Annotated in this window: 48 protein-coding genes and 2 pseudogenes (1 of these 50 running past the window's edge); 25 read left to right on the forward strand and 25 right to left on the reverse strand. The window is 70.1% G+C overall.

Annotated features, from left to right (window positions below; translation table 11 throughout):
• The 5 genes and pseudogenes from BMZ82_RS30580 to BMZ82_RS30595 form a co-directional block, all read left to right on the forward strand.
• A partial coding sequence (locus BMZ82_RS30580; RefSeq protein ID WP_107487701.1) for a thymidylate synthase occupies positions 1 to 899 on the forward strand: 899 nt, incomplete at its 5' end.
• Positions 857 to 1,498, forward strand: coding sequence for a DnaB-like helicase N-terminal domain-containing protein (locus BMZ82_RS30585; protein ID WP_256252196.1), 642 nt, complete (start codon positions 857 to 859; stop codon positions 1,496 to 1,498). The genes BMZ82_RS30580 and BMZ82_RS30585, both read left to right, overlap by 43 nt.
• A 640-nt stretch (positions 1,499 to 2,138) precedes the next feature.
• Positions 2,139 to 2,462, forward strand: a pseudogene (locus BMZ82_RS42145) (hypothetical protein); the annotation flags it as partial.
• 65 nt (positions 2,463 to 2,527) lie between these two features.
• On the forward strand, positions 2,528 to 2,938 hold the full coding sequence (locus BMZ82_RS42150; RefSeq protein WP_256252200.1) for an SPDY domain-containing protein: 411 nt from the start codon (positions 2,528 to 2,530) through the stop codon (positions 2,936 to 2,938).
• Positions 2,939 to 3,459: 521 nt separating this feature from the next.
• A protein-coding gene (locus BMZ82_RS30595) for an IS3 family transposase (RefSeq protein WP_093780651.1) occupies positions 3,460 to 4,712 on the forward strand; the annotation gives its coding sequence in 2 pieces (ribosomal slippage) (positions 3,460 to 3,802 and positions 3,802 to 4,712; 1,254 coding nt in all).
• Here the strand turns inward: BMZ82_RS30595 and BMZ82_RS30600 are convergent.
• Entirely contained in the window at positions 4,661 to 5,776 is a 1,116-nt protein-coding gene (locus BMZ82_RS30600; RefSeq protein ID WP_218159065.1) for an IS30 family transposase, read from the reverse strand. The two genes, BMZ82_RS30595 and BMZ82_RS30600, sit on opposite strands and share 52 nt — an antisense overlap.
• Positions 5,777 to 5,886: 110 nt before the next feature.
• On the opposite strand from BMZ82_RS30600, the gene BMZ82_RS30605 reads away from it, so the two are divergent.
• A complete protein-coding gene (locus BMZ82_RS30605; RefSeq protein ID WP_093780652.1) occupies positions 5,887 to 6,759 on the forward strand; it encodes an IS3 family transposase in 873 nt (290 codons plus the stop codon).
• A 132-nt stretch (positions 6,760 to 6,891) separates the two neighbouring features.
• Here BMZ82_RS30605 and BMZ82_RS30610 read toward each other — a convergent pair whose 3' ends face one another.
• From BMZ82_RS30610 to BMZ82_RS30640, 7 genes are all read right to left on the reverse strand, one after another.
• Complete coding sequence (locus tag BMZ82_RS30610; RefSeq protein ID WP_037750814.1) at positions 6,892 to 8,067, reverse strand: pyridoxal phosphate-dependent aminotransferase; 1,176 nt, start codon at positions 8,065 to 8,067, stop codon at positions 6,892 to 6,894.
• Positions 8,064 to 8,978, reverse strand: coding sequence for a 2-dehydropantoate 2-reductase (locus tag BMZ82_RS30615; RefSeq protein WP_093780653.1), 915 nt, complete (start codon positions 8,976 to 8,978; stop codon positions 8,064 to 8,066). The genes BMZ82_RS30610 and BMZ82_RS30615 overlap by 4 nt, the downstream gene beginning before the upstream one ends.
• A 313-nt stretch (positions 8,979 to 9,291) precedes the next feature.
• A complete protein-coding gene (locus tag BMZ82_RS30620) occupies positions 9,292 to 10,068 on the reverse strand; it encodes an enoyl-CoA hydratase (RefSeq protein ID WP_093780654.1) in 777 nt (258 codons plus the stop codon).
• Positions 10,065 to 10,919: a 3-hydroxyisobutyrate dehydrogenase gene (gene mmsB / locus BMZ82_RS30625; protein WP_371271328.1), complete on the reverse strand. Its 855-nt coding sequence runs from the start codon at positions 10,917 to 10,919 to the stop codon at positions 10,065 to 10,067. The genes BMZ82_RS30620 and mmsB overlap by 4 nt, the downstream gene beginning before the upstream one ends.
• Positions 10,920 to 10,951: 32 nt before the next feature.
• Positions 10,952 to 12,028, reverse strand: a complete 1,077-nt coding sequence (locus BMZ82_RS30630; protein WP_037750823.1) for an enoyl-CoA hydratase/isomerase family protein — start codon at positions 12,026 to 12,028, stop codon at positions 10,952 to 10,954.
• Positions 12,028 to 13,182, reverse strand: a complete 1,155-nt coding sequence (locus tag BMZ82_RS30635; protein WP_093780702.1) for an acyl-CoA dehydrogenase family protein — start codon at positions 13,180 to 13,182, stop codon at positions 12,028 to 12,030. Before BMZ82_RS30635 ends, BMZ82_RS30630 begins: the two co-directional genes overlap by 1 nt.
• 506 nt (positions 13,183 to 13,688) lie before the next feature.
• Positions 13,689 to 14,600 carry a LysR family transcriptional regulator gene (locus BMZ82_RS30640; protein WP_093780656.1) on the reverse strand — a complete coding sequence of 304 codons (912 nt, stop codon included), beginning with the start codon at positions 14,598 to 14,600 and terminating at the stop codon, positions 13,689 to 13,691.
• Positions 14,601 to 14,825: 225 nt separating this feature from the next.
• Between BMZ82_RS30640 and BMZ82_RS30645 the strand changes: the two genes are divergently transcribed.
• The 3 genes from BMZ82_RS30645 (at position 14,826) to BMZ82_RS30655 (ending at position 18,360) form a co-directional block, all read left to right on the forward strand.
• Positions 14,826 to 16,319: an aldehyde dehydrogenase family protein gene (locus BMZ82_RS30645; protein ID WP_218159066.1), complete on the forward strand. Its 1,494-nt coding sequence runs from the start codon at positions 14,826 to 14,828 to the stop codon at positions 16,317 to 16,319.
• A gap of 3 nt (positions 16,320 to 16,322) precedes the next feature.
• Positions 16,323 to 17,495, forward strand: coding sequence for a CaiB/BaiF CoA transferase family protein (locus tag BMZ82_RS30650; RefSeq protein WP_093780658.1), 1,173 nt, complete (start codon positions 16,323 to 16,325; stop codon positions 17,493 to 17,495).
• A gap of 64 nt (positions 17,496 to 17,559) precedes the next feature.
• Entirely contained in the window at positions 17,560 to 18,360 is an 801-nt protein-coding gene (locus BMZ82_RS30655; protein ID WP_093780659.1) for an ABC transporter ATP-binding protein, read from the forward strand.
• A gap of 62 nt (positions 18,361 to 18,422) precedes the next feature.
• Here the strand turns inward: BMZ82_RS30655 and BMZ82_RS30660 are convergent, their stop codons facing one another.
• Positions 18,423 to 19,247: a class II aldolase/adducin family protein gene (locus BMZ82_RS30660; protein ID WP_093780660.1), complete on the reverse strand. Its 825-nt coding sequence runs from the start codon at positions 19,245 to 19,247 to the stop codon at positions 18,423 to 18,425.
• A 131-nt stretch (positions 19,248 to 19,378) separates the two neighbouring features.
• Here BMZ82_RS30660 and BMZ82_RS30665 point away from each other — a divergent pair, with 131 nt between their 5' ends.
• A complete protein-coding gene (locus tag BMZ82_RS30665; RefSeq protein ID WP_143098940.1) occupies positions 19,379 to 21,220 on the forward strand; it encodes a helix-turn-helix domain-containing protein in 1,842 nt (613 codons plus the stop codon).
• Positions 21,221 to 21,245: 25 nt separating this feature from the next.
• On the opposite strand, the gene BMZ82_RS30670 is transcribed toward BMZ82_RS30665, so the two are convergent.
• Positions 21,246 to 22,880 carry an AMP-binding protein gene (locus BMZ82_RS30670; RefSeq protein WP_093780662.1) on the reverse strand — a complete coding sequence of 545 codons (1,635 nt, stop codon included), beginning with the start codon at positions 22,878 to 22,880 and terminating at the stop codon, positions 21,246 to 21,248.
• Positions 22,881 to 23,004: 124 nt separating this feature from the next.
• Positions 23,005 to 23,784: an enoyl-CoA hydratase/isomerase family protein gene (locus tag BMZ82_RS30675; RefSeq protein ID WP_093780663.1), complete on the reverse strand. Its 780-nt coding sequence runs from the start codon at positions 23,782 to 23,784 to the stop codon at positions 23,005 to 23,007.
• Between the two features lie 294 nt (positions 23,785 to 24,078).
• Between BMZ82_RS30675 and BMZ82_RS30680 the strand changes: the two genes are divergently transcribed.
• Together BMZ82_RS30680 and BMZ82_RS30685 are read left to right on the forward strand one after the other, a co-directional pair.
• Entirely contained in the window at positions 24,079 to 24,942 is an 864-nt protein-coding gene (locus tag BMZ82_RS30680) for a LuxR C-terminal-related transcriptional regulator (protein WP_093780664.1), read from the forward strand.
• Between the two features lie 42 nt (positions 24,943 to 24,984).
• On the forward strand, positions 24,985 to 25,818 hold the full coding sequence (locus BMZ82_RS30685; protein WP_093780665.1) for an amidohydrolase family protein: 834 nt from the start codon (positions 24,985 to 24,987) through the stop codon (positions 25,816 to 25,818).
• A gap of 31 nt (positions 25,819 to 25,849) precedes the next feature.
• On the opposite strand, the gene BMZ82_RS30690 is transcribed toward BMZ82_RS30685, so the two are convergent.
• From BMZ82_RS30690 to BMZ82_RS30720, 7 genes are all read right to left on the reverse strand, one after another.
• Positions 25,850 to 26,665 (reverse strand): enoyl-CoA hydratase/isomerase family protein, encoded by an 816-nt coding sequence (locus BMZ82_RS30690; RefSeq protein WP_177244736.1) that lies wholly within the window; start codon positions 26,663 to 26,665, stop codon positions 25,850 to 25,852.
• Positions 26,666 to 26,681: 16 nt separating this feature from the next.
• Positions 26,682 to 27,134, reverse strand: a complete 453-nt coding sequence (locus tag BMZ82_RS42155; RefSeq protein WP_052067551.1) for a MaoC/PaaZ C-terminal domain-containing protein — start codon at positions 27,132 to 27,134, stop codon at positions 26,682 to 26,684.
• Positions 27,135 to 27,177: 43 nt separating this feature from the next.
• The gene (locus tag BMZ82_RS30700; RefSeq protein WP_093780667.1) at positions 27,178 to 27,669 is read right to left on the reverse strand and encodes a MaoC family dehydratase N-terminal domain-containing protein; all 492 of its coding nucleotides are present in this window, start codon (positions 27,667 to 27,669) and stop codon (positions 27,178 to 27,180) included.
• A complete protein-coding gene (locus tag BMZ82_RS30705; protein WP_093780668.1) occupies positions 27,666 to 28,850 on the reverse strand; it encodes an acetyl-CoA C-acetyltransferase in 1,185 nt (394 codons plus the stop codon). The genes BMZ82_RS30700 and BMZ82_RS30705 overlap by 4 nt, the downstream gene beginning before the upstream one ends.
• Positions 28,851 to 28,903: 53 nt before the next feature.
• Positions 28,904 to 29,731: an SDR family NAD(P)-dependent oxidoreductase gene (locus BMZ82_RS30710; RefSeq protein ID WP_093780669.1), complete on the reverse strand. Its 828-nt coding sequence runs from the start codon at positions 29,729 to 29,731 to the stop codon at positions 28,904 to 28,906.
• Positions 29,732 to 30,208: 477 nt separating this feature from the next.
• Positions 30,209 to 31,186 carry an NAD(P)H-dependent flavin oxidoreductase gene (locus BMZ82_RS30715; RefSeq protein ID WP_093780670.1) on the reverse strand — a complete coding sequence of 326 codons (978 nt, stop codon included), beginning with the start codon at positions 31,184 to 31,186 and terminating at the stop codon, positions 30,209 to 30,211.
• 237 nt (positions 31,187 to 31,423) lie between these two features.
• Entirely contained in the window at positions 31,424 to 32,776 is a 1,353-nt protein-coding gene (locus BMZ82_RS30720) for an MFS transporter (RefSeq protein WP_093780671.1), read from the reverse strand.
• A 321-nt stretch (positions 32,777 to 33,097) separates the two neighbouring features.
• On the opposite strand from BMZ82_RS30720, the gene BMZ82_RS30725 reads away from it, so the two are divergent.
• Positions 33,098 to 33,553, forward strand: a complete 456-nt coding sequence (locus BMZ82_RS30725; protein WP_037750851.1) for an Lrp/AsnC family transcriptional regulator — start codon at positions 33,098 to 33,100, stop codon at positions 33,551 to 33,553.
• Positions 33,554 to 33,944: 391 nt separating this feature from the next.
• Here BMZ82_RS30725 and rraA read toward each other — a convergent pair whose 3' ends face one another.
• The 7 genes and pseudogenes from rraA to BMZ82_RS30760 all read right to left on the reverse strand — a co-directional run bounded on the left by rraA (position 33,945) and on the right by BMZ82_RS30760 (position 40,098).
• Entirely contained in the window at positions 33,945 to 34,508 is a 564-nt protein-coding gene (gene rraA / locus BMZ82_RS30730) for a ribonuclease E activity regulator RraA (RefSeq protein WP_256252201.1), read from the reverse strand.
• Positions 34,497 to 35,129 (reverse strand): annotated as a pseudogene (gene otnC, locus BMZ82_RS30735) (3-oxo-tetronate 4-phosphate decarboxylase); the annotation flags it as partial. The gene rraA and the pseudogene otnC, both read right to left, overlap by 12 nt.
• The gene (gene otnK / locus BMZ82_RS30740) at positions 35,126 to 36,400 is read right to left on the reverse strand and encodes a 3-oxo-tetronate kinase (protein ID WP_093780672.1); all 1,275 of its coding nucleotides are present in this window, start codon (positions 36,398 to 36,400) and stop codon (positions 35,126 to 35,128) included. The pseudogene otnC and the gene otnK, both read right to left, overlap by 4 nt.
• 85 nt (positions 36,401 to 36,485) lie before the next feature.
• Positions 36,486 to 37,568 (reverse strand): isocitrate/isopropylmalate dehydrogenase family protein, encoded by a 1,083-nt coding sequence (locus tag BMZ82_RS30745; protein WP_177244737.1) that lies wholly within the window; start codon positions 37,566 to 37,568, stop codon positions 36,486 to 36,488.
• 14 nt (positions 37,569 to 37,582) lie between these two features.
• On the reverse strand, positions 37,583 to 38,464 hold the full coding sequence (locus BMZ82_RS30750; protein WP_256252197.1) for a sugar phosphate isomerase/epimerase family protein: 882 nt from the start codon (positions 38,462 to 38,464) through the stop codon (positions 37,583 to 37,585).
• Positions 38,461 to 39,144, reverse strand: coding sequence for an aspartate/glutamate racemase family protein (locus BMZ82_RS30755; protein WP_064751333.1), 684 nt, complete (start codon positions 39,142 to 39,144; stop codon positions 38,461 to 38,463). Before BMZ82_RS30755 ends, BMZ82_RS30750 begins: the two co-directional genes overlap by 4 nt.
• A gap of 240 nt (positions 39,145 to 39,384) precedes the next feature.
• On the reverse strand, positions 39,385 to 40,098 hold the full coding sequence (locus BMZ82_RS30760; protein ID WP_177244738.1) for a FadR/GntR family transcriptional regulator: 714 nt from the start codon (positions 40,096 to 40,098) through the stop codon (positions 39,385 to 39,387).
• 357 nt (positions 40,099 to 40,455) lie between these two features.
• On the opposite strand from BMZ82_RS30760, the gene BMZ82_RS30765 reads away from it, so the two are divergent.
• From BMZ82_RS30765 to BMZ82_RS30825, 12 genes are all read left to right on the forward strand, one after another.
• Positions 40,456 to 41,751: a CitMHS family transporter gene (locus BMZ82_RS30765; protein ID WP_093780675.1), complete on the forward strand. Its 1,296-nt coding sequence runs from the start codon at positions 40,456 to 40,458 to the stop codon at positions 41,749 to 41,751.
• 335 nt (positions 41,752 to 42,086) lie between these two features.
• Positions 42,087 to 44,966, forward strand: a complete 2,880-nt coding sequence (locus tag BMZ82_RS30770) for a SpoIIE family protein phosphatase (RefSeq protein WP_093780676.1) — start codon at positions 42,087 to 42,089, stop codon at positions 44,964 to 44,966.
• Between the two features lie 165 nt (positions 44,967 to 45,131).
• Positions 45,132 to 45,938 (forward strand): SDR family NAD(P)-dependent oxidoreductase, encoded by an 807-nt coding sequence (locus tag BMZ82_RS30775; protein ID WP_093780677.1) that lies wholly within the window; start codon positions 45,132 to 45,134, stop codon positions 45,936 to 45,938.
• Between the two features lie 892 nt (positions 45,939 to 46,830).
• A complete protein-coding gene (locus tag BMZ82_RS30785) occupies positions 46,831 to 47,904 on the forward strand; it encodes a LacI family DNA-binding transcriptional regulator (protein ID WP_093780679.1) in 1,074 nt (357 codons plus the stop codon).
• Positions 47,905 to 48,300: 396 nt separating this feature from the next.
• Positions 48,301 to 49,692, forward strand: a complete 1,392-nt coding sequence (locus tag BMZ82_RS30790) for an ABC transporter substrate-binding protein (RefSeq protein ID WP_093780680.1) — start codon at positions 48,301 to 48,303, stop codon at positions 49,690 to 49,692.
• Between the two features lie 197 nt (positions 49,693 to 49,889).
• On the forward strand, positions 49,890 to 50,714 hold the full coding sequence (locus BMZ82_RS30795; RefSeq protein ID WP_256252198.1) for a carbohydrate ABC transporter permease: 825 nt from the start codon (positions 49,890 to 49,892) through the stop codon (positions 50,712 to 50,714).
• Complete coding sequence (locus tag BMZ82_RS30800; protein ID WP_093780682.1) at positions 50,711 to 51,643, forward strand: carbohydrate ABC transporter permease; 933 nt, start codon at positions 50,711 to 50,713, stop codon at positions 51,641 to 51,643. The genes BMZ82_RS30795 and BMZ82_RS30800 overlap by 4 nt, the downstream gene beginning before the upstream one ends.
• 45 nt (positions 51,644 to 51,688) lie before the next feature.
• A complete protein-coding gene (locus tag BMZ82_RS30805) occupies positions 51,689 to 53,878 on the forward strand; it encodes a beta-galactosidase (RefSeq protein ID WP_093780683.1) in 2,190 nt (729 codons plus the stop codon).
• A 33-nt stretch (positions 53,879 to 53,911) separates the two neighbouring features.
• Positions 53,912 to 55,717 (forward strand): RICIN domain-containing protein, encoded by a 1,806-nt coding sequence (locus BMZ82_RS30810; RefSeq protein ID WP_093780684.1) that lies wholly within the window; start codon positions 53,912 to 53,914, stop codon positions 55,715 to 55,717.
• Positions 55,718 to 55,923: 206 nt separating this feature from the next.
• Complete coding sequence (locus tag BMZ82_RS30815; protein WP_093780685.1) at positions 55,924 to 56,526, forward strand: CGNR zinc finger domain-containing protein; 603 nt, start codon at positions 55,924 to 55,926, stop codon at positions 56,524 to 56,526.
• Between the two features lie 5 nt (positions 56,527 to 56,531).
• Positions 56,532 to 56,927 (forward strand): SRPBCC family protein, encoded by a 396-nt coding sequence (locus tag BMZ82_RS30820; protein ID WP_093780705.1) that lies wholly within the window; start codon positions 56,532 to 56,534, stop codon positions 56,925 to 56,927.
• A gap of 176 nt (positions 56,928 to 57,103) precedes the next feature.
• A protein-coding gene (locus tag BMZ82_RS30825; RefSeq protein WP_093780686.1) for a TetR/AcrR family transcriptional regulator crosses the window boundary here: on the forward strand, positions 57,104 to 57,671 show its 5' portion. The gene runs 143 nt beyond the window's last position; the window shows 568 of its 711 coding nt (coding positions 1-568); its start codon is at positions 57,104 to 57,106; its stop codon lies off the right edge, out of view.

The raw sequence follows: 57,671 nt of genomic DNA on the forward strand, positions 1-57,671 counted from the left end.
AGAACTCCATGATCACGGGCATCCGTGCCTGTTCTGCATCGGACCCCGCCCAACCTGATCAACCGTCGGGAAGCGGACGTCAGCCGACTACGCCGAAGCCCTGCCACCGGGACCTGGAGATGATCGGCTACTACTCGACGTCCATGCACGCCAGCAGCGCCGACGGCATCCGTCTCGGCGGGTCCGCCTACGGACATTCGCTGTTCAGCCCGATCCGTGGCGGCAAGTCTCAGTTCGACCAGGTGGTGAAGCTGCTGCTGAACGAGGCCGACAGCAAACGCGGCTACCTGCCGGTGTTCGAGGCGAAGGAACTCGCCGACCTCGACAACCCCGACGTCGCATGCCTGGCCGGCTTGCACCTGCTGCTGCGCGACGGGCGACTGCACATGGTGTGCAACATGCGGGCGAACGACCTCGACTGCGGCCTGCTGTCCGACGTCTTCTCCTTCACGATGATCCACGAGTACGCGGCAATCCAACTCGGCCTGGAGCTGGGGACGTACACGCACACGATCGGCTCCGCCCACGTCAACGACAGCGACGCCGAGCGTGTCGAGCGAGTCCTGGCGGAGGCGGACTCCCGGTCGGCGCCGCCGTCCTTCCCGTTTCCGGAGATGCCGCGGGACACCGATGGTTCAACCATCGCGGACGTACTGCACCACGAACACGTGCTCCGCACGAACTATCGCCGCTACACCGCCGAGCGCATTGCGGGCCTGGACCTGGATCCGTACTGGCAGCAGGCAGTGCTGCTGTTCGAGCTGTACCGGCAGATCCAGCACGACCAGACGACGGCGTTCGACCCGGATGTCCTGGCCGCGCTCGATCCTGGCCTGCGCTGGCTCATGGAACGCAAGTGGCCGGTCTGCGCTGCGACTTCGGGCGGCGGTTCCGAGTGAGTGGCGGCCGGCCGACGAGCGGTGCGGTGGTGGAGGGCGAGGGCATCGACTTCGACCGCTGGGCGGTCATCCTGTGCAAGCCCGACGCGGTGGCGCGCGGCAAGGTCCAGCACTTGCGGTGGTTGACCGAGGCGGACTTCCTGCTGCCGCTGCACGCCGCGCTCTGGCAGTCCATCACCGCCCTGGTCCACCGCGGCGACATGGTCGACCCCGTCACCGTCCTCGGCGAAGCCCAGCACCGTGGCGTGCTCACCGGCTCCCTCACCCCCAAGGACCTGATGTCCCTGGTCTCCACGCCCGCCAGCTCACCCGAGTACTGGGGCGAGAAGATCCTCCAGCGCGCTCTCCTCGCCCGCGCCCAGACGGTCGCCGCATGGATCACCGCCTACACCGACGACCTGGCCAACACCCCCCACCAGCTCGTCACCGGCAGCCGTCGCGCCCTCGCGGACCTCAACTCCCTGCGCACCCGCTGGATACGCGCCACCGCAGTCCCACCCACTCCCGCCGAAAGCCGGCCGGCCCGCCACGGGCAACCGCCCCGCGCGACCGGCCCTCCACCCCAACCCGCGCTGACCACCCCACGCGCTCACCGATGACCCCGCTATCGGGCCCGGCCCTCCGCCGATCGGGCCCGAAACGAGACCGCCTTCTATGCCCGGTATTCCTCCCGACGCCCCCGTCCGCCTCGACGCCCAGGTCTTCCTCGACGCACATCCCGCCCACCCCACCGCCGTCATCGCACGCCTGACCGGCAGCCACTACCGCACCGCCCAGGCCCTCCTGACCGCGCACGGCTTCGACTCCCTCGACGAACACCCCATGGTCCTGGCCCGGATCGACCGCGAGGAACCGCACTGGGCCCAGAAGGCCACCCACGCCCTGCACGCCGAAGGCATCACCGCCGAGATCACCCCGAGCCTGCAGGAAGCCATCGACGAGGAATGGCCGTGGATCACCTACCCTGACCCCCGCCCCAGCCGCGACGAGATCCGCGGACGTACCGACCAAGCGCAGAAGATCCACGACGCGATCCGCGACGGCCGCCTCGTCATCCATGCCCACGCCCACGCCGACACCGGCTGGGACACCGTGGCCGTCGGAACCTACCGAGACAGCGGCAAAAGCGTCCACCTGCGGGGCGAGAACCACCTGCGCCGCATCACCCACGCCTTCGTCTCACCGGCCCAGGCCCTCACCGCCTTCGAACAGGCCCACGTAGTCCCCGGCCCCGCACCCATGACCGACACCGAAGGCCACACCGCCCACGCCCGCACCAGCCTCGCCCCTCCAGACACGGCCCCGACCGCCACCGCCGCGCCGCTGGTCAAGCGGGTACCCGCCTATGCCGCCGATCCCGGCGACCAAGAGGCCGTCTTCAACGTCTTCCTCGACAACAACGGCGACTGGGAGAAGTACCAGACCTTCTCCAACGACACCACACACGTCATCGACGAGTCACAGACCCTGCGCATCCAACTCCTGCACGAAGCCGACCCTCGCGAGGACGCCTGGACCATCGCCGCCTATGAGACGCCCGTCTCCGACCAGATGTGGCACCTCACCCTGACGGCAAACACCCCAGCCGGACCCCTGAACAGCCTCCTCATATCCCTCGCCCACGGGGAATGGGACACAAGCCTCGACAGCCCCATCACCGAGAAGAGCGTCGCGCAGACACCCGCCCCCTCACCGACGCCGGCTGGACATCCACGGCACAAGGACACTGGCTGCACTGGAAGTCCACCCAGGAAGACGCCGGACTCACGCTCGACGCCTTCACCGCCAAGAACCCGAACGCCAGCCTCACTTCCTGGACCATCTGGGCAGGCGACAACCCCGACCGGCCCACCTGGGCCATCAATGCGTCCACCTTCACTCCTGCTGACCTCCTCGCCGACCTCACCGAAGAACTCGCCCACGAAATCGGCACCCGCCGGACCAGCCCTCAGCAACCGGCCAAGCACATCAGCCAGATCAGCACAGCACCCCCGCCACCGTCCCCATCGCATACCGCCGAAACCGGCCATCGACGCTGATGTGCCGGGCCCGCAGCCGAGTTGAGTCCCTTTCCGGCAGCACACCACCGCCGCAGGCGCGCCTCCCCACGCGAGGCTACGAACGCGCCAGTCCGAGCTCCAACCACTGCCCACCGGCCGGCTTGAGAACCATCAGGTCGGCGTGTTCGGTAAATCCGAGCCGCTGGTAGTGGGCTTGATCCGCTTTGACGGACATCCGAGATCAGGGGTTCAGCCCCGGGAGAGGATGTCCATCATGGAGAGCATGGGGAAGAAGAAGCCTCGCCCTCGTCGCTCGTTCACGCCGGAGTTCAAGGCGGAGATCGTCGAGCTGTGCCGACGCGGTGACCGCTCGGTCGGTCAGATCGCCAAGCTTAGATTCAACCGGTCAAGGCAACACTCTCTGCCGGGGTGCGGAATCCCAGGCACTTGCGGGGGCGGTTGTTCAGCTTCGCCGCGATGGCGTCGAGGGGGCCTCCCCCTGAGTGGTGGACACGCTGATACTGGATCTGCTTGATCCGGAGGAAGCGAGAACACCGCCGATGGCGATGAAGGACTACTCGGACGAGTTCAAGGCCGATGCCGTGGCCCTGTACGGGTCCACGCCCGGGGCGACCTACAAGAGCATCGCCGCTGACCTGGGCATCAACAGAGCGACGCTGCGTGAGTGGGTGCTTCGGGACCGGGAGCGTCGCGGCGTCGCCCCGGCGACCGCTCGGGCAGGTGGGGCAGAGCCGGCCCGGGCAGGACAGCCGGCGCATTCCGCCGGCCCGGACGAGCGGATCCGGCAGCTGGAGGCCCGGGTCGCCGAGCTTGAGGCGAGCGAGCGGAAGCTGGCCACCGAGCGGGACATCCTGCGCAGGGCGGCCAAGTATTTCGCCGGCGGGACGAACTGGTGAACCGCTTCCAGTTCGTCCACGACCACCGGGACGCCTTCGGCGTGAAGCGGCTGTGCCAGGTGCTGGGCGTGAACCGCTCCAGCTGCTACAAGCGGAGGGACGGGGCCGACGCGCGGACCGCGCGGCAGGCCGCCGACCGGGCCCTGGCCGAACAGGTCCGCGCCGTCCACGCCGACTCCGACGGCGCCTACGGCTCCCCGCGGGTCACCGCAGAGCTCCGCGCCGACGGCCGGAGGATCAACGAGAAACGGGTGGCCCGCGTGATGCGCAAGTTCTCCATCCAGGGCATACGCCTGCGCAGACGGGTCCGCACCACGATCCCCGAGCCGTCGGCGACACCGGTCCCGGACCTGTTCCAGCGGGACTTCACCGCCCCCATGCCTGGAGTCAAGTACATGGGCGACATCACCTACCTCCCCACCGGGGACGGCCAGTTCCTCTATCTGGCCACTGTCCTGGACTGCTTCAGCCGCCGGGTGGCCGACTGGTCCATCGCCGCCCACACGCGCACCGAACTCGTCGCCGACGCTCTGCGGATGGCAGCCGCCACCCGCGGCGGCCTGAGCGGCGCGGTCTTCCACTCCGATCACGGCGCCCAGTACACATCGCGTGAATTCGCCGACCTGTGCGGTGAGTTGGGGTTCACCCAGTCCATGGGCGCGGTCGGCACCTCCGCCGACAACGCCGCCCGCGAGAGCTTCCACGCCACCCTCAAGCGCGAGACCCTACGCGGTGCCCACCACTACCCGGGAACGGAACTCTGCCGACGCACCGTCTTCCGGTGGCTCACCCGCTACAACACCCGCCGCAGGCACTCCGCCAACGGACACCTCAGCCCCATGGCCTATGAAAACCAGCACCAGCAGGAGTCCGATAAGCTCACGCTGGCCGCATGATCACCCGAACGCGTGTCCACTTTCGCGGGGGAAGGCACGAGGTCGTCCTGGCTGAACGTCGACAGGTTGGTGCCTTTGGGCAGGTACTGCCGGAGCAGCTTGTTGGTGTTCTCGTTGGTGCCTCGCTGCCAGGGGCTGCGCGGGGCTGCGAAGAACACGTCGACGCCGGTGTCAGTGCTGAGACGCTTGTGGGCTGCCAGTTCCATGCCGCGATCCCAGGTCAGCGTGCCGTGTAGTCGGGAGTCCATGCGCGTGTATGCCTCTGCCAGAGCTGGAACGGCCACGCTGGTGTGGCGGCTGGCGAGTTTCACGACCGTGAGGAACCGCGTCTTCCGGTCGACCAGCGTGGCGACCTGACTGTTGTTCGAGCCGATCACCAGATCGCCTTCCAGATGCCCGGGCTCGCTGCGGTCCTGCGCGGCCTGAGGGCGCTCCTCGATCGGCCGGGCATCGGTGATCTGCGAGCGCCATTGCCCCTTCACCGTGTGTCGCTTGTTCTTCCGGATCGGGCGGCCGGTGCGAAGACGCTTGCAGAGCTCGCGGGGAATCACTTTCCACCGGGTGGTGTAGACCGACCGGTAGATCGTTTCGTGGCTGATCTCCATCGCCGGGTCACCCCCGTGAAAACGACGAAGGTGGCCAACTATCTGCTCGGGTGACCACTCCTGGCAGAGCAGGGTCAGTACCGTCTGCCTGAGTGCCGGTCTGGCGGCCAGCAGGCACTGTTTCGGGCGCCGGGCACGGTCAACTGCCCGTTCCTGCGCAGCGATTGCCCGATAGACGTCGCGTCCGCCGTTGTTGCCGACTTCACGCCTGATCGTCGACACCGCACGCCCCAGCAAAGCGGCGATCGCCCGGTAGGAACGGCCGGCACAAAGCCCGCGTGAGATCTCCTCTCGCTCCCTCAAGGTCAGGCTTCCAGCGCGCGCCCTGCGGGGCACGGGAGCGATTCCACCGTGGTGCTTGAGGACGGTGAACACCGAGCCGGGTGGCTTGCCGATCTGTCTCGAAATGACGCTGATCGACTCCCCGCACCTCCACCGCCGCCACAGGTCGGCCTTCATCTCATCCGACATCCCCGGCCGACCCAATCTCGCCACGTATACCGTCCTCAACCAGCACTGTTGCTCTGACCAGTTGAATCTAAGACGGCTTTCTTCGCGAAGGAGACCCGGTGACGGTGCACCCGTTCATCGAGGCGGAGAAGCGTGCAGGTCACAGCGTCAAACGAGCGTGTGAGCTGCTGAAGGTCTCCCGGACCGCCTTCTATGCCCGCAGCACTGCCAAGCCTGGTCCCCGCGCGGTCCGTGACGCCGAGCCGGCGGAACAGATCGCCGACGTCCACACGCGATCGCGGGGAACCTACGGCGCCCCGCGCGTCCATGCCGTGCTCAAGCGGGCAGGCGCCGGATGCGGCCGCCGACGTGTCGCGCGGCTGATGCGGGCTGCCGGACTGCAGGGCCGACACCGCAGACGACGGCACCAGACGACGATCCCCGATCCACGAGCTGCCCTGCGGCCCGATCTCGTCGTCCGGGACTTCCAGCCCGACCCTGCCGGCCTGGATGCCCGCTGGTGCGGCGACATCACCTACATCGCCACGGAGGAGGGCTGGCTCTATCCGGCCACCGTCCTAGACATCGCCTCCCGTCGCGTGGTCGGCTGGGCGACTGCCGACCACCTGCGGACCGATCTGGTCGCCGATGCCCTCACGGCCGCCTGTCGAAAACGCCGTCCCACCCGGCCGGTGATCTTTCACTCGGATCGCGGCTGTCAGTACACCAGCCGGCAATTCGCATCGCTGGCAGACCAGTTGGGGGTGCGTCTGTCGGTCGGCCGCACCGGACAGTGCTGGGACAACGCACTCGCCGAGTCGTTCTTCGCCACCATCAAGAGGGAGTTGCTCGGCGCCATCTCCTGGCCCAGCCGGGCCGCCGCCCGCACCGCGATCTTCGATTTCATCGAGGGCTGGTACAACTCGCACCGGCTGCACAGCAGCCTCGGCTATCGCAGTCCCGCCGAATACGAGACCGCACTCGCAGCCTGACCACCACACCGATGGTGTCCGTCAAAGCGGAACAAGCTCAGACCCCGGCTGATCCACCGTCCGTGCTGTGACCTGCCTGGGAAAGGCCCGCTGCGGTGGGCAAGGCCGGTCGGCCACCCTCAACCGCTCGGTTCAATGCAGCGTGGCCAGGAACTTCTCGAGCCGGTCGATGCCTTCGTGCAGGTCGTTCATCGACGCCGCATAGGAGAGCCGGACGTGTGTGTCCGCGGTGTTTACCCCGAAATCCCGGCCCGGAGTGAGGGCGACGTGAGCCTCCTGGAGGGCTCGCTCACAGAACTGCCATGAGGTGAGGCCGGTGCCGCTGACGTCGAAGTAGACGTAGAACGCGCCGTCGGGCGGAACCGGCACCGGCAGCCCGATCCGTTCCAGGCCGTCGACGACAAGGCCACGTCGCTCGGCGAGCTCGACACGACGGGCCTCGCAGACTGCGAGCGACTCGGGAGCGAAGCAGGCCAGGGCGGCGTGCTGGGCGGGGGCGGAGGCACAGAGGAAGTAGTTCTGGGCCAGGCGCTCGATCGCCGGCACGAGCGGCTCCGGAGCGACGCACCAGCCCAGGCGCCAGCCGGTCATGCCGAAGTACTTCGAGAAGCTGTTGATGACGACGGCGTCGGCGTCCGACGACAGCGCGCTGCGCGGCGGCCGACCCTGGGCATCGTGATCGCTCAGATTGAGGTAGATCTCGTCGACGATGCGCCAGGCCCCACGCTCACGGGCGAGGTCGCAGATCGAGGCCAGCTCGTCCACGGGCACCGAGGTGCCGGTCGGGTTGGACGGAGTCGCGACCATGACGCCGCGCGTCCGGTCCGTCCAACGCGAGCGCACCGAAGCCGCGTCGAGCTGGAAGCGGGTCTCGGCGGTCGTCGGTACGAGTGCGACCCGGGCGCCGAAGCTCTCCACGATCTGCCGGTTGCAGGGGTAGGACGGGTCCCCGATGAGCACCTCGTCGCCCGGGTCGACGAGCGCGGCGGTGACCAGCACGAGCGCGGCCGAGGCTCCCGAGGTCACGATGATCCGGGACGGGTCGACCACGACGTCGTGCTGGGTCAGGTAGAAGTCCGCGATCGCCTGCCGCAGCGCCGGGAGTCCGAGTGCCGCCGTGTAGGTCATGGGCCTGCCGTCCATGACCTCGCGCATCACGTCCAGGACAGCCGGGGGCGCACCGAAGTCCGGCTCGCCGATGCTGAGTTTGACGACGTGGTGCCCTTGCGCCTCCAGTGCGGCGGCGTGCTTGCCGAACTCCATGGCGTAGAACGGGGCCACGGCCTGGGCCCGTTGTGAGATCTTCATGCGGTCACCTCGGTCGGCTCGATGGTGGACAGGAGGGCGAGGACGAACCGGTTCGTCGGAACGTCGATGCCGTGGCGTTCGGCGGCGCGTACCACGGCTCCGGTGAGAGCGTCGTGTTCGAGCGGCCGGCCGGCGAGGCGGTCCTCCCGCATCGATGTGGTGCTGCCCGGAGGGACGTGCTGCAGCCAGTGCATGGCACGGTCGACGTGCCCGTCGGCGAGCACCGCGCCTTCGGCCCGGCCCACCTGGATGGCTTCGGCCATGATGTTCCGGGCGATGCGCTCGATCTCGGGATCCCGCATGATGTCGGCGCGCCGGCCGGTCAGGGCGGTCAGGGGGTTGGCGGTGATGTTCGTGAGCAGCTTCGTCCACGCCACCGTCTTCAGGTCGGGCTCGACCGAGGCGCGCATCTTGCCGGTGTTCAGCTCGGCGGCGAGGGCGATGCCGGCCGGGTCGTCCGGCACGGCCACGTCGAGCGCGCCGGCCCGCCGGAGGATCACGTGCCCGGGTGCGGTGCGCTCGCAGTTCAGGTAGACGACGCCGGGCACGATGTGCGCGGGTCCTACGTACGGCAGAACGCGTTCACGCTGCTCGACGCCGTTCTGCGCGACGAGCACCGTCGTCTCCGGGTGCGCGAGTGCGCGCAGCCAGTCCGCCACCGCCGCCGTCTGGTGCGCCTTCACGGCGACGATCGCGGTGGCGTGTCCCGCGATGTCGGCCGGGTCGGTCACGTGGCGAACCGGCCAGGTCTCCGCAACTCCGTCCTCGGTGACCTTGATGTGGTCAACAGGCGCACGCCCGCCGCAGATGGTGATGGGCCGCCCGGTTCGGGCGAGCGCGGAGGCCAACGAGAGGCCGATCGCGCCCGCACCGATGACCGCGACGGGTGGCTGACTCGCGAGTGGGTTCATGTCGTCTTCCTGGTCGCCGTGCAATGGGTCCTCAGGCAGGGTGCGGACGCGATTCGGCCTGGCCCGGAAAGCCTGGAGGCACGAGCCCGAGCCTGGCCGGGACGACCTTCCTCAACGGGAACGTCGGTGTCGCAGAGCGCCGACACCGGACTCGGGGTCTGTAGCAGTTCTTCCCACAACAACTCTGTTGGGGGTCGATTTTAGGCGCCGCACTGCGCAAAAGGTTGCCGACCTACCCCATAATTCGGGGATAATCGGAAAGATTATCCCCACAATGGTCACTTTCCGGCAAGGATTTCCTCCGCCGCGCGGGTCAGCGGTCAGTGAATCTGGGGGCTCGTTTCTCCACGAAGGCCGCCATGCCCTCCTTCTGGTCGGACAGGGCGAAGGTCGCGTGGAACATCCGGCGTTCGAAGCGGACGCCCTCCGCGAGGCTGGTCTCGAAGGCGCGGTTGACGCTTTCCTTCAGCATCACCGCGGCCGGTTCGGACATGGATGCGATGGTCTCGGCCACCGCCAGTGCCTCGCCGAGCAGGTCCGCGGCCGGCACGATCCGTGACACCAGTCCGGCACGCTCCGCCTCCTCGGCGTCCATCATTCGCCCGGTCAGGCACAGCTCCATCGCCTTGGCCTTGCCCACCGCCCGGGTGAGACGCTGGGACCCGCCGATGCCGGGAATGACTCCGAGTCTGATCTCCGGCTGCCCGAACCTCGCCGTGTCGGCGGCCAGCAGGATGTCGCAGAGCATCGCCAACTCGCAGCCTCCGCCCAGGGCGTAGCCCGCGACCGCCGCGACCACCGGCTTGCGCAGTTGTCCGAGGCGGTCCCAGGCGGCGAACCAGTCGCCGAGGTAGGCGTCGGCAAAGGTGAGTTCCCGCATCTCCTTGATGTCGGCGCCGGCCGCGAACGCCTTCTCGGAACCGGTGATGACCAGCGCGCCGATCTCCGGGTCGCGGTCGAACGCGGTCGCCGCGTCCACGGTCTCATTCATCAGCCGGGTGTTGAGTGCGTTGAGCGCCTCGGGGCGGTTGAGGGTGATCAGTCCGACCCGTCCCTTGCGTTCGACCAGAACGGTCTCGTGGTCGCTCACTGCGTCACCTGCTTCCTGATCTGCCGGACGATGGCGGAGAAGTCCAGACCGGCGCCGGCTCCGTCGGCGAAGGACCGGTACAACTCGGATGCGCGCCGGCCCAGTTCGAGTGTCATGTCGGCTGTCATGGCCGCGTCCACGGCGAGCCCCAGGTCCTTGGCCATCAGGGCGGAAGCGAAGCCGGGCGCGTAGTCTCGGTTGGCCGGGCTGGCCGGGACCGGCCCCGGCACGGGACAGTTGCTGGTCAGCGCCCAGCACTGGCCCGAGGCCGTGGACGCGACGTCGTAGAGCGCCTGGTGGCTCAGCCCCAGCCGCTCGCCCAGGACGAACGCTTCGCTGACCGCGATCATCGAGATGCCGAGGATCATGTTGTTGCAGATCTTCGCGGCCTGTCCGGCGCCGGACTCGCCGCAATGGACGATCTTGTTGCCCATGGCTTCGAGGACGGGCCGCGCCGCGGCGAACTCCGCCTCCCCGGCGCCGACCATGAAGGTGAGGGTGGCCGCGCTCGCGCCCGCCACACCGCCGGAGACCGGGGCGTCGACCGCCTGGTGCCCGGCTGCCGCGACGATCTCGTGGGCCGCCCGGGCGTCCTCGACATCGATGGTGGAGCAGTCGACGAACAACGTCGCCGGCTTCACCGCGGGCAGCAGGGCACGGTAGGTGTCCAGGACGTGCCGGCCGGCCGGCAGCATGGTGATCACCACATCGGCTTCCGACACCGCCTCGGCCGCGCTGCCGGCGATCGAGACGCCGGCGGCCTCGGCCTGCTTCAGCGCCTCGGGTACGAGGTCGTACCCGGTGACACGGTGGCCGGCCGAAACGAGGTTGGCGGCCATCGGACCGCCCATGTTCCCGAGTCCGATGAATCCGATCGCGAGTGTCACGTCTGCTCCAGGAGAGGGGTGGGGGCGAGGCCGAGTTCACGGTCGCCGAGCGGGGCGAAGAAGCGGGCCACCGCCTCGTCGGTCACGGCTGCCAGGCTGGCCGGATTCCAGCGGGGTGAGCGGTCCTTGTCGATCACCTGGGCGCGGATGCCCTCGGGCAGGTCGGGAGAGACCAGGGCCTGGCAGGAGACCCGGAACTCCTGGTCCAGCACGGCCTCCAGCGTTCCCAGTCGACGGGAGCGGCGCAGGGCGGCGAGCGCCACCTTCACCGCCGTCGGGGACTTGGCGGCGATCTGGAGTGCCGCTTCGGCGGCGACGGGGTGTCCGCTGCCGGCCAGGTTGTCCAGCACGCGTTCGACCGTGTCGGCCGCGTAGCACGCGTCGATCCACGGCCGGTGCCCCGCCAACGCCGCTTCCGGAGGCTGGGCGGTGTGCCGCTCCAGCACCTTTAGGAGATCGTGCTCGGCCAGGTCGGCGAAGAACGCCTCCAGCCGGTCGGAGGGGACGAAGTGGTCGGCGAGGCCGCACAGCAGCGCGTCGCCCGCGCCGACCGCCCCCGCCGTGAGGGCGAGGTGCGTGCCGAGCTCACCAGGGGCACGCGCGAGGAGGTGGGTGCCCCCGACGTCGGGGACGAGACCGATGCCGGTCTCCGGCATCGCGATCCTGGTGCGTTCGGTGACGATCCGTACGCTGCCGTGAGCGGAGACGCCGACCCCGCCGCCCATCACGATGCCGTCCATCACGGCGACGTACGGCTTGGGGTAGCGGGCGATGCGGGCGTTGAGTCGGTATTCGTCCCGCCAGAACAGCCGGGTGGCCTCGCCGTCGCCGCTCAGGGCGTCCTCGTGGATGGCTCGGATGTCACCGCCGGCGCACAGTCCGCGCTCGCCGGCTCCGGTGATGACGACGAGTTCCACGGCGTCGTCCTGCTCCCAGGTGTCCAGGGCGGCGGCGATCCGGCCCACCATCTCGTGGGTGAGGGCGTTGAGCGCCTTCGGCCGGTTGAGCACGATCCACCCTGCGCGGCCGTCGCGTCTGATGAGGACCGGGTCCTCGTGGAAGGTGTTGCTCATCAGGCGGCTCCGACGAGTGAGCGGCCGACGATGACGCGCATGATCTCGTTGGTGCCTTCCAGGATCTGGTGCACCCGCAGATCGCGGACGATCTTCTCGATGCCGTACTCGCTGAGATAGCCGTACCCGCCGTGCAGTTGCAGGGCGCGGTCGGCGACGGCGAATCCGGTGTCGGTGGCGAAGCGCTTGGCCATCGCGCACATCTGCGGTGCGTCGGCGGCGGCCAGGTCGAGGGCGGTCGCCGCGCGCCACACCAGGGCGCGGGCGGCTTCCAGTTCCGTCGCCATGTCGGCGAGCTGGGCCTGCAGGGCGGGATTGTCGATCAGCCGGGCGCCGAACGCCTGCCGGTCGGCGAGGTAGGCGGTGGTCCGCTCCAGGGCGGCCCGTGCACCGCCGAGCGAGCAGGCGGCGATCCCGAGGCGGCCTCCGTTGAGCCCGCTCATCGCGATGCGGAACCCGTTGCCCTCCCCGCCGAGCAGCCGGTCGGCGGGCAGCCGTACCCCGTCCAGGACGACCTGACGGGTGGGCTGGGCGTTCCATCCCATCTTCCGCTCGTTCGGGCCGAACGACACCCCTTCGTCGTCGCGTTCGACGACGAAGGCCGAGATGCCCCGGGGGCCGCTTTCCCCGGTACGGGCCATCACGATGTACACCTGGGAGGCACCGGCGCCCGAGATGAACTGTTTGACACCGTCCAGGACGTAGTGACCGCCGTCGCGGACCGCGCGGGTGGTCATGGCGGAGGCGTCGGAGCCGGCGCCCGGCTCGGTGAGACAGTAGCTGCCGAGGCTTTCCATGCTGCAGACGTCGGCGAGCCAGCGGCCGCGCTGCTCCGGAGACCCGTACTTGTCGATCATCCAGGCGACCATGTTGTGGATCGACAGGTACCCGGCGATGGACGGGCAGCCGGTGGCCAGTGCCTCGAAGATCAGCACGCCGTCCTGACGGGTCAGAGCGGATCCCCCGCCGTCCTCCGCCACGTAGACGCCACCGAGTCCGAAGCCGGCCGCCTTGCGCAGGACGTCGATCGGGAAGTGCTTGTTCTGGTCCCAGTCGATGGCGTTCGGGGCGAGATGCTCGCGAGCGAAGTCCAAGGTGGTCTCCGCGATGGCGAGTTGGTCTTCTGTCAGGGTGTTCACGGTGGTTCGTCCCATCGTCGGGATGGTGGGGGGGCGGGCCCGCACTGGTGCGTCGGAAGCCCCGGGGTACGGCCGTACCGGCGGACCGAGGCGGCGCGGACGGCGAGATGAACGCGCACGGGGCGCGGGCAGGAGCGCGGGCACCCCGTCGGGCGCGGCGGCGTGTCGGGGAGGGCTCGAATGTTCTCGGGCCTGCGTCGTCGTGTCGGCCCGGCGAGCGCCCCGGTCACTCGGTCGGTCGGCTCACACAGGTCGCCCGTCCGGCCCGGCGGGACAGCGTGTGTCCCTCAGCGAGGTCAGCGAGGTTTCCCGCAGACGCCTCGGCCCGTCGCCTCCGTCGTCGTCCGGCTGTGTGGCGGGCTGACGGTGTGGCTCATGGCTCCCTCCTCCTGGACTGTGCCCGGCTCCGTCTGCGGGCGGATGCTTGCCGAGGCATCTGAACCCGGGCACGCCCCGTCCGGGAACCTCCGAAGGTGGGTGTGGTGGGCGGCCACCCACCTTGGTGGGTAGGGCTACCGGCGTCAGACAGCCGGGCACAGCAGGTCCACCCGCTCGCCCAGCCAGGTCTCCAGGTGCTCACAGACCATCCGGATCCGGTCCACGTTGACGAGCGCGGACGGCACGATCATCCAGAACGTTCCGGGTACGTCGACCTGACCGTGCAGTACCGGCTCCAGCCTTGGGTCGCCTTCGGCCAGGAAGCAGGGCAGCAGTCCCACGCCGATGCCGGCGGCTACGGCCTCCCGCTGCGCGAACACGTTGCTGCTGCGGAAGGAGAAGGCCGCGTTCTCGGAGACCGCGTCGAAGATCCGTAGCTCGGGGAGGTCGAGCAGCGATTCGATGTACCAGACCATCTCGTGGTCCACGAGGTCCTCGGCGGTACGGATGGGCCTGGTCCCACGCAGGTACGACGGCGCCGCGTACAGCCGCAGCGAGTAGTCGCACAGGTGGCGCACCTGCAGCCTGGGCAGCTCGGGGCGGTGCAGGGTGATCGCGATGTCGAACTGGCCCGTGTGGCGGCTGATGAGAGCGCTCGTGGTGACGAGTTCGAGGCCGATGCGCGGGTGGCGGGCATGCAAGGGGGCGAGCGCGGGGGTGACCATGACCGAGCCGAAGGCGTCGGTGGCGAGGATCCGGACGACGCCCGAGATCGGCCGTTCCTCGCCCTCACCGGCCGCGAAGGCCAACTGGGCTTCCTCCTCGATGCGCTCCGCGTGCGGAAGAAGGCGTCGACCGGCGTCGGTGAGCTCCCAGCCGGTCCGGGTGCGTTCGAACACCCGGTGCCCCAGGGCCTTCTCCAAGGCGGTGACCCGGCGCGCGACCGTGGTGTGCTCCACCCCCAGGCGGTGCCCGGCCGACACCAGGCGTCCGTGCCGCGCGAGGGCCAGGAAGTAGCGCAGGTCGTCCAGGTTGACCGCCGATGGAGTGTGCATGTCTGCACACTAACTGTGCCCGATTGCCTCTTGCCAGTGCAGTTGTGCAGGTCTGACTGTGGACGCAATCCCCTGCGCATCTCAGCGGGAATCCGCCGGCGTTCCGGCCGCTCCTCGGCCTCCCACGCCTTGCGCCCCACGCCCTGCCCTCGCGTCGGTTCGCGGTGTCCACCGCTGCCGCTCCCCTGCTCTGCCGACGCCCTCGGAGCGAAGGACCCCATGCCAGTGACCACCGTGCAAGACTCCGTGACCTCCGGCGAGCGCCACGTCGGCGACGCGCCGATGCTGATCGCCGGCGAATGGGCCGAGGCGGCCGACGGACAGTGGATCGACGTCGAGAGCCCGCGCGACAAGGCGGTCGTCGGCCGTGTCCCACGCGCCGGTGCCGAGGACGTGAACCGTGCGGTCGAGGCCGCCGCCCGTGCCTTCCCCGGCTGGCGCGATCTGCGCCCCCGTGACCGCGGCGATCTGTTCCGGCGGATCGCGGACGCACTCGAACCCGAGCAGGAGCGCATCGCCCGTCTGCTGTCACTGGAGAACGGCAACGCGCTGCGGACCCAGTCGCGGGGCGAGACGCAGTTCGTGGTGGACTGCTTCCGTTACTTTGCGGGCGTCGCCGGTGAGGCCAAGGGCGAGAGCATCCCGCTCGACCCCACCGTCCTGGACTACTCGCGCCGCGAGCCGCTGGGTGTCGTGGGCGCCATCGTGCCGTGGAACGCCCCGCTGATGCTCTCGGCGCTGAAGATCGCGCCCGCCCTGGTGAGCGGCAACACGCTGGTGCTCAAACTCGCCGAGGACGCACCTCTCGCCGCCCTGGCCGTCGCCCGGATCTGTCAGCGCTTCCTCCCCGAGGGCGTGCTCAATGTCCTCACCGGCTACGGCGCCGAGGCCGGGGAAGCGCTGACCGCGCATCCCCGGATCGCCAAGCTCTCCTTCACCGGGTCCACCGCGGTCGGCCGCCGGGTGATGGCGAAGGGCGCCGAGCGCATCGTGCCGGTGTCCCTCGAACTCGGCGGCAAGAGCCCGCAGATCGTCTTCCCCGACGCCGACGAGGACTGGGTCGTCGACGGCACCATCGCCGGGATGAGGTTCTTCCGCCAGGGACAGTCGTGCACGGCGGGGTCGCGTCTCTTCCTGCACGAGTCGGTCTTCGACTCGTTCGTCGGGAAGCTGGTGGACAAGCTGTCGGCGCTGACGGTCGGAGACCCGCTCGACGAGGCCAGCGACATGGGCACCATCGTCAACGGCCGGCAGTTCGACCGCGTCTGCGACTACATCTCCGAGGGCATGGAGCAGTCCGGGGTGGAGGTAGCGCTGGGCGGGCTTCCCCCGACGGACGGCCCGCTGGCGCAGGGGTACTACGTGCGGCCCACCGTCTTCGCCCGGGTGGCGAACGACTGGCGGATCGCGTCCGAGGAGATCTTCGGGCCCGTGGTGTGCGCGATTCCCTGGAAGGACGAGCAGGACGTCGTCCGCATGGCCAACGACACGCACTTCGGTCTCGCGGGGTTCGTGTGGACGCACGACCTCGGGGCGGGACTGCGCACCGCGCACGCCCTGGAGGCCGGCTGGGTCCAGGTCAACCAGGGCGGCGGCCAGGTGCTCGGCCAGTCGTACGGCGGCTTCAAGCAGAGCGGCATCGGCCGGGAGTTCTCCCTGGAGGGCATGCTCGACAGCTACACCCAGCGCAAGCACGTCTCCGTCAGCCTGGGCCGGTGAACGATGAGTTCGACCGCTTCGGCCCCACTGGACGACGTCCTGGTCATCGACCTCTCCCGCGCCCTCGCCGGACCCCATGCCGCGATGATGCTCGGCGACCTGGGTGCCCGGGTCATCAAGGTCGAGGCCCCGGGCACAGGCGACGAGTCACGCGGCTGGGGACCGCCGTTCGTCGGCCCGGCCGACGAGCCGGTGTCGACGTATTTCCTGTCCTGCAACCGCAACAAGGAGTCGGTGACCGCCGATCTGAAGTCGGCGGAGGGCGTCGAGTTCCTCACCCGGCTCGTGGTCCGCGCCGACGTGCTCATCGAGAACTTCCGGCCCGGCGTCATGGACCGGCTCGGCTTCTCCGCAGAACGGCTCCATGAGCTCAATCCCCGTCTGGTGATCCTCTCGATCAGCGGCTTCGGACACGACGGTCCGTGGGGCGGGCGTCCCGGCTACGACCAGATCGCCCAGGGCGAGGCCGGGCTGATGAGCCTGACCGGGCCGGCCCCGGAAAGCCCCACGCGCATCGGGGTGCCGATCGGGGATCTGCTGGCGGGCATGAACGGCGCGTACGGCGTGCTCTCAGCGCTGTACGAACGCGGCCGCACCGGACTCGGCAAGGTCGTCCGTACGTCTCTGCTCGCGTCGATCGTCGGCGTGCACGCCTACCAGGGCACGCGGTACACGGTGGCCAGCGAGGTCGCCCGGGCGACCGGCAACCATCACCCGTCGATCGCTCCGTACGGCCTGTTCCGCTGCGAGGGCGGAGCCATCCAGGCGGCGGTCGCCAACGACGCCCTGTGGGTGAGGTTCGCCGGGATCGTGGGGCTCGACGCCGAGGACCCGAGGTTCGACGGCAACGCCCGGCGGGTGGCCCACCGCGAGGACCTGCGGGAGGCCGTCGAGAAGGCGCTGGCGGAACGGCCGGCGGCGCACTGGCTGAAACTGCTGGCGGCGGCGGGCGTGCCGGCCGGGGAGGTCCGCACCCTGGACCAGGTCTACGACTGTCCGCAGACCCGTTCCCAGGGCCTGGTGATCGAGGTGGACCACCCGTCGCTCGGCCCGATCGAGCTGCCCGGCCCCGCCATCCGCTTCGACGGCACCGTCCCCCGCGGCCACACCGCGCCCCCTCGGCTGGGCGAACACGACGACAGCGTGCGTCGCTGGCTGGACATACAGGACAGCTGACCGGCAGGAACCGTGACGGCCCGCCCTGTGGCGGGCCGTCGGCGATGGAACGGAAGTAGTACTCGTGCCTCACACCCCCGTGCTCCGGACCGACCGGGTCGATGTCGTCCGCGACGGCAGACTCCTGCTCGACGGGGTCTCCCTGACCGTCCGCCGGGGCGAACACTGGGCCCTGCTCGGCCCCAACGGCGCCGGCAAGTCCACCCTGCTCGGTCTGCTCGGCGCCGTCGGCCACCCCACCCGCGGCACGGTCGAGATCCTGGGCCGTGCCCTCGGCCGGGTCGACGTCCGCGAGCTGCGCGGCCTTGTCGGGCACGTGAACCCACGCCACCCGCTCACCTCGCCCCTGCGGGTGTCCGAGGTCGTCCTCACCGGACTCACCGGCACGGTCGAGCGCTCCCCTCGCTGGTCACCGCCCCCCGGGCAGGAAGCGTCGGCCGACAAACTGCTCTCCCTGTTCGGCATGTCCGCGCGGGCCGACGCACGCTGGCCGGTGCTCTCGCAGGGCGAGCGCGGGCGAGTTCTGATCGCCCGCGCTCTGCTGCCCGACCCGTACGTTCTGCTCCTGGACGAGCCCGCCACCGGTCTCGATCTCCCGGGCCGCGAGCAGCTGATCGACAGCCTCGACGGGCTGCGCACCGCCCGACCGGAGCTGGCCACCGTCATCGTGACCCATCACTTGGAGGAGCTGCCGTCCGGTACGACGCACGCCGTGCTCCTGCGTGCGGGACGCGTCCTCGTCCGGGGCCCGGTGGACCAGGTGCTCACCGCGGAGAGCGTCGGCGCCTGCTTCGGCCTTCCGGTCGACCTCGCCCGCAATGCCCAGGGGCGCTGGCAGGTGCAGTCCCGTCAGGGCCGGTCGTGACGGCTCCGCGGAACGGGCCTCACGCCTCCGACGGGCGCCGGGAAGGAGACTCCGGCGCCGGTCTAGTCGAACAGGTCCGGCTGCTCCCGGATGATCTGCTCCCACAACGGCCGGAAGCTGAGCCAGCCCGCGTAAGGAGTGCCGACCTCGCGCTGCGCGAACTCGGCGGTCTCGTGGTCGATGGAGATGGGCTTGCCCGCCGCCATGGCGAGGAGCTGGGCCTGGCAGGACCGCTCCATCGTGATGAACCACCAGGCCGCCTCGCCCACGCTGTGCCCGACGGTGATCAGGCCGTGGTTCTGGAGGATCGCCGCCTTGTGGCCGCCCAGCGCCGCGGCGATGCGCCGGCCTTCCTCCCGGTAGCCGGCCGGCCCCCCGTAGTAGTCGTAGACCGCGTGATCGCGGTAGAAGGCCGCGGCGTCCTGGGTGATGGGGTCCAACGGCACGCCGAGCGAGGCGAAGGCCTTGCCGTGGAGCGAATGCGCGTGCGCGGCGGCCACCACGTCCGGTCGCGCCTCGTGCACCTCGGAGTGGATGTAGAAACCGGCCAGGTTCACCTGCCCGCGGCCCTCGACGACCTCGCCCTTCTGATTGACGAGCAGCAGGTCGGAGACCTTGATGTGATGGAAGCTCATGACGAACGGGTTGACCCAGAAGTGATCCGGGTACTCGGGGTCACGCACCGTGACGTGGCCCGCGATCCCCTCGCCGAACCCGAACTTGCCGAAGAGCCGGAACGCGGCCGCGAGTTCCCGCTTCCGCAGCAGGCGCTCCTCGGCCGACGAGAGGTTCTCGGCGGGAGCGGGCAAGCCGATCCCCGGCTTGATGATGTTGGCCTGGCCGCGCTGCTCGGCCGGAGCAGCCGGCGTGCTCACTGTTTCGGTCATGCTCCGAAGGTATTTTCGACGGCGCCCAGGCAGTATGTGCAGACCTCACCGCATCCGGAGAGGACAGTGTGCGGTCTCGACATACCGTCCGCGCCGCCTCGCGGAAGTCGAGTCCGGCAAGGAGGTCGGTGGTGAGTACGTCAACGTCATGGCTCGATCTGCTGCTGGCCGACGCGTCGGCCGGTCGCCTGGCCCGGCATCGCGACGAACTGCTCCAGCAGGGCGCGGACGCGTCCCAGGTCGAGCGGGAGGCGGGCCTGGCGCTCCGGATCGGCGCGCTGCTTGAGCAACGGCGTCGGCAGGCCTCCGAACTGGCCGCCCTCAACGACATCGTCGCCCAGTTGACGAGTCTGCGTCGCCCGGACGCGGTGCTGCAGGAGATCACCACGCAGGCCCGTCGGCTCCTGGGCGTCGACCTGACGTACCTCGCGCTGCTCCACGCGGAGGATGCCGTCGTCGAGGCGGTGACGGGGGCGCTGACCCCGCAGCTGCGAGGTCAGCACCTGTCACGCAGCTCCGGCATGTTCGAGATCGTGATCACGCGATGCGAACCGTATTGGACGGAGGACTACCTCAGCGACGCCTCGTTTCCTCATGAACCCCACGACGCGGTGGCCGGCGCCGAGAGAATCCGTGCGCTGCTGGGGGTGCCTCTCATGCTCCGCGGCCGGGCGCTCGGCGCCCTGTTCGCCTGCAAGCGCCAGGAGCGCCACTTCTCCGACAGCGAGGTCACCCTGCTCTCGGCGCTCGCCGCGCATGCCGCACTGGCCATCGACAACGCCACCGCGCTGGAGCGCTACGAGGCGTCGACCGCGCAGCTGGCCGACGCGAACCAGCAGTTGGAGCGTGCCCTGCAGTGGGACCGCCGTCTGACCGATGTCGTCCTGCGCGGCGGAGGGGTGGCGGAGCTGGTACGCGAGATGGCCGGGGTGACCAGCGGCGAACTGCGCTTCATCGACGAACGGGCGGACATCGGGCCGGAGCTCGCACAGCGGGTACCGCAGCTGCCGGACGCCCTCAGGTCGCTCTTCGACGCGCCGGCCGACGGGCCGCACCAGATCGAACTCACCACGAGGGACGGCGAGTCGGTACGGATCAGAGCAGTGCGCACGGATCGGGGCGTGGTGGGAGCCCTCGTTCTCGTCGGAGGCTGCGAGCGGGACGACCAGCTTCTGCTGGAGCGGGCTCTTCCCGCCCTCGCACTGGCCGTGGTCAGTGAACGAGCCGTCGCGGAGGCGACCCGTCTGACCCGTGACGCGATGCTCGTCGATCTGCTGAACCGGCCTGCCGGCGATCCGGACGAGCTGCGCCGACGGATGCGGATCGCCGGCCTCGAACCGTCACGTGCTCACTGTGTACTCGTCGCCCTGCCCTGTGGCGACGCGCAACCGGCCAGGAGAGACCTGAGTTCGCTGCCGTTGCCGATCGGCACGGTGATCGCCGCCGACGGGCCGAGGATCCTCGCCGTGGCCCCCACCGACGATCCCGCGTCCCTCGCGAAGGCCTGGAACGAACACGGCGCGCACACGGCGACGGTGGGCGTCACCGGTCCCGCCTCGGCCCCTGTGCAGCTGGTGCGCTGCTATCACGAGGCGATCCAGACGGTGAACGCGCTCCTGACGCTCGACCAGCCCGGCACGGCCACCACCGCTCACCAGCTCGGCGTGTACCGCGTCCTTCTGGACCCGACGGGCCGGGCCGAGCTGTCGGCGCAGTTCGACGCGTTGCTCGGCGAGGTGGTCAGAGAACAGGAGCAGCGCAGCGTGCCGCTGCTGGCCACCCTGAAGACGTTTCTCGACCAGGGCAGGCGCGCCGCGCCCACCGCGAAGCTGCTCGGCGTTCACGTCAACACGCTGTACCAGCGCCTCGGCATCCTCGACACGGTCCTCGGCCGAGGCTGGCGGGAGCCGCCTCGGGCCGTGGACCTGCAGATCCTGCTGCGGGTCGTCCCATGGGACCGCAAGCGCGACTGACCCGGGCAGCACCACGTCACGTCTGTCAGGCTCCCGTCGAGGACGGCGGCCCGACGATCTCCAGTGCCCGCTCCCGCATCTCGACCTTGCGGATCTTGCCCGTGACGGTCATGGGGAACACGTCGACACAGTGCACGTATCGCGGGATCTTGAAATGGGCGAGCTTGCCGGAGCAGAACTCCCGGACGGCGGCCGCGTCGAGCGGTGCCGCGCCCTCCCGCAGCCGGAGCCAGGCCATCAGCTCCTCGCCGTACTTCTCGTCGGGCACTCCGATCACCTGAGCGTCGAGGACGTCGGGGTGGGTGTAGAGGAACTCCTCGATCTCACGCGGGTAGATGTTCTCCCCGCCGCGGATCACCAGATCCTTGATCCGCCCCGTGATGGCGAGATAACCGTCCTCGTCCATCACCCCGAGGTCGCCGGTGTGCATCCAGCCGTCGGTGTCGACGGCCTCGGCGGTCTTCTCCGGCTCGCCCCAGTAGCCGATCATCACCGAGTACCCGCGGGTGCACAGCTCACCGGACCGCCCTCGCGGCACCGTCTCCCCGGTCACCGGGTCGATGATCTTCACCTCGACGTGGGGGTGCGCCCGTCCGACGGTGGAGACCCTTCGCTCCAGGGAGTCGTCCGCCGTGGTCTGCGTCGAGGTCGGGGAGGTCTCGGTCATTCCGTAGCAGATCGCCACCTCCGGCGCCCACTTGGTGACCTGTTTCATCACTTCCACAGGGCACGGCGACCCCGCCATCACCCCGGTACGCATCGCCGACAGGTCGTACGACGCGAAGTCCGGCACGTTCAGCAGCGCGATGAACATCGTGGGTACGCCGTACAGGGACGTGCACCGTTCCTCGACGCAGGCCGTGAGCGTGGCGACCGGGTCGAAGGCGGGGGCCGGAATGACGACGCAGGCTCCGTGCGAGGTCGAGGCGAGGTTGCCCAGGACCATGCCGAAGCAGTGGTAGAAGGGCACCGGGACGCAGATCCGGTCCTCCTCGCCGTAACCGAGCAACTCGCCCACGAAGTAACCGTTGTTGAGGATGTTGCGGTGGGAAAGCGTCGCGCCCTTGGGGAAACCGGTGGTTCCCGAGGTGTACTGGATGTTGATCGGGTCGTCGGGGGACAGCTCGCGCTGCGCCTCGGCCAGCCGGTCCGGTGACGCCAGGCGGCCGCGATGCAGCAGCGCAGCCCATTCCTCGCCGCCCAGGTACACCGCACGTTCCAGACCCGGGCACCCGGGCGCGACCTCCTCGACCATCGCCGCGTAGTCGGTGGTCTTGAACGACGCCACGGCGAACAGCATCCGGATCCCGGACTGGTTGAGGGCGTACGCCAGTTCATGGGACCGGTACGCGGGGTTGATGTTCACCAGGACGGCGCCCATCTTCGCGGTGGCGTACTGCACCATCACCCACTCCGCGCAGTTCGGGGCCCAGATCCCGACCCGGTCGCCGCGGGCGATCCCCGCCTCGATCAGGGCCAGTGCCAGCGCGTCCACCTCGGCGCGGAGCTCGGCATACGTCCACCGTCTCCCGGTCGGCACATCGACGAGGGCCTCACGTCCCGGAAACAGTGCGGCGGTCCGGTCGAAGTCGTCGCCGATCGTCGTGTCCAGCGGCGGCTTGTCGGTGGCACCCGTCGCGTGGCTCAGCTCGGTGTCCATACTCGTTCTCCTTGGCCTCGGCATGTCGCCGCCTGCGTGTCCACCGAGCCGAGGGGACGGGTGCCCGGCTTCCGGCACCCCCTCGGCTCGACGCGATACCTCGCCTTCAGCGCCGTAGCACGTCTCACCACGGCGCCTGGCTGCCCTTGAGCTGCTGCCAGTACCGCCGGTGCGCGTGCCGTGCCTGCTCACTCGTCATGCCGGCGGGAAGTTCCTTGTCCAGTGGATCTGCCAGCTCCATGATGTCCCGCAGAGCACCGCTCTGACAGGCCCGCTTGGTGAACGCGTACTGTCCGATGCACTCCTGCGGCGTCATGCCCGCGACCGCCACCGCCCGCTCCAGCAGGTCGTCGGCGGGCACCAGCTCGTGCACCATGCCCAGCGCGTGCGCCTGGGCCGGGCTGAAGATCTCCCCCAGCAGGCAGGTCCGGGCCGCCACCGGATCGCCCCAGGCGTAGGCGAGCATGCGCACGTACACGGACGGCATCGGAATCCCGATCGGGACCTCGTTCAGCCCGAACCGCGCGCCCTCCGCCACCGACACCCGGTAGTCACAGACCGCTGCGGTGATCAGCCCGCCGGCGAAGGCATGCCCGTTCACCGCCGCCACCGTCGGACGCGGATACGTGAAGAGCCGCATGTTCGTCGCCCGGTAGTCCTGGAACCACGAGGCCACATCCGCCTCGTCACCGGCGAACAGCGGGAAGTGCTCGCCCAGGTCCAGGCCCGCGGAGAACCGCGCTCCCGTACCGGTCAGCACCACAGGACACTCCGGGTGATCTCGCTCCAGCCGGTCGAACGCCTCGTGCAGGTCGGCGAAGAAGGCACGGTTCTGCGCATTGACCGGATTGGTGTTCATCGTCACAACGGCGACACGACCGCGCCGCTCAATCGTCCAGCTCATATCCATTCCTTCGCTCACGAGGGTGTGGGAGTCGCCGTGCCGGCGGCGCCGTGGGCGATGCGCGCCCGCCGGCGCCGACGGGGCAAAGGCGTACCTCGCGGTACTCCACGGCCTTGCCTGCGCCCGGCTCGGACTCCGGGTCCGCGGTCGAGGACGAATCTGACCCCGGACGGGGACCGGCCGGAACCTCCGAAGGTGGGTCGGACACGAGACACCCACCTTGGTGGGTAGACCATTGCCCGACAAGCGGACCCGCGCCTAGCCTCACGATCGGATGCCACAAGGAGGTGCGCCATGACCGTGCCACTCACGCCGCAGAAGACCATCGAGACGCAGCTCCTCGCCCGCTCACTCGCCGAGTTCCGGGCCCACAGCCGCATGGACATGGTGTTCGGCGGGCGGGTCCTGCCCGGGGCGGGCGCGCTGGAGATCACCGAACTGTGCGGGGCCCGCACCCGCTCCGCCGCCAACCTGCGGGTACGCACCGGCGCCGGACTCGGCGGGAAGGCCCTCATGCTCGGCCGCCCGGTGTCCGTGAGCAGCTACCTCTCCGCGGAGGGCATCTCACACGTCTACGACCACGCCGTCCGGCCCGAGGCGCTCGAGACCATCGCCGTTCTCCCGATCATGGTGGACCGAGTGCCACGGCTCGTCGTCTACCTCGCCACCCGAGCCCAGGTGGGCCTCGGCGACCGCTGGTTCGACAGCTTCACCCCGCTGGTCCGCCGGCTGGAGCGGGACATCGCCGTCGACGACGAGGTACGCCGACGACTCGCCCTGATGCAGACCCCCGCCGTCCCCGAGTCCGCCCCATCGCTGGTCAGCCGGGCCGAGCTGCAGGACATCGCCCGGGAGCTGGCGGAACTGGCCGGGCAGATCAAGGACGACGCCCTGCGCGCGCGGGTCGAAGCCGTCCACCGTCGATGCGCGCCCACGCCCTGCCTCGCCGCTCCGGCGGCACCCGCCATGCTCAGGCCCCGGGAGATCGACGTGCTCCAGAAGGTCGCCCAGGGACTCAGCAACCGGGAGATCGCCCAGGCCCTCGGCCTGCTGCCCAACACGGTCAAGTCCTACCTCAAGACGGCCATGCGCAAGCTCCACGCCCACAACCGCGTGCAGGCCATCCTCGTCGCCCGCCAGAGCGGCCTCATCCGCTGACCAACGCTTCACACGGTGATTCCCGGACGGCAAGGTCCTCACATGTCTTCTCAGCCCGCACCAGTGATCGACGCCTGGATGCAGCACCCAGGGCAGACCTGGCTCGACGACGAGATGTTCGCCTCTCTTCGGCGCTGGAAACCAGGCCCCTTCTCGGAGACCGCGCAGCCGGTGGAAACCACCCTCGCCATGATGGACCGGGCCGGTGTCGGCCAGGGACTGCTGTGCGCCTGGTGGGGCCCTTCCGGCCCGATGATCAGCAACGACGACGTGGCAGCGGTGTGCGCGGCGCACCCGGACCGCTTCGTCGGGGTGGCGTCGGTCGATCTGACGAAGCCGATGGCGGCGGTGGCCGAACTGCGTCGCTGCGTCGAGACGTTCGGCTTCCGTGCACTGCGGGTGCTGCCGTGGCTGTGGGGGCTGCCGCCGGACGACAGGCGCTACTACCCCCTGTACGCCGCCTGCTGCGAACTCGACATCACCTTCTGCACCCAGGTCGGGCACGCCGGTCCGCTCCGCTCCTCCGCGCCCGGCCGGCCGATCCCGCATCTGGACAACGTGGCACTGGAGTTCCCCGCACTGCGCATCGTGGGTGGCCACATCGGGGTTCCCTGGCTGGACGAGATGATCTCCCTGGCCACGAAGTACCCCAACGTCTACATCGACACCTCGGCCTATACCTGCGCCCGGTATCCCGCGGCGCTGGTCGACTACCTGCGCCGGCACGGTCGTCGCAAAGTCCTGTTCGGGTCCAACCACCCGTTCTGGCCTGCCGCCGACTGCCTGGCCGAGCTGGATTCCCTCGGTCTGGACGAACCGACCGAGCAGGCGTTCCTGCACGACAACGCCGCCAGGGTGTTCGGCCTGAAGCCCTGACCATGGCGGCGTGGGGCGCAGCCCAGCGGACTCAGCTGTGCGGGGTCCGCGGGCGGAGGAACTCCTGCATCGCCGCTCTGGTCCGCGGCAGGGTGCCGGCCACGGCAATGGTCTCGGCCTCGCACTCGAGGTGGTCGCGCAGTCCGTCGAGCCCGTCGCCCCGGATCAGGAACTTGGACTGGGCGAGCGCATGCGTATGGCCACTGGCCAGCGAGCGCGCCAGCTCCTCCCCGACGGATCGGAGTTCCTCGTCGTCGACGACGCTTCTGAACAGTCCCCAGGTCTCCGCCTCCGCCGCACCGAGCACGCGGTTGGTGAGCACCAGATCGAGTGCCCGCCGCTCGCCGACCAACCGCGGCAGCATCCAGGAGGCTCCGCAGTCGGGCGTCAGACCGAGCGCGGTGTAGGCCAGGCGTAGATTCGCGGAACGGGCGGCCACCACCATGTCGGCGGCGAGGGCCAGGCCCACTCCCACGCCGGCCACCGCCCCCTGCACCTCGGCGACGACAGGTACGCGAAGCCCGGCCAGGCCGAGGACGGCGTCATGCGCGGCGTCGGCCACCTCGCGAACGTACGAGCCGATCGCCTCTCCCTGAGCGGTGAAGGACCTCAGGTCGCCGCCGACGCTGAAGTTCCGTCCCTCGGCCCTCAGCAGCAGGGCGCCGACACCGCCCCGGTCGGGCCCGGTCGTCCAGTGCAGGACCTGCTCCACCGCGTCGCGCAGCGCGGTGACCAGTTCCAGGTCGAACGCGTTGCCGGTCTGTCCGCGCGAGAGCACGATGCGGGCCAGGTGCCCGTCCTTCTCAAGTCGTACCAGTGCGGTCGCGCCGAGGGCTGGATGAGTCATGGGTTCTGTTCTCCCGTCAGTGACCGTCGGGGGTGGGACCTGCCGGAACCGCCGGCCGCAGCCGTGCTCCGCCGCGGGCCTTGGTCCGGCCCCCGGCGTCCTCGACCAGGACATCGACGGGGAGGGAGTCGCCGTCGGGTTCCGAGGAGGGGTCGGCGGCCGTCCGTACGGTGATCGTGAGGGTCTCCCCGATCCGGACGGGCTCGGCGAACCGCATCCGGTACGAGAGCACGCCACCGGGGCCCGCGATCTCCTCCAGGACACGTCCCGCCCAGGCCATGGAGAGCATGCCGTGGGCGATGACGTCGTCGAGCCCGGCGGCGCGCGCGGCGTCGAGATCGATGTGGACGGGATTGTGGTCTCCGGAGGCTCCCGCGTACAGCGCGAGGCCGGCTCGGGTGACCGGCGGCAGGGTGCGGGAAGCGAGCGGAGCGGGTGCCCCGCCGTCGCCGGACCGGAGGTCGGACATGGCTGCTCCTGTCTGTCGGGGACCGGGCGGAATCAACGGCGTGTCAACGGTGTACGACGGCGAGCGTCGTGCGCAGGTCGGCGAGGTGGGCATGGTGTTCGTCCGTCACCCGCGTCTCACGGACCACGAACTGCAGCGCCCCGCCCGCCTTGGCGGTCACTTCGGCGATGTGGGAGTCGAAGCGCAGCCGGTCGCCGGACCATACGGGCCGGTGGTGGACGAACGACTGCTCGGCGTGGAGGACCGATTCGAGATCCACCCCGAGGACGGCGATCCAGTCCCATGGATCCGGACGCTCCATCTCCAGGCAGAACAGGAACGTCGGCGGGACCCGCAACCCTGGCAGGCCCGCGGCAAGGGCGGCCGACTCGTCGGCGTGCTTGGCCCGGTTCTCACCGATCGCCCGGGCGAACTGGCGCAGTCGCCCCGCCTCGACGAGCACGGTGTGCGGCGGTGTGCGATAGCCGACGACACCCTGGTCTATCAGGGAGTCCGGCCGCTGTCCCGCCTCGTGGGCGGTGTCGGCGGCGCTCATGAGAGCGCCCGCAGCAGCAGCGCGTCTCCCTGTCCGCCGCCCCCGCACAGAGCCGCCACTCCCGTGCCGCCTCCGCGGCGGCGGAGCTCCAGGGCCAGCGACAGGATCAACCGCGCCCCGCTCATCCCGACGGGATGGCCGAGGGCGATGGCGCCGCCGTTGACGTTCACCCGGTCAGGGTCGACGCCGAGGTCACGCACCGACTGCACCGCGACGCTCGCGAACGCCTCGTTGATCTCCAACAGGTCGAGATCGGCCGGTGTGAGTCCACCGGACCGACTCAGCGCGTCACGGACCGCGTTGGCCGGCTGTGGGAGCAGTGACGGGTCGGGGCCCGCGACACTGCCGTACGCGCCGATCTCGGCCAGTGGCTCCACGCCGAGCCGCTCGGCGTGCTCGCGGCTGGTGACGACGAGCGCGCAGGCTCCGTCGGACAGCTGCGAGGCGGAGCCGGCGGTGATGGTTCCGTCCGTGGAGAAGGCCGGGCGCAAGCGCGCGAGGGATTCCTCGGTGGTGTCGGGACGCACCCCTTCGTCGGTGCGGACGGTGGCCTCGCCGCCCCTCGCCGGTACCTCCACCGGGACGATCTCCTCGGCCAGCCGGCCTGCGGCGGCGGCCTCGGCGGCCAGCCGGTGCGAGCGGGCCGCGAAGGCGTCCTGTTCCTGGCGGGAGATGCCGAGTGCGGCCTGGTACCGCTCGGTGGCCGCGCCCATCGGCATGCCGTCGAAGGCACAGACCAAGGCGTCGGCGTCGAGCGAGTCCGTCATGTCCGCGGCGCCGTACCTGAAGCCTCGGCGGGCGCCGGGCAGGAGGTGCGGGGCCAGACTCATCGACTCCATCCCGCCTGCCACGACCACCTCGTGCTGTCCCGCCGTCACGAGGAGGTCCGCGAGGGCCACCGCGTGCAGTCCGGAGAGACAGAGCTTGTTGACCGTGGTGGCGGGCACATGCAGCGGCAGCCCCGCCGCGTGGGCCGCCTGACGGGCCGGGTTGGGCCCTACGCCTGCTTGGACGACCGTTCCCATGACGACGGCGTTCACCTGGTCGGCGGCGATGCCGGCGCGTCGGACCGCCGCTGCGATGGCGGCGGCGCCCAGTTGAGGTGCGGGCAGTCCGGACAGTGCGCCGAGCAGCTTTCCGATGGGGGTTCTCGCCCCGCCGATGATGACGGATCCCGGCATTCTCTCTTCCTCCGTAATGCAGATGGTGCGCGTGGTTCCGGGGCCGGACCTGGTCAGATGACGAGGCCGCCGCCCGCGACGACGACCTGACCGGTGATGTAGTCGGATTCGGGGATGGTGAAGAGGTAGACGGCGTTCGCCGCGTCCGTGGGCGTGCCGGCGCGGCCGAGCGGGATGCCCGCCTCCAGCGCCGTCCTCAGGTCGTCATCGATACCGACCTTGATGTCGCGACCCTCGACCTCGATGGTGGCTCCGGTACCCGCGGGCGCCTCGGTGAGCCGGGTGGAGATCAGTCCGAAGGCGACGGCGTTGACCGTGACCTGATAGCGGCCCCACTCCTTGGCGAGCGTCTTCGTCAGACCGACCAGGCCGGCCTTCCCCGAGGCGTAGCCCGCCTGTCCCACGTTTCCGCCAAGCCCGGCGATCGAGGTGATGTTGACGACTTTGCGTACGGTTCGCTGCCCCGCCTCGGCATCGCGCCGGGCGGCTTCCCGGAACGCGTTCGTCGCGGCGCGCAGAATACGGAAGGGCGCGCGGAGGTGGATGTCGATCATCGCGTCGAACTGCTCGTCCGTGGTCTTGTGCACCACGGCGTCCCATGTGTAGCCCGCGTTGTTCACCACGATGTCGAGACGGCCGTACTTCTCCTGCGCCGCCTGGACGAAACGCTCCCCGAAGTCCGGCTCGGTGACGCTGCCCGGAAAGGCGGCAGCCTGCACTCCGGCGTTTCGCAGGAGGCTCACCGTCTCCTCGACGGGGTCGCGGTCGAGGTCGTTCACCAGGACCGTGGCCCCCTCCGAGCCGAGCTTGCGGGCGATCTCACGTCCGATGCCGCGGCCGGCGCCGGTGACGAGAGCGACCTTGTCTGCGAGCTTTGCCATGGTTGTGCTACCTGCTTCGTCTCGTGTTCGTGATCCGTGAGGCGGGTGATCCGTGAGGCGGGCTGGGGCTCCGCACGTGTACTCAAGGACGCATCTGACCTCGGGCACGGCCCGTCCGGGAACCTCCTAAGGTGGGTCCGGCGGGCGGCACCCAATTTGGTGGGTAGCGCATCGCCGGACATACCGGTGCCCTTCCAACCCCGGAACGGATGCCGCGAGGAGGGCGCCATGGCTCTTCCACGCACGCCGGACACATCGGTCGAGGCGACGCTCCTCAACCGCGAGACAGCCAAGGCACTCGGGCTGCTGCCCAACACGGTCAGGTCCTGTCTCAAGACCGCCATGCGCAGGCTCCACGCCCACAACCGCGTCCAGGCCGTCCCTCGTAGCCCGCCGAAACGGTCCGGTCAGGTGAGCGCCCGGAGGCACGGCCGCAGCCGATCTTGTCGAGACGGCGTCGCCCAGCGTCTCAGGACCTCACACGACGAGTTCCGGCAGCCGCCGGGTGACCAGGCCACGCGCGTCGGCCATGATCCGGTCGATGACGTCGGCGCAGCTGGAGACCTCGTGGATAAGGCCCTGTGCCTGGCTCGCCCACCACAGGCCGCCGTCCATGTCGCCCTTGCCCAGCACCTCGGCGCGCCCCCGCGCCCCCGACGCCAGGTGGGCTATGTCCCCGAACGTCGCGCCCGGGCGCCGGGAGATCTCGACGATCTCCTCGGAGACGCTGTTGCGGGCGACCCGGGCGGAGTTGTGGAACTCCCGGAACACGATCTGGGTGGCCCTCTCGTCGTTGGCGACGATCTGCCGCTTCACGTTCTCGTGCACCGGTGCCTCGGCGGTGGCGACGAACCGGGTTCCCATGTTCACGGCGGACGCGCCCAACGCGAGGGCCGCGACCAGGCCGGCCCCGGTGGCGAAGCCTCCCGACGCGATCATGGGGATGGTCAGCTGCCGCGCGGCGGCGGGGATGAGTATCAGGCCGGGAACGTCGTCCTCCCCCGGGTGGCCGGCGCATTCGAAGCCGTCGATGCTCACCGCGTCGACACCGAGCTGCTCGGCCTTGACGGCGTGGCGCACCGCCACGGCCTTGTGGATCACCTTCACCCCGGCGGCCTTGAAACTCGGCAGATGCGGCGCGGGGTTGCTCCCGGCTGTCTCCACGATCTTCACTCCGCCCTCGATGATCGCCTCACGGTACTCGTCGTACGGAACCGGGTTGATGGTCGGCAGGATGGTGAGGTTGACGCCGAACGGCCTGTCGGTCATCTCCTGGGTGCGGGCGATCTCCTTGGCGAGGTCCTCCGGTGTCGGCTGGGTGAGTGCCGTGAGGAATCCGAGCGCGCCGGCGTTCGCGACCGCCGAAATCAGTTCGGCTTTCCCGACCGCGGTCATGCCACCGCAGACGACCGGATGCTCGATGCCGAACGTCTCGGTGAACGCAGTCCTGAACATGGTGAACCTCTCTTGATGTGGAGTGCCGCAGTCGGCGACCCGTGACTGCGGCACCTGGTGATCGGGCCGCCACCGGCATGGGGTCATGCCGGTGACGGACCGGCAGGGGTCCCACGGCGGCGGACGAGGAGCCCTACGGGGCCCGGGGCGTCCTGGTCGCGTCCTGGTCGCGTCCTGGTCGCGTCCTGGTCGCGTCCTGGTCGCGTCCTGGTCGCGTCCTGGTCGCGTCCCGCAGTGTCAGTCGATCTCGGCCGCCGCGACGACGGGGCTGGTCGCCGTCTGTTCCATGGCCCGGTGACGGGTCTCGGGAAGGGCAAGCGTGCAGACCAGACTGAGCAGGCCGAAGCCCGCGAGCATCCAGCCGATCGCCGCGCCGCCGCCGCTCGCCGCCAGGTCCGCCGCCAGGATGGGCGCGGTTCCGCCGCCGATGACACCGGCGAGGGCGTAGGCCATCCCGGCGCCGGTGTAGCGGTACTGCGTCCGGAACATCTCCGGCAGCAGGGCGCCCACCGGGCCGTAGGAGATGCCCATGATCGCCAGGGTGACCGTGAGGCCGACGGCGAAGGCGGCCGCGGAACCGATGTCGAGCAGCGGGAACAGCAGCAGCGCCCAGGGCACCGACAGCGCGCACGAGGCGAGAACCACCCTGCGCCTGCCGAACCGGTCGGAACAGATGCCGGAGAGGGCGATCGCCGCGCCGAAGACCACTGCGGCGAGGATGCCAATGGACAGTACGGAGGCTCTGCTGAGTCCGATCGTGGCGGTGCCGTAGGCGGTGAGGAAGGCGGTGCCGATATAGAAGAACGCGAACATCATGGCCATCGAACCGGCGGCGAGGAGGAGTTCGCGAGGCTGCTTCCACAAGACGCTGACGACCGGGGCAGCCCCGGTGTCCCTGGGCTGCGTCCGCTGCCGGGTGAACATCGGCGTCTCCTCGACCTTGAGCCGGACGTAGAGACCCAGGAGCACGAGCAGACCGCTGGCGATGAAGGGAATGCGCCAGCCGTAGGCGACGAAGGCGTCCGAGGTCTCTCCGACGAACAGGTTGACCGTGAGGAAGGTGGCGTTCGACAGCGCGAAGGCGAGGGCGGGACCGAGTTGGGGGAAGACTCCGTACAGGCCTCGCTTGCCTGCCGGGGCGTACTCAGCCGCCAGCAGAGTGGCGCCGGCCCACTCACCGCCGACGGCCAGCCCCTGGGCGATCCGGAGCACGATCAGCGCGATGGGCGCGGCCACGCCGATGGCTCCGGCGGTGGGAAGGAGGCCGATGAGGAAGGTGGATATACCCATCAGCAACAGCGTGCTGATCAAGGTCTTCTTCCGGCCGATCCGGTCACCGAAGTGGCCGAAGATCATGGCTCCGAGGGGGCGGGCACCGAATGCCACGGCGAAGGTGGCGAAGGAGGCGACGCTGCCGGCGGCACCGCCGAGGGCGGGGAAGAAGACCGTCGGGAAGACCAGTGCGGCCGCGGTGCCGTAGATGAAGAAGTCGTAGAACTCGATCGTGGTTCCCACGCAACTGGCCATGGCGATGCGGCGCATCAGTGCCTTGGGCGGTCTCTCGGTCGCTGTATCGGTGGTCGGGGACATCGGCGTCTCCTGCTCAGCGGCACGCCCCGCACCTGGGCGGGCGGGGCTGAGGGGTGGCGAGCAGTCTGAGCCCGCGTTCGCACCCTCCGGAACCCTCCAAAGTGGGTCGCACGCGTGGACATCCCCTTTTGGGGGCGGCGGCCGGCAGACGGGACGGAACACTCGGGAACCGGCGAATCCCAGGAAGCCATCAACGTGCTTGAAGTCATGATCGGTCGTTCTTTCGTCCACTCACTCTTACTGGAGGAAAGATTATCCCGATTTGATGCGAAAATTTTCTATGTCTCCTCGCTTCCGCCACCAATGGAGAATAATCTTCTTGTGGATGACTTGGATCGGAAGATTCTTACCGAGCTGCAGCAGGACGGCCGTCTGACCGTGACAGAACTGGCCGCCCGGGTGAGCCTCAGCGTCTCACCCTGTCACCGACGGCTGCGAGACCTGGAACGGTCCGGCGCGATCCGTAGCTACCGCGCCATCGTGGACAGGGGTGCCGTAGGCCTGAACTTCGAGGCCCTGGTCTTCGCCACGCTGCGCTGGGCGGAGCCGGACACCGTCACCGCCTTCGAGGAGGCCGTCGGCGCCGTACCGCACGTGATCCAGGCCGAGCGCCTGTTCGGGGAGCCCGACTACCTCCTGCGCGTGGTCACGGCTGACCTCGCAGCCTTCCAGCAGCTCTACGACCAGCGTCTGGCCACCCTGCCCGGCGTCCAGCGACTCACGTCCACCCTGGTCATGAAGCACGTCGTCACCGACCGCCCGTTGCCCGAGCGGTAGCCGGTGCACGCCGGTCGGCACACGCTTGGGCGATGTCGGCAACCACATGTCCCGCCGGCCGGGCAGCCGGCACCCGACGTTCGACCGGCCGGAGGCCAGGCCCCCGGGAAGCGGACCACGGCGCGGGCCGGCCAGGCGAGTGGCCGGCCCGTAGCGCTGCCGACCCGGACAGCCCGACCAGGTCAGCACGACGGGGCGTCGACGGCCGGTTCGACCTGTACGACGATGCCGGGTGACGGATTCGGCTATGAGCAAGGAGAGTTCACGTGCACGTCGTTGCGCTGGACCGACGCCGAAGCACGGCCGAAGGTTTTCAGAAGCACTGGCTACCCAATCGTGTGGGGGCACCTCTCGGACGGGGTCCGAGAGGGAGTTCCCTCGCGCCGTGTGGTCAGGTGTTCTCGGGGAGGAGAGCGATGCCGTCGTCGTCGGCGTGCAGGACGTCCCCGGGGTGGAAGGTGACGCCGCCGAGGGTGACGGGGACGTCGACGGCTCCGGTGCCGTCCTTGGCGCTCTTGCGGGGAATGGTGCCCAGCGCCTTGATGCCGAGCCGGAGACCGGAGAGGGCGACGCTGTCACGGACGGCGCCGTGCAGGACGAGGCCGGCCCAGCCGTTGTCCTGGGCGGCGCCGGCGATGAGGTCGCCGACCAGGGCGGTGCGCAGGGAACCGCCTCCGTCGACGACGAGGACATGACCGTCACCGGGGGTGCGCAGAAGGTCGCGCAACAGGCCGTTGTCCTCGTCGCAGAAGACGGTGCGCACGGGGCCGGCGAAGCTGCGGTGGGCGCCGAACTGGCGGAACTGCAGGTCGCAGACGCGCAGTTCGGTTCCGTACCGGTCGACGAGGTCGGCTGTGGGGACGGGGGTGAGGTGCTGGGGCACTGGGGATTTCCTTCGCTCGGGGCTGCCGCGCCCGCTGTCATCCGGCCGTCGGGGGGATGTGGGCGCGAGCACGGCAGCCTGCTCGGGGGTGAGAGAGCGGGTGGCGTGTCCCCGTAGAAGGAGGTGGAGTCTGGCGGTCTCCTCCAGTTCCTCGATCGCGTCGGCGGCCGCCTCCAGGCTTGCGCCGGCGGTGACGGGGCCGTGGTTGGCGAGGAGGACGGCATGGTGGGCGCGGGCTGTGCGCTCGGCGAGCGGTTCCAGGCTGATGTCGCCGGGGGCGTGGTAGGGCAGCAGCGGCAGGGTGCCCACGCGCATGGCGTAGTACGCGGTGAGCGGGGGAAGGGCGTCGTCCGGGTTCACGTCGTCCAGGCAGGAGACGGCGGCGGCGTGGGTGGAGTGCAGGTGCACGACCGCGTGGGCGCCTGGTCGGGCCCGGTAGAAGGCGGCGTGCAGAAACGCCTCCTTCGTGGGCCGGGGGCCATCGAGATGCTTGCCGTTCAGGTCTGTTCGGGACAGCTCGGTTTCCTCGACGGTGCCGAGGCTGGATCCGGTGGGTGTGAGCAGGAGGCTGCCGTCGGCCAGGCGGACGGACAGGTTGCCTGTGGACCCGTGGGTCAGGCCGCGGGTGAACAGGGAGCGGGCGGTGCGCACGATCAGCGCGCGGGCGGCCTTCTCGTCGGTGTAGGCGGTCACTCGGTGTCCTCGGCCGTGGCGGCGAGGGCGCGGGTGAACAGGTCGGGGGCGCCGAAGTTGCCGGACTTGAGCATGAGGGCGAGGTCGCCGTTCTTGGTGGCGGCGTACGTCCAGGGCACACCGGGGTCGGCTTCCTCGCCCACGAGGACAGCCCGGACGCCGAGGGCGGTGGTGACGGCGCCGGAGGTCTCTCCGCCCGCGACGAGCAGCTGGCGGACGCCGCGCTCGACCAGGTGGGAGGCGAGGGTCCCGAGGAGTTCCTCGACCTGCGCAGCGGCCTCGTTGACCCCCAACTGCGCCTGCACGGCGGCGAGTTCTTCCGGTGATGCGGAGGCATAGATGAGGACGGGCCGGTCGGGATCCTGCTCGTCGTACCAGGCCATTGCTTCGCCGGTGACATCGCGTCCTGTGGCGGCGGCGAGGACGTCGAGATGCAGGGACGGCAGGCCGGCGGCGTAGAACTGGGCGATCTGTTCCAGAGTGCGGGCCGAGCAACTGCCGGCCAGGACGGCCGCGCGTCCCCCGCGCGACAGCGGCTCGGCGGCGGCCGGTCCGCCGGCGGGGTAGGCGTGCCCGAGCCCCTCGGCCAGGCCCGCGGCCCCGGCGACGACGGGTAGTTCGAAGGCCGCGGCTCCCAGGACGGCGAGGTCGTCGTCGGTCAGGGCGTCGGCGATGATGTGCCGGACGCCGGTCTGCCGGTGGGCCGCGACGGCGTCGCGGACGGCGTCGACCCCGCGGCGCACGGTGGCCCAGTCGATCAGGGCCACCTTGTGGTGAGTCTGTGCGGACAGCAGGCGCACGATGGCGGAGTCCGTCATGGGGTTGAGGGGGTGGTGGCGAAGCGGCGAGTCGGACAGCAACTGGCCGTGAACGAACAGATGCCCCTGGTAGACGGTGCGCCCGTTGGGCGGGGAGGCCGGGCAGTGCAAGGTGACGGTGGCACCGGCGGCGTCCATGAGCGCGTCGGTCACCGGGCCGATGTTGCCCTGCGGGGTGGAGTCGAAGGTGGAGCAGTACTTGAAGTAGACCTGTGCCGCGCCCTTGACCCGCAGCCAGCGTTGGGCTGCCAGGGAGTCGGCGACCGCATCGCCGGCGGGCGTGGAACGGGACTTCAGGGCGACCACGGCCGCGTCGCAGTCCGGGGGGAGCGCGGTGGCGTCGTCCGGGGTGCCGAAGACCAGGGCGGTGCGCAGGCCCGCACGCCGGAAGGCGGCGGCGACATCGGTGCCGCCGGTGAAGTCGTCGGCTATGCAGCCGATGCGCAGGGTCATGGTCGGGGGTCTCTCCTCGGGCGGGCGGGCGGAGCGTGAGAGTCCGGGGCGGGCGGTCGGAGTAGGCCCGCCCCGGAGCGTTGGATCAGTTCTGGCCGGCGCCGATGGCCTTGATGACGGCGGCGGTGAACTCGGAGGTGGAGGCGGAGCCGCCGAGGTCGCGGGTGGAGGTGCCGGCGGCGATGGCGTCGGCCACACCCTTCTCGATGATCTTCGCGACGGCGGTGAGCTTCTCGTCGCCGTGCTTGGCGCCGAGCCACTCGAACAGCATGGCGCCGGAGAGGATCATGGCGACCGGGTTGGCGATGTTCTGCCCGGCGATGTCGGGGGCGGAGCCGTGGGACGCCTGGGCCATGGCGGTGGTGGCGGAGGAGTTGATGGACGGGGCGGTGCCCAGCGAGCCGGAGATCTCGCCGGCCAGGTCGGAGAGGATGTCGCCGAACATGTTCTCGGTGACGATGACGTCGAAGTCCTGGGCGCGGCGCACCAGGTGGACGGTCATGGCGTCGATGTGGAAGTCGTCCACCGCCACGTCCGGGTACTCCTGGGCGACTTCCTGGCACACGGTGCGGAACAGGCCCGTGGTGAGCTTCAGAACGTTGGCCTTGTGCACGATGGTGAGCTTCTTGCGGCGCGAGCGGGCGAGATCGAAGGCGACGCGGGCGACGCGCTCGGTGGCCTCCCGGGTGATGATGCCCAGCATGATCGCGGTGTTCTCGGTGGGCATGAACTCGCCGGTGCCGGCGAAGGTGTTGCGGTCGGCGTAGAAGCCTTCGGTGTTCTCGCGGACGATTACGAGGTCGGCGCTGTCACAGACGGCCTTGGCCCCGGGGAAGCTCTTGGCGGGGCGGATGTTGGCGAACAGCTGGAAGTGCTTGCGCAGCGTGCCCGAGGGATTGAGCGCGGACTTGTGCGGCTCGGGGTAGCTGACGGAGTCATGCGGGCCGAGGTACCAGCCGTCCAGTCCTGCAAGGGCGTCCTTGGTCTCCTCGGGGACGGGAGTGGCGTGGGACACGATCGCGGAGGCGCCGAGCGGCAGGGTCACCCAGTCGACCGAAACACCGGCGGCCTGCGCGGCGGCCGTGGCGATCTCCACGGAGGACGGGACGATCTCCGGGCCGATGCCGTCGCCCTCAAGGACGCCGAGACGGTAGGTAGTGGTGGTCATGGTGCGGGTTCCTCTCAGAACGGGTGGGTCGTGGACCTTGGGGAAGTCGGGGACGCGGATCGGGCGAGGACGGCCGCGGCATCGGTGAGCGCGGTCCGGGAGCGGGCGGCGGCTCTCGGGCTGTCACCGTCCTGGGTGTGTTCCAGCGTCAGCCAGCCGGTGAAGCCACCTGTGTGCAGCGTCTTCAGCAGGGACGGGAGCCGGGGATCGCCGACGGTCAGGGGGCCTCGCGTGGCGGGCGCCGCGAGCTGCAGGCAGCCGGTGACGGAAACGTGTCGGGTGACGGCCTGCGTGGCGTCGATGCCTTCCGCGTCGAGGTGGTGGGTGTCCAGCACCAGCCCGGCCGGAGCGCCGAGTGCGTCGATGACGGTGAGGGCCTCGTCAGGGGTGTGCCACAGCGAGGTGTTGGCACGCGACTGCGGTTCCAGCAACAGTCGGCTGCCGTGTGTGGATGCCTCCTCGGCCAGATGCCGCACGGCGCGTTCGGCCCAGATGCGCTGTATGTCCTCCAGCCCGGGCACGAAGGTCCCGCGCGTCTGGCCGAGGGTGACCGGCACACCCAGCTCGCCGGCGAGACGGGCCGCGCCCAGCAGGCGGAACAGGGCGTGCCGGCGTACGTCCGGCGACGGGTCGGTCAACGTCAGCCGGTCCTGGGCCGCGACCGGTCCCGTGCCGACGCCCAGGACCTTCAGGCCGGCGCCCTCGACGGTCCGGGCCAGGGCCTCGGCTTCGTGTGCGCCGGTCTCACGGACCTGCACCTCCACACCGTCGTAACCGAGTTCGGCCAGGTGACCGACCGCTTCGGCGAGGGGCGCGGCGAAGCCGAGCGGCATGGGCGCGGCGCAGTCGTCGCCGGAGACCGTGTAGGCCAGGGGCCAGGGCAGGCGGGCTGTCATCGCGCGACCGCCGACGCGGTGGCCGTGTGCCCGTCACCGGGAACGAGCAGGCCGCGCAGTTCACGGGCGGCGGCTCCGGCACCGTCCAGCACGGGCACGCCCACCAGGTCGGCCAGCGCCTCGCGGGCGGGGGTCAGCGAGTACTGCGCCAACAACACCACGTCGGCGTCGGCGCCCCCGGCGGCTTGCAGGGCGTCGGCCAGGTGACGGGCGGTCGCCTCGGCATCACCCGCGACGGCCGCGTCCTCGCTCAGGGCGGTCACGATGTCCACCGGGCGGTCCGGCCGCACTGCCGGTATGAGCGCTTCGAGCTGGGCCACGGCGGCCGGAACGGCCGGCGGAGTGGACGCCACGACGGCGATGCGCCGGTACGGACCGGCCAGAGCGGCCGTGAACATCGCCTCGTCGGACTTCAGAACGGGCACGTCCCACAGCGCGCGAGCGGTGTCCACCACCTCCCCGTAGGAGGAGCAGGTCAGCAGCAGGCCCTGAGCGCCGCCGTCCATCACGTGTCCGATCAGCCGGACCATGCGCCGGCGCAGTGCGTCGGTGAGCCCGCCGGCGTCGCGCGCGTCGTCCAGCAGCCGGTCGTCCAGCACGTTCCAGACCGTGGCCTGCGGAAACTCCCGCGCGAACGCCTCCTGGGCGATGCGGGCACCGGCCGGCACTGCGTGGATCATGGCCACCAGGGGATGGGAATCGATCACCGGGGTTCTTACCTCTTCCGGTAGGCGGGGACCGGCAAGGGTCCCGACCGCAGGCCCGCTCCGGTCGGCGCGGGAACGCCTGGGCGGGCTCGGGATGGGAGACGGCCGCGTTTCGTCGCGTTGCCGCGCCGTCACTGTAGGCCCAACCGGTTAACCGGTCAACCGGTTGGGGTGTGCACGCCGCGGGCATCGGCGGCGGCCCGCGGTGCCCGGCTACCCTTCGCGCCGTTCGAGAGCTTCCATCAGGCGCCGCGACGCGCCTTCCATGTGCCGAGCCATCGCCGCGCGGGCCGCCTCCGCGTCCCCCTCCGCAACCGCTTCGAAGATCGGTACGTGGTCGGCGTAGGCCACCTCGCGAGAGCGGACCGCCCCGGTGCGCTCCACCCAGCCGCGCTGGATCATCGCCCGCATGCCCTTGAGCATGTCGCGCAGCACCGCGTTGCCGGCCAGTTCCCCCAGAGCCGCATGGAAGGCGGTGTCCGCTTCGGGGAACTCGCCGTCGGGGCATTCACGCATCGCCGCCAACCGGGCGCGCAGCAGCGCCACGCCCACCTCGTCGCGCGCCTGCGCGGCCAGACCGGCGACGACCACCTCCAGCTCCGCCCGGGCCTGCACCATGTCCCGGGCCCCCCGCTCGCCGAGGATGAGACCCAGCTCGAACAGCCGGTACAGCACGTCGGAGTCGGCCCCGCGGAAGTACGTCCCGCTGGACTGCCGGATCTCCAGCAGCCCGAGAAAGCCGAGTGACTTGATCGCCTCACGCACGGTGGGCCGGTTCACCCCGAGCATTTCGGTCAACCGCCGCTCCGACGGGATGCGTTCGCCTGGCTGCACCTCGCCGGACATCAGGTAGTCGATCAGTCGGCGGGAGACCTCGGCGGCCAGCGGTTCCCGCGGCTCGACCGTGATCCTGGCGAGTTCGGCCATCGAATTCCTCACTTCGGTATTGACGCGATGGCCGGATTCTAGTTACCTACCGGCAATCCGGTAAACCGGTTGTCCGGACAGCCGGTGAGCGCCCCCCTTCCTCGCATCAGCCGTGCGCCACCGGACGTCCCAGCCATGCCAGCCGCGCCCCCGATCTCCCCACCGGGCCGATGCCCGCCGCGACCGTGCGCCCGAGCCGCCGTACAGGAGCCGCACCTACCATGAACGACCCCACGCACGAGCCGAGTACGGCATCGCGTGCGCTGCCGGTCGCCTCCCGATCCGACACGCACTGACCCGCGCCGTCCCGCGCCGCCGGCTGACCGGCGGCCCTCGGCACTGCACCAAGGAGCAACGATGCTCGCCGTCCTCGGCTTCGCCACCCTGGGCAGCTTCATGCTGCTCGTGATGCGGAAGCACCTCTCCGCATTCACCGCCATCATGCTCACGCCGATCGCCGCCGCCCTCATCGCGGGCAAGGGCGCCAAACTCGGTGACATGATCATGAACGGCCTGGACACCGTCGCCCCCACCGCGGCCCTGCTGCTGTTCGCCGTCCTCTACTTCGGCCTGATGATGGAGGTCAAACTCTTCGAGCCGATCGTTCAGGCCATCATCCGCGCCACCAAGGGCGACCCGGTCCGCATCGTCGTCGGTACCGCCGTGCTGTCCCTGTGCGTCGCCCTGGACGGTGACGGCACCACCAGCTACATGATCGTCTGCTCCGCGTTCCTGCCCATCTACCGCCGACTGGGCATCAACCCGCTCATCCTCGCCGCCCTCGCCGCCATGGCACTGGGCACCATCTCCGGCACCACTCCCTGGGGCGGCGCCGCCACCCGGGGCATCAGCGTCCTGCACCTGAGCGCCACCGAATACTTCGTCCACATGATCGGCCCCATGGTCCTCACCGGCCTGGCCATCATCGCCGTCGCCTACTGGCTCGGCCTGCGCGAACGCGGCAAGCTCGACCCCGAGAAGCTGAACGCCTACAAGCTGGAGATCGCCTCCGGCGAGGCGTTCGAACCGGTCAGAGCGGACTGGCGCATATGGTTCAACGCCGCCCTCACCCTGCTGCTGATGGTGCTCCTGATCCTGGAGGTCGCCGATCTCCTGGTGCTCTTCATGGTCGCGTTCGTCATCGCCCTGCTCGTCAACATCCGCTCCATCGGCGACCAGCAGGACCTCGTCAAGCGCCAGGCGGCCAACGCCGTCCCTGTGATGATCCTCGTCCTGGCCGCCGGCGTCTTCACCGGCATCATGACCGACTCCGGCATGATCAAGGCCATGGCAGACGCCGCCCTCTCCGTCGTCCCCGACTCCATGGGCAACCTCATCCCCCTGTTCACCGCCGTCCTCGCCCTGCCGCTCGGCTTCTTCATGTCCAACGACGGCTACTGGTTCGGTGTGGTCCCCGTCCTCGCCGAATCCGCCGCCCACTACGGCATCGACGCCAACCAGATCGCCCGCGCGGGCGCCATCGGCCAGATCCTCCACATGATGGGGCCCACCTCAGCCCCTCTGTGGGTCCTTCTCGGACTGCTCAAGGCCGAACTCGGCGACTTCCAGAAGCACGCCCTGCGCTGGGGCATCCTGGTCTCCGCCGCGTACATCGTCTTCGCGGTCATCACCGGCGCCATCAGCGTCACCTGAGCCGCCGGGCAGCGCCCCGCACCCTCCGCAGCTCCGCCCCGGTGGGCCGCGCGTAGCCCACCGGGGCGGAGGCGCCGGGTGTCCGTCCGGCCCGGATGACACCTGGGCCACCTGTGGTGACGGATCGACAAGCGAGTGGGGTGTCCCGGTCATCCGCCGCGCCATCGAGGGCGTCACCTCTCTCCGCCAGGTGGACGTGACACTCAGGCACAAGGGTCCGCTTGGCCGTCCCTCCGGGTCGGACTGCCGCTGTCCCGTCCCGGAGCAGTGCCCGCGTTCGAGCCGAGGGACGGCGGCGACCAGCCGAAACGGGCTCGGAGTGTACCGTTGAGGACATGGGCGCGGGTGCGCGACTGGCTGTGCTTGCGGGCACGGACCAGGGGATCACGGAGAGCGAGATCTTCCGGCTGGGGCTGCTGCATGCGGTCGCCGAGTTGGACGGTCTGGGCGGGGCCGTCCATCTGCGCGGCCCCCTGTCAGCCCTCCGCCTCGTGGTGTCGATCGGCCTGCCTCCCGCTCTGGTCCGCTCCTGGGACATAGTCGACCAGGACGGATCGACTGTCCCCGCACACGCCCTGGGCCAGGGCCGTGCCATGTGGGTGCCTGTGCCGTCCGGTGATTCCCCAGGGCCGAGCGCCGGGACATGGCCGGGTGAAGGGCTCGCTTCCGTCCCGCTCTTCCGCGGGGAACGCGCGATCGGCGCGATCACGGTACTGAGCGGTTCCGAGGGCGAGCCGACCGGGGAACAGTGGGAGTTCCTGCGCGCCGTGGCCGCCTGGACCGAGGAACGGATCAGCGACGCGCCGCTGCCCGCCCCGGCACCGGTACCGGAGGAATCAGCCGGCAGGCACCTCCGTCAGGCCCTGCGGGACGTGCCCATCGGCACGTGGGAGTGGAACATCCGCACCGGCGAGCTGTTGTGGGAGGGGCACGAGACCGCCGTACACGGTGAGGTTCCGGAGGACTACGAACCCCGGGCCGAGGCCTGGATGAAGGCCGTGCACCCCGACGACCTGCCGGCGACGCTCGCCGCGGCGGAGCGGGCGGTGCGCGACGGGGTCCCTTACGTGGCCGAGTACCGGGAGCGGCGGCCGGACGGCAGCTACGGCTGGACGCAGGGCCGCGGCTGGGTGATGTACGGCGACGACGGGGAACCGTCACGCATGGTGGGCGTGGCCTGGGACAGCAGCGAATCCCGTACCGCCCAGGACGCGCTCGGCCGCGCTCTGCGCCACATGAGTGACGGTTTCGCCCTGGTCGACGACGACTGGCGGATCGTCTTCGTGAATCTGGAGGCGGAGCGCGCACTCGGCGCCTCCCAGAAGGAGCTGTTCGGACGCGTTCTGTGGGATCTGCCCGTCGTGCGGGCGGTTCCCGACCTGGAGGCCCGGTGCCGGGAGGCCGCCGCCGGGGCCTCGCCGGTGGGCCTCGACGTGCGGATGGCGGCCGGGCGCACCCATCACCTGCGACTCGTTCCGGGGCCGGACGGACTCACCCTCTATCTCACGGATGTCACCGAACGGCGCAGGCGCGAGGCCGAGCAGGCCGCCGCGGACCGTTCCGCGGCGGAGCGCTCGGCCCGGATCGCCGAGCTGACCGAGGCCCTCGCCAAGGCGCGGACCTCGCGTGACGTGGTGGACGTCGTCGCCCGGCGGGTGCTTCCGGCGTTCGGCGCGACCGGCCTGGCCGTGGCCGTCATGGAGGGGAACCGGGCGCAGGTCGTCGGAACCGTCGGCTACCCCGAGGCCCTGCTCGACGCGATCAGGGGCCGGCAGGTCATGGCGGGCGAACCGGTCGGGGACGTCCTCCTGACCGGCGTGCCGTCGTTCTTCTCCTCGGCGCAGGACTACGCGCGCCGCTACCCGAGCCTGGAGGAACGGCCGCGCCTGGCGGGCAAGCAGGCGTGGGCGTTCCTGCCGCTGACGGTCTCCGGGCGCACGTTCGGCGTCTGCACGGTCTCCTTCGACCAGCCCCGCCGCCTCGTCCGCGAAGAACGCACCCTGCTGATCACCATCAGCGCCCTGGTCGCGCACGCCCTGGAACGGGCCCGGCTCTACGACGCCGAGCACACCCGCGCCCAGGAACTGCAACGCGGACTCCTCCCGAGACGGCTGCCCGAGGTGTCGGCGTGCACGGCCGCCGCGCGCTTCCTGCCGGCGGGGCAGGGCATGGACGTCGGCGGCGACTGGTACGACGTGATCCCGCTCTCCGCCGGACGGGTCGCCCTCGTCGTCGGGGACGTGATGGGCCACGGCCTGCCCGAGGCGGCGACCATGGGACGGCTGCGCACGGCCGTGGCCACCCTCGCCGACCTGGAACTGCCGCCCGACGAGGTCATGACCCACCTCAACGACATCGTCGGCGGCCTCGGCGAGGACTCCTTCGCCACCTGCCTGTACGCGGTGTACGACCCCACCGCCGGGACGTGCGCCATCACCCGGGCCGGCCATCCGCCCCCGGCCGTCGTCGAGCCCGACGGCCGCGTGTACTTCCTCGGCCGCCTGGACCCCGACCCACCACTCGGTGTGGCCCAACCACCCTTCGAAACCGTTGAGTTGACACTCCCGGACGACAGTCTTCTGGTGCTGTACACCGACGGCCTGGTCGAATCCGCACACCGAGAGGTCGACCGGGGCATGGACGAGCTCAAGCAGCTCCTGCGCACGACCGACCACGCGGAACTCGAAGCGCTGTGCGATGCCCTCACAGCCAGGCTGCTTCCCGACGAGCAGCGCGCGAACAGCGACGACGCGGCTCTCCTGGCCGTCCGTGTGCACGCTCTCGCCCCCGACCTGATGGCCTCCTGGCAGCTCTCCGAAGAGCCGAGGGCGGCAGGGCAGGCTCGGAGGCACATCAGGGAGCAGCTCCAGAGCTGGGACCTGGACGACCTGTCGACGACGACGGAACTCATCGGCAGTGAGCTGGTGGGCAACGTCGTACGTCACGCCAAGGGCCCGGTGCTGCTGCGACTGCTGCGCAGTACCAGCCTGATCTGCGAAGTCTCCGACGGAAGCCTGACCACCCCGCGCATCCGCCACGCCGCGGAGACGGACGAGGGCGGCCGCGGTCTGCAACTCGTCGCGGCGCTCAGCCAGCGCTGGGGTACGCGGTACACGGCGGCCGGGAAGTGCATCTGGACGGAGCAGACGCTCTCCGGCCCCACGAACGGCCATCCATGGGGCTCCATGGACCAGCTCCTCGCCGCCGAGTTGTGAACGGGTTGCGCAACTGTTCCCGACCGCCGGCCGAGCCGGAAGGCCGAGACCATCAGCCGATCACACTATGACCGCCTTGTACGATAGGTCATAGAACGGAAGAGCCATATGGCCGAGTATGTACCGCTGGAACGCGGGGTGGTCGCCTCGGCGAGGAGATGTTCCATGAGCGTCTACGACCTGACCGGACGCAAGGCTCTGGTGACGGGCGGGGCCCGCGGACTGGGTGCCGGAATGGCGCGCGCCCTTGCCCGGGCCGGCGCCGCCGTCGTCATCGGCGACATCCTGGAGGAGCCCGGCAAGGCCACGGCCGAGGCCCTGAGAGAGTCCGGCGCCGACGCCGGGTTCGTACAGCTCGACGTGACCGAGGACGCGGGCTGGGAAACGGCGGTGGCTCGGACGATCGCCGACTTGGGCGGCCTGGACATTCTCGTCAACGACGCCGGGGTCGAGCTGTCCGGTCTGTTCGTCGACCTCGACCCGGCCGACGTCCGCCGGATGCTGGACGTGAACGTCGTCGGCACGGCGCTCGGCGTCAAGCACGCGTTCCGCGCGATGCGGCCCGGCGGCCCGGCCGGCGGCGGGGGCGCGGTCGTCAACGTCTCGTCGGTCGCGGCGAACATCCCGTTCCCCGGCGTCTCGGGCTACTCCGCGTCGAAGTCGGCGGTCGACCGGCTCACCCGGGTGGCCGCGCTGGAGTCCGGAAAGCTCGGCTACGGCGTACGCGTCAACTGCATATACCCAGGCCTCGTACCGACTACGAAGATGGGCACCGAGGTCATGGTCGACATGGAAACCCTGGGCCTCTGGCCCAGCGCCGAGGCGGCTGTCAGCGACGTCGTCGCCCTGACCCCCCTCGGCCGGCTCGGCGAGGTCGCCGACATGGCCGACGCCGTGGTCTTCCTCGCCTCCGACGGCGCCCGCTTCATCACCGGCGCCGGCCTCCCGGTTGACGGCGGCATGGGCATGTGACTCCGTACGGTCGTCCGGCGGGCGAGGAGGGGTGGGTGTGGCTGATGCGGCTCCGTCTTCGGCGGCTTCGCAGGAACGGGGATGCGCGGGGTGCGGTGCAGCCGGCCTCGGTCCACCAAGCACCTGAGCTTGCCGCACACCGGTTCGACCTTCCCTGGCTGGATGCACTTGCCGGGCCATGACCGCTGGAGTCCCGTGAGTGCCGTAATGGTCCGCGATGAGATGGACCTGCGAGTGGGCGGGCACCTCCTGGTCGATCCGGATCAGGAATCGGGTTTCCGGCGATGACGGTGGCGCGTGGGTGGCCCAGCGCGTGGGTGACCCAGGATCAACTCCTGCAGGGCCAGGGCGCACTCGACGGCGCGCGGAGAGCGCGTGCCCGCCGGCAGGTCCATGTGCGCGGTCTCAGGGCGCCCGCCCGCCGGCACACCCCACAGGACCTGCCTGCTGCCAATCCCGGACTTCGCGGGCGGGTTTGACGAGGTGTCATCCCAGCCCCGGCTGGATCGGATTCACCCTGACAGCACCCGAGTCACCCTCTCGCCCGACCCTCCTGGCCCGGCCGATGTCGCCGGTGGCGTTCGCGCCTGGCGCGAGGCCGTCGTCGCGGTCGGCGCCCCGGTAACAGTGCACGTCGGAACGCGGGTCGCCCAGCCTGCCGACGTGCCGGCGCAGCCGTCCTCACGACACCCGATGGTGTCGCCGCCCCGCCCTCCTCTCCACGCGCGTCACACGCCGGCCGCCTCATCCGACATTGCGCATCGATGACAGAGATGTTGCGTGACCCCTTGACGCGCCGCGTTCCACTGCGTAGATATGTCTGCGCAGTCATGGCAGCGCAGTCAGACGAGAGACAGCCGCGTTGCCGACTGCCGGACATCAGGAGAGGCCCATGGCACGACTGGCAGGCCGCAGCCCCGGCACCGCACCGCGCAGCGCCGACGTGGCGCGTCTGGCGGGTGTCTCACAGAAGACGGTGTCCCGGGTCATGAACGGCGAGCAGTACGTCTCCGACGACGTGCGCCGACGTGTCCTGGAAGCCGCCGAAGGGCTCGGTTACCGGCTGAACCACGCCGCTCGGGCGCTGGCCTCCGGGCGGACCCGGTCCATCGGGGTGGTGACGCTCGGAACGGCCCTGTACGGCCCGGCCTCACTGCTGATGGGCGTCGAGCGTGCCGTCCGGGACACCGGTTACGCCCTCCGCGTCGTCAACACGATGGAGGGTGACGCCATGGGTGTGGCCGGCGCCGTCGACTCGCTCCTCGATCAGGGGGTGGACGGCATCGTCATCTCCGAGCCGATCGACGAGGAGAGCGGCGCGGACTTCGCCGTCCGCGCCGACGTGCCGGTCCTGGTCCTCGGCGCGCCGCCGCCGTTCGCCGCTCACCGGGTGGTGACCGCGGGGCTCGTCTCCCACCAGCTGGCACGGGCCGTCACCGAGCACCTGCTCGAGCTGGGACACACGACCGTCCACCACCTCGCCGGCCCCCCGCGCTGGTACGCGGCCAGGGACCGCCTCGAGGGATGGCGGGCGACGCTGGCCGCGCACGGCAGACGAGAACCGCCTGTCGTCGCGGGTGACTGGTCGGCCGCCTCCGGCTACGCGGCCGGTCGCCGACTGGCCGCCGACGACAGCGTGACGGCCGTCTTCGCCGCCAACGACGACATGGCCATCGGTCTGATCCGCGCACTGCTGGAAGCAGGCCGACGCGTACCGGAGGACATCAGTGTCGTCGGTCTCGACGACATCCCGGTCGCCGCTTATGTGTCTCCTCCCCTGACGACGGTGCGACAACCGTTCGACGCCACGGCGCAGGACGGCCTCAAGCGGCTGGTGCACGCGATCGAGAACCCGGACGCGGACCCGATTCCGGCGATCGACCCGCCTGTCAACCTCGTCGTCCGCGCGTCGACCGCACCCCCGCCGAACCGGACGACCCCGGAAGGCGCGCGGGCCACGGCCTGACTCCGCGAGAACCCCGTTTCCCCGATCACGATGGAGGATCCGCCCGCCCACAGTTCGTCCACCCCTGCCACCTGCTGCGACACCCGTACCTGAGTGCACGAGCCGACCGACCGCCTTCACCCGGCCGTTCGCCCCTCCCACTCGCCAGCGCCGCGGCCCGGGCTCCCCCTGCGAGCCGATCACCGCCCAGGCCTCCGCCCCGTCTCACGCCGCCACCGGCGAGAGCCTCTTTTCAGCCAACTCCCGTGATGCGCCCGGCCCCGGAACCGACGAGGAACACACTCGCACCCCGTCGGCCCGGCCTCGCTCCTCACAGCCGGCCCCACCTCCTGGCATCCATACAGCACGCCGTCGCGCCCGGTGCGCGGATCCCTACGCCCTTCTGCGGAGTTCACCATGTCCAGATCTTTCGCGACCCCTTCCTCGGCCGCCCTGAGCCGTCGTGGCTTCCTCGCCGCGACCGGAGCCCTGACGCTCGCGACCACGCTGGCCGCCTGCGGCGGCTCGGACGGCACGAGCGGTGCCGCCTCCGCCAAGCCGGTCAGCCAGGCCGACATCGACAAGGCGATGAAGACGCCCACCGAGCTGACGTTCTGGACCTGGGTCCCGAACATCGACAAGGAGGTGGCCCTGTTTCAGGCGAAGTACCCGGCCGTCAAGGTCAAGGTCGTCAACGCCGGTCAGGGCACCCCTCAGTACACCAAGCTGCGTACCGCGTTGAAGGCCGGCAGCGGGGCGCCGGACATGGTGCAGATCGAGTACCAGGCCATCCCGACCTTCACCATCACCGAAAGCCTGCTGGACCTGCGGCCGTACGGTGCCTCCGCGCTCAAGTCCACGTTCGTGGACTGGACTTGGGGCCAGGTGAGCGGAAGCAACGGCGAGGTCTGGGCGATCCCGCAGGACACCGGCCCGCTGGGCATGCTGTACCGCAAGGACATCTTCGACAAGCACGGCATCGAGGTCCCCACGACCTGGGACGAGTTCGCCGCGGCCTCCCGCAAGCTGCACAAGGCCGACCCGGACGTCTACCTGACCAACCTCGCCGCGAACCAGGCCGCGGCCTGGCACGGCCTGCTCTGGCAGGCGGGCGCGCAGCCGTACGCGATGTCCGGCAAGAGCGACATCACCGTCAGCGTCGACGACGCCGTCTCCAGGAAGCTCGGCGCGTACTGGGGGAACCTGGCGAAGGAGGGGGTCATCGGGGTCGAGCCCGACTTCACCGACTCCTGGTATGCCGGGCTCAACCAGGGCAAGTACGCCACCTGGCTCACCGCCGCCTGGGGGCCGGTCTTCCTCTCCGGGTCGGCCAAGGCCACCGCGGGGAAGTGGCGCGCGGCCCCGCTGCCGCAGTGGGACGCGGCCAAGCCGAGCTCGGGCAACTGGGGAGGTTCGACGACCGCGGTCATCCGGTCGACCAAGAACCCGATCGCGGCGGCGATGTTCGCGCAGTTCCTCAACACCGACCCCGCCAGCGCGAAGATGTTCGCCACCGAGCAGTTCTTCTTCCCGGCGACCAAGGCGCTGCTCACGGACGCGTCCTTCGTCGACCAGGAATCCCCGTTCTACGGCGGCCAGAAGGTCAACCAGCTGTTCGCCGACATCAGCACCACGGTCAACCCCTCGTTCCAGTGGCCGCCGTTCCTCGACCAGGCGGCGACGGACTGGACGGAGACCGTCGGCAAGTCCCTCGCCGACAAGACCGACACCGTCCGCGCGCTCGGCACGTGGCAGTCGCGGCTCACCTCCTACGCCAAGACCCAGGGCTTCACGGTCCACACGGGCTGACGGTTCACCGGGTCCCGCGTGACGGCGCGGGACCCGGCCGCCCCACCAGCGCACTCCCACCCCCTCAGAAAGGCCCGATGATGACTGCCTCAACCGCGGCCTCCCCCAAGGGTCGGCGCCGAGACGGGCCGGCAGGCCCGCGGCGCGGCGGCACGCGCCACCGCCGGTCGGCAGGGCCACTGTTCGTCGCACCCTTCATGGTGCTGTTCCTGCTGCTCTTCCTCGCCCCCCTCGGCTATGCCGCCTACCTCAGCCTCTTCCAGGAACGCCTGGTCGGCGGCACGGCGTTCGTCGGGCTCGACAACTACGTCCGAGCCCTGAGCGACCCCCAGCTCATCGACGGTGTCGGACGCGTCGCGCTGTTCTTCGTGATCCAGGTCCCTCTGATGCTGCTGCTGGCGCTGCTGTTCGCCCTCGCGCTCGACAGCGGCCTGCTGCGGCTCGCGCGCGTGATCCGCCTGGGCATCTTCATCCCGTACGCCGTGCCGAGCGTGGTCGCCGCACTCATGTGGGGCTACCTGTACGGCCCGGACTTCGGCCCGTTCGCCCAGCTGGGCCGGAGCCTCCGCCTGCCGGTACCCGACTTCCTCAGTGACAGCTGGATGCTCGCCAGTCTGGCCAACATCGTGACCTGGGAATTCGTCGGCTACAACATGATCATCCTGTACGCCGCCCTGCGCACCGTCCCGGAGGAGCTGTACGAGGCTGCCGCGATGGACGGGGCCGGCGCCTGGCGGACCGCCTGGTCGATCAAGTTGCCCGCACTCCGGCCGGCGCTGATGCTCACCCTGCTGTTCTCGGTCATCGGCAGCTTCCAGCTGTTCAACGAGCCGAACCTGCTGATGAAGATCGCCCCGGATGTCATCAGCAGCTCCTACACCGCCAACCTCTACGCCTACACGCTCGCCTTCACCGGCCAGCAGGTCAACTACGCGGCCACGGTGTCCTTCCTCCTCGGCCTCGTCATCGTGATCGCCTCCTACGGCGTCCTGCTCACCGCGAACCGCAGGAGGACCCCGTGACGACCACAACTCCCACGGCCGCGACGGCTCCGCCGACGAAACCGGCTACCGCCACTCCGTCGAGACGCCGGCGGCACGGGGCCCGGCGCAGCACCCCGCTGACGATCGCCATGCTGGCAGTCCTCGCCTACTTCCTCCTCCCCCTGTTCTGGCTGCTGATCGCCTCGACCAAGAGCACCCAGGACCTGTTCAACACCTTCGGCCTGTGGTTCTCGCACGCCCCGCAGTTGCTGACGAACGTCAGGGAGACCTTCGCCCAGGGCGACGGGGTCTTCGTCCGCTGGCTGCTCAACACGGCCGTGTACGCGGGAGTCAGCTCCTTCGGCGCCGCGCTGCTCGCGGCCGCCGGCGGGTACGGGTTCGCCAAGTTCCGCTTCCGCGGCGACCGGACCGCCTTCAACCTGGTGCTCGGCGCGGTCATGGTCCCGACCACCGCCCTGGCGATCCCGACCTATCTGCTCTTCGCGCAGGCGGGCCTGGTCAACACGCCCTGGGCTGTCATCCTGCCTTCCCTCGTCAACCCGTTCGGCCTCTACCTGATGCGCGTCTACGCCGAGGACGCCGTACCCGACAGCATCCTGGAGGCCGCCCGCATCGACGGGGCCGGAGAGGTGCGGATCTTCTTCGGGATCGTCCTCAGACTGCTCGGCCCCGGCCTGGTGACGGTCCTGCTGTTCACGCTCGTGGCGACCTGGAACAACTACTTCCTGCCGCTGATCATGCTCAACGACCCGGACCTGTACCCCATCACGGTCGGGCTCTCCTCCTGGGCCGCGCAGGCGCAGAACGGCGGTGCCGGAGCCAGCAGCGACATGCTCGCCCTGGTCGTGACCGGATCCCTGATCTCGATCATCCCGCTCGTCGTGGCGTTCCTGATGCTCCAGCGGTACTGGCAGAGCGGCCTGGCCTCCGGCGGCGTCAAGCAGTAGCGCGCATCCCTCGTACCACCCCTTGTTTCCTCGGAGGTTTCCCTCATGGCGGCTCTGCCTGCCCGCGTCCTGTTCGGCGCCGCGTACTACCACGAGTACACGCCCGCCTACGGGCCCCATATACAGCCCGACGAACGCCTCAAGACCGATCTGGACCTGATGGCCGAGGCGAACTTCACCGTGATCCGGGTCGGCGAGTCGGTCTGGTCGACGTGGGAACCGGAGAACGGACGGTTCGACCTCGACTGGCTCCAGCCGGTCCTCGACGGCGCCCACGAGCGCGGCATCTCCGTCATCATCGGCACGCCGACGTACGCCGCGCCGCCGTGGCTGGCCCGTCAGTACCCGGAGATCACCGCCGAGCACACCACCGGGCAGCGCCTCGGCTGGGGCGCCCGCCAGGAGATCGACTTCACCCACCCCGCGTTCCGGTTCCACGCCGAGCGGGTGATCCGCAAGATGGCGGCCCGGTACGCCGACCACCCGGCGGTCATCGGCTGGCAGGTGGACAACGAGCCCGGCCTGCACCTCTTCCACAACAACGGCGTCTTCCAGCGCTTCGTGGACCACCTGCGGGAGAAGTACGGGGACGTCGAGACCCTCAACCGCGAGTGGGGGCTCGTCTACTGGTCGCACCGCCTCTCCACCTGGGCCGACCTGTGGACGCCGGACGGCAACGAACAGCCCCAGTACGACGTGGCCTGGCGGGAGTTCCAGGCCCGGCAGGTCACCGAGTTCATCGGCTGGCAGGCCGACATCGTCCGCGAGTACGCCCAGCCCGGCCAGTTCGTCACCACCTGCATCTCCTACACCCGTCAAGGGGTGCAGGACGACGAGATGTCGGACCGTCTCGACATCGCGTCTGGCAACCCGTACTACGACATGCAGGACGGCCTGCTGCTGCCCGACCCCACTCCCGACGCCCACGAGCAGAAGTGGAAGACCACCGGGGTCTGGTCGATGTACCAGACGGCGGACTGGATGTTCTCCTCCCGCCAGGAGCCGTTCCTGGTCACCGAGACCAACGCCCAGAGCATCGGTTTCGCGTGGGACAACCGGCCCGGCTACGACGGCCAGTGGCGGCAGGCCGCCTGGGCGCACGTCGCGCGCGGGGCGCGGATGATCGAGTACTGGCAGTGGCAGACCCTGCGCTTCGGCGCGGAGACCTACTGGGGCGGCGTCCTCCCGCACAGCGGCCTGCCCGGCCGTACCTATGCCGAGATCGCCCGCCTCGGCGCGGAGTTCGACGCCGCCGGCCCGCTCGTCGCCGGGCTGGAGCCGGACGCCGACATCACGATGGTCTACTCGATGCCGAGCAAGTGGCTGATGCAGAAGTACCCGCCGCTCGCGACCGCCGACGGCGAACCGGACGCCACCGCCTACCACCGGTTCTTCGACCCCTTCTACCGCGGCGCCTTCGACGCGGGCCGCCAGGTCCGCATCGTCCACGCCCGCCAGCTGCACGACCCGAGCGGCGAGCGGGAGGGAATGACACCCGAGGAGGCCGTGCGACGGCACCCGGTTCTCGTCGCCCCGGCCCTGTACGTCGTCGACGACACCACCCTCGACTGGCTGGAGGCCTATGCCCGGGCGGGCGGTCACCTGGTGCTCGGCCCGCGCACCGGCTACGCCGACCACGAGGCCCGGGCCCGCCACGAGCCGACGCCCGGTCGTCTGATCCCCGCCGCGGGCGTCCAGTACGACGAGTTCGGCAACCTCACCCGCGACATCCCGGTCCGTGCCGTGCCCGGCGGCCCGTTCGAGGTTCCCGCGGACGCCACGGCGACGCAGTGGATCGAGGGCCTCGCGGCCGTCGACGCCGAGGTCCTCGCCGCCTACGACCACCCGCACTACGGCCGCTGGCCCGCCCTCACCACCCGTAGTCACGGCGAGGGCCGCGTCACCTGCGTCGGCACGGTGCCGGGCCGCGGCCTCGCCCGGGCGCTGGCCGAGTGGCTGGCCCCGGCCACGAGCAGCGGGTGGCACGACCTCCCCGCGACCGTCACCGCGACCACCGGGACCTCACCCGACGGACGCCGCGTCCACGTCGTCCACAACTGGAGCTGGGAGCCCACGAGCGTCCCCGCCCCGGCGGACCTCTGCGACGCCCTGACGGGCACCCCCGTCCTGGCGGGCTCGGCGCTGGACCTCGGCGCCTGGGACGTACGCGTTCTCGTCTCCACCGACACCGACACCGACAACGCGCCGGGCCCCGCAACAACCGACCGCCCCTGATCCATCCCCCGATCCATCCCCCGAGGAGGGGCCATGCAAAGAAGCAGACTGGTCCGGACACTGGGCGTCTTCGCCTCGACAGCCGCGATCCTGGCGATACCCATGGTCAACGCGCAGGCGTACGACCCGACCGGCGGGATCATGTACCAGCTCGGCAGCGACCCGTGCCTGAAGGGGCGGAGCAACTGCGCGATCTACCCGAAGTCGGCGGAGCTGCCGAACGGACGTCTGGTGGCGTCGTTCGAGAAGTCCACGGTCGTGACGGCGACGGGAAGCGCCGACAAGCAGACCCTCCCGGTCTACAAGAGCGACGACCACGGGACGACGTGGCAGCCGCTGTCGGAGGTCAAGGCTCCCGCGTACATCTCCAGCGACCCGCAGTACGCGAAGTACACGAGCAACTGGACCAACCCGTACCTCTACGTCCTTCCGCAGGACGTCGGGAACCTGACGCAGGGCACGCTCCTCCTCGCCAGCGTCGTGTCGGGCGACGACTACTACTACAAGGAGCACAAGGCCGCCGACCCGAACTGGACGCCGACCAACGACGGCGACCGCAAGGACATGGCGATCGCCCTGTACTCCAGCACCGACAACGGCGCGACGTGGAACATCCTCAACGTCGTCGCGACCGGCGGCTGGCAGGGCGGCAGCGCGGGCGCGGTCGGCCAGAACATCGCGGCCGCGAACACCAACAACCAGGTGGACCCCATCTGGGAGCCGTACCTGATGGTCTACAAGGGCCAGCTCGTCTGCTACTACTCCGACGAGAACGACTACACCGGCTTCAACGCGACCACCGGCGTCCCGACGCTCGACCCCGCCAACGACACCGCCACGGACTCGCAGGGCCAGATCCTCGTCCACAAGACCTGGAACGGCACCAGCACCGCGTGGAGCGCCCCCGTCGTCGACGTCGCCGGACTGACCCAGAGCATGGGCGGCGGCAAGACGGAGATCGGCGGCGGTCGTCCGGGCATGGCCAACGTCGTCCGCACGACGGACGGCAAGTGGATGCTGACCTTCGAGTACTGGGGCGGAGGAGCCAACACCAGGTACGTGATGGCCGACGATCCGACGAAGTTCTACCTCGGCTCCGCCACGGGCACGGGCGTCAGCGCCCTGCCGCTCGACTCCGGCTCCCACTCCGCCGCGATGGGCGGCAGCCCGGTCCTCATCAGGCTCCCCGGCGGTCGCCTGGTCTACAACGCGGCCGGCAGCGGCAACGTCTGGGTCAACGACAGCGGGCGCAGCGACGGCACGTGGAAGGAGTACCAGACGACCTCGGCAGCCGGCTACAGCCGCAACCTGCAGTACGTCGCGGCCACCGGGCGCCTCGCGATCCTCAACAACCAGGGCACCTCCACGATCGCGTACGCCGAAGCCGACCTCGGCCACTCCGACGGCGCCTACTACCAGCTGGTGAACCGCAAGACCGACCAGGTGATCGGCACCGGGAACAAGACCAACGACGCGAACATCGGCAACGCAAACGTGCCCGACGTCCGGCTCGAGGCCCCGGGCTCGGCCGCGAACGCGGACACCCAGTACTGGCACGTGACGACCGAGCCGAACGGCGGCGTCAGCCTGCTGAACAAGTCGGGCGGCCGTGCGGCGGCCGTCTGGACGGGCAATGCGACGGCCGGCCAGAAGATCGGACAGTGGGTCGACAACAACGACACCGGCAGCTGGAACCTCGTCAAGACAAGCGACGGGTTCTACAAGCTGCAGTCCGTCAAGAACACCAGCCTGTACCTGACAGGTGCGACCACCGGGGCACAGCTGACCCTGCAGAACGCACTCACGGACGGCTCACAGGACTGGGAACTCGTCCAGTAGGTCGCCGCTGGGCGGCGTGCCCACTCACGCCGCCCGGAAGCCCGGGGCCTGGCACCCACGGCCAGGCCCCTCACCCTCACCCACGCGATCGAACGTTGGTCGACATCTCGAACGTCAGGTCCGCTGCACGGCCCTGCGGACGCGTTCGTGCCGGCGATGACCGACTTCCGCGCCCCCAACGCCATGTAACCAGTTATATTGGTTACATGGACCCCTCCGCGACCAAGGGGCTGACGCTGCACTCCCATGCCGGCGCCACCTACCGGTTCGACCCCGGCACGCTGTGCCTGGAACTGCTGACCACCGGCGGCCCCGGCCCCTACCAGCGGTACGAGGTCTTGCACGAGCCCGCCGACCTGGCCGCCTGGGCGGACCGGTCCCGGCTGACGCCGACGCCCGTGCTGGAGATCTCCGAAGCGGAGGTGGCGAACGCGCGAAGGCTGCGCGACGCACTGTTCCGGGTGGTCATCGCCCACACACGCGGCGAACCGCACCCGCCCGGCGACCTGGAGGTCATCAACGAGGCAGCCGCCCGTCCAGACCTGGCACCCGCCATCGCGCCGACCGGGAAGCCGCAGTGGGCGGGAACCTCCTGCGGCACCCACCTGGCGGCCACCGTCGCACGGGACGCCGTCGAGTTGCTGACCGGCCCCTTCGTGCACCGCATCCGCACCTGTGCCGCCGAGGACTGCCACCTCGTCTACGTCGACACCTCACGCCCCGGCCGCCGCCGCTGGTGCTCCATGGAGCACTGCGGCAACCGTCACAAGGTGAGGGCGCTGCGCGCCCGCCACTCAAAGGAAGGATGACCCCGATGCCCACGGGACTCACCAAAGACGCAGGCTGGCAGATCGGCGTGTCCCGCACGCTGCCCCACCCGGCGCCCGTCGTCTGGGACTTCATCAGCGGCCCCGAAGGGCTCGCCCTCTGGCTCGGCCCCGGCGCGGTCCTCAGCCCGGAACGCGGCGCCCCCTACCGGACGGCCGCAGGAGTGACGGGCGAGGTGCGCGGCTACCGCCCGGCAGACCGCATCCGCGTCACCCACGGCACCACCACGATCCAGGTCGCCGTCGCCCCCAGCGCCGACGGGGCCCGGACGATGCTCCGCTTCCACCAAGAGCACCTGGCGAGCGCCGAGGAACGCGAACAGCGGCGGGCGCACTGGCAGCACGTCCTGGACCAGGCGGCCGCCGCCCTCGACCGGCAGTGACGACGGTGCGCGGCACCTGACCGGGGGTCGGCGCACAGACACGGCTCCCCGGCTTACGGCGGGAACCCGGAGGTGACGACCATGTAACGGCTCCCGTCCGTCACGCGGGGACAGGTTCAGCCGGCCGGCGCCGTCACCCGAAGCAGTTTTTTGCAGATACTGCATTTTTGCGTATCATGCAAAACATGGGAACGGGGAGTGCCGCGCGAGGCGGCCTAAGGGAACGCAAGAAGCGAGCCACGCGCGCGGCCCTCACAGAGGCGGCGGTGCGACTCGCGGCCGAGCACGGGGCGGAGAACGTCACCGTGGATGCGATCAGCGAGGCAGTCGGCGTCTCCGCACGTACGTTCTTCAACTACTTCGACTCCCGTGACGACGCTTTTGTGATGGTCGACGCGGAATCGAGTGCCAGGATCCGACACGCCCTGCTCAGGGCACCGTCCGAACTGTCCCCCTTGGAGGCGCTGCGCGACGCCCTGGCGGCGGAGCTGGCGGAGATCGAACAACGGCACGAGCTCTGGAGCCTGCACGCCACCGTGCTGCACAGATCGCCGCATCTCCTGGCCCGCAGCCTGGGTGCCCAGATGGCCGACGAGTTCGGCCTGGCCGAGGCCGTCGCCGAGCGCATCGGCGCCTACCCGCACTCCGCACCCGTGGATTCCAGCGACCGTGCGGGGCGCGCGGCCGCCTCGGCCGAGCAGCGCAGGTCGGCCCTGGGCCTGTATCCACGACTACTGGCCGCCG

It is taken from the genome of Streptomyces sp. yr375 (genome assembly GCF_900110755.1).
GTDB lineage: Bacteria > Actinomycetota > Actinomycetes > Streptomycetales > Streptomycetaceae > Streptomyces.

Excerpts from the sequence above, each read along its gene's own strand:
- BMZ82_RS42150 (WP_256252200.1), top strand. The coding sequence starts at position 2,528 with ATGGGACACAAGCCTCGACAGCCCCATCACCGAGAAGAGCGTCGCGCA.
- BMZ82_RS30600 (WP_218159065.1), bottom strand. The coding sequence starts at position 5,776 with ATGAAGGCCGACCTGTGGCGGCGGTGGAGGTGCGGGGAGTCGATCAGC.
- BMZ82_RS30610 (WP_037750814.1), bottom strand. The coding sequence starts at position 8,067 with ATGAAGATCTCACAACGGGCCCAGGCCGTGGCCCCGTTCTACGCCATG.
- BMZ82_RS30615 (WP_093780653.1), bottom strand. The coding sequence starts at position 8,978 with ATGAACCCACTCGCGAGTCAGCCACCCGTCGCGGTCATCGGTGCGGGC.
- mmsB (WP_371271328.1), bottom strand. The coding sequence starts at position 10,919 with ATGGGCGGTCCGATGGCCGCCAACCTCGTTTCGGCCGGCCACCGTGTC.
- BMZ82_RS30630 (WP_037750823.1), bottom strand. The coding sequence starts at position 12,028 with ATGAGCAACACCTTCCACGAGGACCCGGTCCTCATCAGACGCGACGGC.
- BMZ82_RS30635 (WP_093780702.1), bottom strand. The coding sequence starts at position 13,182 with ATGGGACGAACCACCGTGAACACCCTGACAGAAGACCAACTCGCCATC.
- BMZ82_RS30640 (WP_093780656.1), bottom strand. The coding sequence starts at position 14,600 with ATGCACACTCCATCGGCGGTCAACCTGGACGACCTGCGCTACTTCCTG.
- BMZ82_RS30650 (WP_093780658.1), top strand. The coding sequence starts at position 16,323 with ATGAGTTCGACCGCTTCGGCCCCACTGGACGACGTCCTGGTCATCGAC.
- BMZ82_RS30660 (WP_093780660.1), bottom strand. The coding sequence starts at position 19,247 with ATGACCGAAACAGTGAGCACGCCGGCTGCTCCGGCCGAGCAGCGCGGC.
- BMZ82_RS30670 (WP_093780662.1), bottom strand. The coding sequence starts at position 22,880 with ATGGACACCGAGCTGAGCCACGCGACGGGTGCCACCGACAAGCCGCCG.
- BMZ82_RS30675 (WP_093780663.1), bottom strand. The coding sequence starts at position 23,784 with ATGAGCTGGACGATTGAGCGGCGCGGTCGTGTCGCCGTTGTGACGATG.
- BMZ82_RS30680 (WP_093780664.1), top strand. The coding sequence starts at position 24,079 with ATGACCGTGCCACTCACGCCGCAGAAGACCATCGAGACGCAGCTCCTC.
- BMZ82_RS30685 (WP_093780665.1), top strand. The coding sequence starts at position 24,985 with ATGTCTTCTCAGCCCGCACCAGTGATCGACGCCTGGATGCAGCACCCA.
- BMZ82_RS30690 (WP_177244736.1), bottom strand. The coding sequence starts at position 26,665 with ATGACTCATCCAGCCCTCGGCGCGACCGCACTGGTACGACTTGAGAAG.
- BMZ82_RS42155 (WP_052067551.1), bottom strand. The coding sequence starts at position 27,134 with ATGTCCGACCTCCGGTCCGGCGACGGCGGGGCACCCGCTCCGCTCGCT.
- BMZ82_RS30700 (WP_093780667.1), bottom strand. The coding sequence starts at position 27,669 with ATGAGCGCCGCCGACACCGCCCACGAGGCGGGACAGCGGCCGGACTCC.
- BMZ82_RS30705 (WP_093780668.1), bottom strand. The coding sequence starts at position 28,850 with ATGCCGGGATCCGTCATCATCGGCGGGGCGAGAACCCCCATCGGAAAG.
- BMZ82_RS30710 (WP_093780669.1), bottom strand. The coding sequence starts at position 29,731 with ATGGCAAAGCTCGCAGACAAGGTCGCTCTCGTCACCGGCGCCGGCCGC.
- BMZ82_RS30715 (WP_093780670.1), bottom strand. The coding sequence starts at position 31,186 with ATGTTCAGGACTGCGTTCACCGAGACGTTCGGCATCGAGCATCCGGTC.
- BMZ82_RS30720 (WP_093780671.1), bottom strand. The coding sequence starts at position 32,776 with ATGTCCCCGACCACCGATACAGCGACCGAGAGACCGCCCAAGGCACTG.
- otnK (WP_093780672.1), bottom strand. The coding sequence starts at position 36,400 with ATGACCCTGCGCATCGGCTGCATAGCCGACGACTTCACCGGCGGCACC.
- BMZ82_RS30745 (WP_177244737.1), bottom strand. The coding sequence starts at position 37,568 with ATGACCACCACTACCTACCGTCTCGGCGTCCTTGAGGGCGACGGCATC.
- BMZ82_RS30750 (WP_256252197.1), bottom strand. The coding sequence starts at position 38,464 with ATGACAGCCCGCCTGCCCTGGCCCCTGGCCTACACGGTCTCCGGCGAC.
- BMZ82_RS30755 (WP_064751333.1), bottom strand. The coding sequence starts at position 39,144 with ATGATCCACGCAGTGCCGGCCGGTGCCCGCATCGCCCAGGAGGCGTTC.
- BMZ82_RS30760 (WP_177244738.1), bottom strand. The coding sequence starts at position 40,098 with ATGGCCGAACTCGCCAGGATCACGGTCGAGCCGCGGGAACCGCTGGCC.
- BMZ82_RS30765 (WP_093780675.1), top strand. The coding sequence starts at position 40,456 with ATGCTCGCCGTCCTCGGCTTCGCCACCCTGGGCAGCTTCATGCTGCTC.
- BMZ82_RS30770 (WP_093780676.1), top strand. The coding sequence starts at position 42,087 with ATGGGCGCGGGTGCGCGACTGGCTGTGCTTGCGGGCACGGACCAGGGG.
- BMZ82_RS30775 (WP_093780677.1), top strand. The coding sequence starts at position 45,132 with ATGAGCGTCTACGACCTGACCGGACGCAAGGCTCTGGTGACGGGCGGG.
- BMZ82_RS30785 (WP_093780679.1), top strand. The coding sequence starts at position 46,831 with ATGGCACGACTGGCAGGCCGCAGCCCCGGCACCGCACCGCGCAGCGCC.
- BMZ82_RS30790 (WP_093780680.1), top strand. The coding sequence starts at position 48,301 with ATGTCCAGATCTTTCGCGACCCCTTCCTCGGCCGCCCTGAGCCGTCGT.
- BMZ82_RS30795 (WP_256252198.1), top strand. The coding sequence starts at position 49,890 with ATGGTGCTGTTCCTGCTGCTCTTCCTCGCCCCCCTCGGCTATGCCGCC.
- BMZ82_RS30805 (WP_093780683.1), top strand. The coding sequence starts at position 51,689 with ATGGCGGCTCTGCCTGCCCGCGTCCTGTTCGGCGCCGCGTACTACCAC.
- BMZ82_RS30810 (WP_093780684.1), top strand. The coding sequence starts at position 53,912 with ATGCAAAGAAGCAGACTGGTCCGGACACTGGGCGTCTTCGCCTCGACA.
- BMZ82_RS30815 (WP_093780685.1), top strand. The coding sequence starts at position 55,924 with ATGGACCCCTCCGCGACCAAGGGGCTGACGCTGCACTCCCATGCCGGC.
- BMZ82_RS30820 (WP_093780705.1), top strand. The coding sequence starts at position 56,532 with ATGCCCACGGGACTCACCAAAGACGCAGGCTGGCAGATCGGCGTGTCC.